Source organism: Dyella sp. 2YAF14 (assembly GCF_052114725.1).
Lineage (GTDB): Bacteria > Pseudomonadota > Gammaproteobacteria > Xanthomonadales > Rhodanobacteraceae > Dyella.
This window is the reverse complement of record NZ_JBFRFH010000005.1, coordinates 167,135-224,805: the sequence shown is the minus strand read 5'-3', so window position 1 is coordinate 224,805 and position 57,671 is coordinate 167,135. Positions and strand designations below refer to the sequence as shown.

Genomic DNA, 57,671 nt, shown 5'->3' with positions numbered 1-57,671 from the left:
ATCCATTACGCCTGCACCGCGATGGAAGGGCAGCTGTGCAAGAACGAGGAAGTCATCGTCGTCGGTGGCGGTAATTCCGCCGGACAGGCCGCGGTATTCCTCTCGCGCATCGCCTCGCACGTGCACGTGCTGGTGCGCTCGTCGGGCCTGGCCGCCACCATGTCCGATTATCTGGTGCAGCGCATCCTGCAGTCTTCGTCGATCACCCTGCATACGCATTGCGAAATCGTAGGGCTTGAAGGGGAGGGTCGTCTTCATCGCGTGACCTGGCAGCAACGCGAGAGCGGCGAGTCCACGACGCGCCCTTGCAGCAATGTGTTTGTGATGATCGGCGCCGAACCCAACACCGACTGGCTCAAGGATTGCCTGGCGCTCGACAGCAAGGGCTTCGTGCTTACCGGTCGTTGCGACCAGGGCCATATCCTTGAATCACCGTACGCAACGACCAAGGCCGGCATCTTCGCCGTTGGCGATGTGCGCTCGGGGTCGGTGAAGCGGGTGGCGTCTGGCGTGGGCGAGGGCTCGGTGGTGATCCAGGCGGTGCATCGTTATCTGTCGCCCACGGCGGTCTGAGGCGGTACAGGCTCTACACTGTGGCTTCCTTCGTGTTGGAAGCCCGCCATGTCGGCCTGGTCGATCGTCAGTCATTTCCCTGCATTCGACCGGAGCCGTCATCGTGGCTGAAGTGCGTGCAATCGTCGCCGATGCCGCCGATGCGCTCGGCGAGCGACTCGAGGCCGAGTTGTTGTTGTTGCACGTGCTCGGCAAGCCTCGCAGCTGGCTGATCGCCCATGCCGACGACGAACTCGACGACACCCAGATCAAGGCGTTCGACACGCTGGTGCAGCGCCGGCGCGATGGCGAGCCGGTGGCATACATCACGGGCCATCGTGGATTCTGGACCCTGAACCTGGAAGTCACGCCGGCCACGCTGATTCCGCGGCCGGAAACCGAATTGCTGGTGGAGCTTGCCCTCGCGCGCATGACCTCGGCCACGCGAGTGGCGGATCTGGGCACCGGCAGCGGCGCGATTGCGCTGGCCCTTGCGCGTGAGTGCCCGACGGCGTCGGTGGTGGCGACGGATGCGAGCGCCGACGCGCTTGCCGTGGCCACGCGCAATGCCGCCAGGCACGGCATAGGCAACGTTCGTTTTGCACATGGCAACTGGCTGGCGGCGCTGGCGGACCAGCGCTTCGAACTGATCGTCTCCAATCCGCCGTACATCGAAGCGAGCGATCCACATCTCGCGCAAGGCGATCTGCGTTTCGAACCGTCGTCGGCGCTGGCTGCCGGGGCCGATGGCCTCGACGACATTCGCCAGATCGTGGCGCAGTCGCGCGACCATCTCGAGCCCGGCGGTGCGCTGTTGATGGAACACGGCTGGAACCAGGGGCCGGCGGTGCGCGAGGTGTTGTCCGCCGCGGGCTACCGCGATGTATTCACCGAGCAGGATCTGGAACAGCGCGATCGCGTCAGCGGCGGGATCTGGCCCGGAGCCTGATGGACGTCCAAATGAAAACGCCGCGCAGTGCGCGGCGTTTTCATCGAACTTCGGTGATCGAACCGATCAGGCCGTGACCTGGCTGCGCGAGCCCACCTGCGGAAAGCGGGCGCGGATCGCACGGCGGATGCTCGGCAGGTCGAGGCCAGCCATGGTCAGCACTTCTTCACGGCTGCCGTGTTCCAGGTAGGCGTCCGGCAGGCCCAGGTGCAGGATCGGCTTGACGATGCCATGCGCGGCCAGGCACTCGGCCACGCCGCTGCCCGCACCGCCGGCAATCGCGTTGTCTTCCAGCGTCACGAACGCATCGTGGGTGCGAGCCAGTTCCAGGATCATCGCCTCGTCCAGCGGTTTGACGAAGCGCATGTTCACCAGCGTGGCGTCCATTTCGGCGGCAATCTCCGCCGCCGGCGCCAGCATCGCGCCGAAGCTGAGCAGTGCCAGCCCATGGCCGCGACGACGCAGTTCCGCCTTGCCGATCGGCAGCGTTTCCAGCTCCTGCTGCAGCGGCACACCCGGCCCCGTGCCACGCGGGTAACGGATCGCGGCGGGGCCGTGATACTGGAAGCCCGTGGTGAGCATCATGCGGCATTCGTTTTCGTCCGCCGGCGCCATCACCACCATATTCGGCAGGCAACGCAGGAACGACAGATCGAAGCTGCCCGAGTGCGTGGCGCCATCGGGGCCGACCACACCGGCGCGATCGATCGCGTAGGTCACGTCGAGGTTCTGGATCGACACGTCGTGGATGGCCTGGTCGAACGCACGCTGCAGGAAGGTGGAGTAGATCGCCACCACCGGCTTGGCGCCTTCGCAAGCCATGCCGGCGGCCAGCGTCACCGCGTGCTGCTCGGCAATCGCCACGTCGAAGTAGCGCTGCGGGTATTCCCTGGAAAAACGCACCAGGCCCGAGCCTTCGCGCATGGCGGGCGTGATGCCCAGCAGGCGCTCGTCGGCGGCGGCCATGTCGCACAGCCAGTCGCTGAAAATGTCGGTGTAAGAGGGCTTGGACGGGCCGGCTTTCTTGACCAGTCCCGCCTGCGGATCGAACGGACCCACGGCGTGGTATTCGATCTGCGCCTGTTCCGCCGGCGCGTAGCCCTTGCCCTTGGTGGTGATCACGTGCAGCAGCTGCGGGCCGGGCAGGTTCTTCACCGTGCGCAGCGCAGTAAGCAGCTGCGGGATGTTGTGGCCATCGATCGGGCCGGTGTAGTGGAAGCCCAGTTCCTCGAACAGCGTGCTGGGCACGAACATGCCCTTGGCGTGCTCTTCCCAGCGCTTGAAGAAGCGGCCGAAGAACGACTGCTTCGGAATGGCGCGCTTGGCCCGCTCGCGCAGCGCATTCAAGCGACGGCTGCTCATGGCGCGCGCCGCCATCTTGGTCAGCGCTCCGACGTTCTCGCTGATCGACATGCCGTTGTCGTTGAACACGACCAGCATGTTCGGCTCCACGTCACCGCCGTGGTTAAGCGCTTCGAAGGCCATGCCGGCGGTCATCGCGCCATCGCCGATCACGGCGACGACCTTGCGCTGATCACCCTTGCGCTGCGCGGCGATGGCCATGCCCAGCGCTGCCGAGATGGAGGTGGACGAGTGGCCCACGCCGAAGGTGTCGTACTCGCTTTCCTCGCGACGCGGGAACGGAGCGAGGCCGTCCTTCTTCTTGATCGTGGTGATGCGGTCGCGACGGCCAGTGAGAATCTTGTGCGGATAGCACTGGTGGCCGACGTCCCACACCAGGCGATCGTTCGGCGTGTCGAACACGTGGTGCAGCGCGACGGTCAGTTCCACCACGCCCAGGCCAGCGCCGAAATGGCCGCCAGAGCTCGCCACGGCTTCAATCAGGTATTGGCGCAGCTCGTCGGCGACGAGAGGCAGCTCGTCGTCGGACACTTTGCGCAGGTCGGCCGGCGTCTCGATGGGCGCCAGATGGGGGTAGCGGGACAGGTCGTTCATTGGCGTATTGTTGGCCCAGCGGGGAGGCGGGGCAAGGGCAGCCGGGTGAATTCTTGCGGGCTGCGCCTCCACACGGCGCTGACACGGCAGGGGCGAGGCTCCGGCGCAGTCATTCAGCCAGGGCCCTCCCATGAGCACACGCAAGGCTTTCCAGCGGTTCGCCGGATCCGTCGCCCATTATTCCGGTCGCCCGGTCACCTTTGTCCTGGCCGTGCTGGTGGTGGTGGCCTGGGCCGTCACCGGGCCGATGTTCGGCTTCGGCGACACCTGGCAGCTGGTCATCAATACCGGCACCACCATCGTGACTTTTCTGATGGTGTTCCTGATCCAGAACACCCAAAACCGCGATTCGACCGCCGTGCAGATCAAGCTGGACGAGTTGATCCGCAGCTCACAGGCGCACAACGCCTTGCTCAACCTGGAAGAGCTCGACGAGCAAACCCTCGACCGCATCCGGCGCAGCTACTGCCGGCTGGCCGAGCTGGCGCGCAATGAGCTGCAGCGCATCGAGGACGAGGACGACCCGTTCGAAGCCGAAAGCGAAACGCCTTAAACCATGTGCTCGCGACGATCGCGCGGCAGATGGTTGACCAGGAATTCCATCTGGTCGGCCAGGATGTTGCGGTTGGACAGGATCAGATGCTCCACCCAACTCGGGCGGTACGGCACCGCCAGCAGCGGCATATTGGCCTGCTGCGGTGTGCGGTTGCTCTTGCGCAGGTTGCACGCCAGGCAGGCGCTGACCACGTTTTCCCAGCTGTCCTTGCCTTGCTTGGAGATCGGCAGCACATGATCGCGGGTCAGTTCGCCGCGGCTGTAGCGCTGGCCGCAATACATGCACAGATAGCGGTCGCGGGCGAACAGCGCGGTATTGGTGAGCGCCGGCGAGGGATCGATGGCGTGATCGCGGCAGTGACCGGTGCTGGCAATGATGGGATGCAGGGACAGCGTGCTCTGCAGCCCGCTGAGGCGGTTATGGCCGCCATGCACCGTCAGGCAAGGGTCGCCCAGCGTCCAGGCCACGGCGTCGCGAACATAGAGGCAAACGGCCTCCTGCCAGCTGATCCAGTCGAGAATTCTGCCGGCGGCGTCCAATGACAGCACGCGGGTCGAATGAAGATCGACAACGCGGCCAGGTACTTCCATCAGCATGCAAAACCGTCCTTCAACCCAGGGGAATGAACGTTCGGGTGCCGCAAAGATGCTCGTATGTGGCCGAGGATAGACCAAATCCATGACAGAACACACGCAAATGGTTGTCAGGGCAGGGGAAGGCATGCCCGACGGGTGTTCTCGTGTCGGCGGAAGCGCTGATATAGTGTCCGTTCATTTGTAGACCCGAGGCCGGGTTTGGGAGGGGGAGCCTGGGTGGCGACCCCGGCACGGCTGGGGAGAGGTATTAACGTGGCTGAAGTTCTTTTCTACGAGCGTCCTGTTCCGCTCAACCGCACTGAACACAAGGATCTGCGCATCAAGCCGATCCCCAACCTCAAGTTCGCCGGCTCGGTGCACTCGGTGCCGCTGACCGGCGTGGAATTTCCCGCAGCCGCGCGCGACCTGCCGATCCTGTTTGGCGGCGTGACCGTCGAAGACGCCGGCCCGATGGCCCTGCTGGGCCTGCGCGAGAACGAGAACCTGTTCATCAACGAACAGGGGCACTGGGTGCCCAACACCTATATCCCGGCCTTCATCCGCCGCTATCCGTTCGTGCTGGCCGAAAAGCCGGTGGGCGCCGAAGGCGACGACTTCACCGTGTTCCTCGACGAAGCCTACGAAGGCTTCAACACCACCGAGGGCGAAGTCCTGTTCAAGGACGACGGCAGCGAGAGCGAAGTGCTGAACAACGCCGTGCGTTTCCTCGGCGAGTTCCAGCAGCACGTATCGCGCACGCAGTGGTTTATGGAGCAGCTGCGCAAGCACAAGCTGCTCGAGCCGCGCAACATCCGTCTGGAGAAGGATGGCAAGTCCATCAACCTCAACGGCTTGTTCGTGGTCAATGAAGAGAAGCTGCGCCAGCTCGACGAGCAGACCGCGCTCGAGTTCCTGCGTGAAGGCGTGTTCGGTTGGATCTATGCGCACCTGGTGTCGCTGGGCAATATCGACCGCGTGTCCCAGCGCCTCAGCGAGCGCGAGCAGGCCGAACTGGCTGCTTCCTCCGCGCTGAAGAACTGATGCAACTCGCGTCGCGGCGCCTGCGGGCGCCGCGACCTTGTCCGCGGCGTGCAAGGCGTTGCGGCTGAACTGTGCTTTATCCCGGCAAGGTCCGGCATCCTCACGCCATTCAAGCAGGGCCGGGCGATATGCTTGGGCCGAACGGGGCTGCGTGGCGCCGCCGACGCGATCCCCAGAACGGGGCGGGCATGTCCGAGCAGAACAAGCGCGTGGTGATGTCGTACGTCGACGCGTTCAACCGCGGCGACCTCGATGGCGTGTGCGCGTTGTTCGCGCCCGATGCCTTGATCCATGGCGCGCTGGGCTGGGGAGGCCTGGAGATGGCGCGCCCGGTGTGGGAGCAACTGATGCGCTGCTTCCAGATGAGCCTCGAAGTGGATGCGGTGGTGGCCGAAGGCGACACTGTCGTGGTGCGCTACACCGAGCGCGGTCGTTCGGTGCAATCGTTCCGCGGTGGCCCGGTCACCGGCAAGGATTACGAAGTGCTGGCGATGGAATGGTTCGTGGTGAAGGAAGGCCACATCGAACGCCGCTGGGGCGTGCGTGACACGGCGTCGATGTTCGCGCAGATGAGCTTGCCTCCGCCGTGAGTATCGCCTTCAGACGCCATAGGTAAGGCTGGGCCGCCAGTCGGCGCCGCGTCCTTCGGGCAGGCAGTCGAGCAGGTTCCATAGCGGCCAGATCGCATCGACGTGACGCGGATCCTGCCCCGGCTCTGGCGTCACGAACATCAACTCGCTGCACCAGGTGTGATGCACCTGGCCATCGCGCCTGAGAAAAATATTGAGCGCGGGCATCTGCCTGCCATCGGCGCTTTCGCCGTGGTAGTCGGCGCTGTACGTATTGTGCGCGGAGGACAGCAGATGCAGATGGCGCCAGCCGCGATCGCGCGCGAAATGGCGGATGCGCTGGATCGGCGACTTCGCTACCACCGCCACATTCACGCGCTGCCGAAGATGCGGCATCTCGCCGTCGAGCGCATCGAGTATCGACGAGCACGAGGGACAAGGCGCCGACATCGCCGGCCCGAACATGAAGCTGTAGATCGCCAGCGTGTCCTTGCCATCGGCAAACAGATCGGACAGGCGCGTCTGGCGTTCGATATCGGTATCGATCGGCGTGTCGCCTTCGTCGTCGAAGGCATAGTCCACCGGAACCGTGCCGCCCAGCGGCAGTGCACGGCGCAGCGCGGCGGTCGCTTCGGTCTGCCGCCGCAGCTCCATTTCCGCCCTCAGCAGGCGATCACGGGCGACCCGATAGGCAGGGCTTTCGCCGGGGAATCGAACGGTGTGCAGTGTGTCGGTCATGACTGTCTCCCGTCGTGCGGTGACTGCCGGCATGGCGCCCTGGGCGCCGACCATCGCTCAACGCACGGGCTTGGCCAGGCGCAGCAGGTCGGCGGCGTAGCCTGCGTTTTCGTAGACGGCGCGCGCGCGTTCATTGCCGGGGAACACTGCCAGCGTCACTAGCTGGCAGCGATGTTCGCGAGCCCAGTTTTCGGCGTGATCGAGCAGTGCGCGTCCCACCCCGCGGCCTTCGTGCTGGGCGGCCACGGCAAGATCGGAGATGTGGCAGTTGCTGCGGCCGGTGAAGTAATCCTGCGTTTTCTGCAGATGGATGAAGCCGACCGCCACGCCGTCGCTGTCTTCGGCCACAAACAAAAAGCTGTTGGCCGGCTGCTCATCCAGATGACGGCTGAGGTCCTTGCGGATGCCTTCGATGCATTCGTGGCGCCGCCGCCATGGCGGCAGGCTGAAGTCCACGAAACGAGGCACCAGGCCAAGGATGAAGTCGTCGTCGTCCTCGGCCAGACGGATCAGATAGCTGGTGTCGCTCATGCGGGAACAACCGGATTCGCGAAAGTAGAGCGTTTTCTACACCTACGGACGTCTAGACGGTAGTCCTGAAAATGTGAAGAGGCACTCGTGTGGTTCGTGGCCTGTCGCGCACAGGGTGCGCTCCCACACAAAGAAAAAGGCCCCTCCGTGATGGAGGGGCCTTGGGTGCATCACATCAGGCGATGGCGGGGATGGTATCCACGCCGGCCTCGATGGCGGCCTTGTGGGTCAGGCTGCGCGGCAGGATGCGGGCGAAGTAGAAGGTCGCGTTGTCACGCTTGGCCTGCTTGAACGCTTCCTGCTGGCTGCTGTTGGCCAGCGCGGCGGCGCCGCGTGCCGACATATAGGCCAGCGTGATGTAGCCGGAGTAATACAGGTAATCCATCGCCGAGGCGCCCAGCTCTTCCGGGTTGGCCTGCACGCGCTGGGCGAGGGTCAGGGTGAGGTCGGCCCATTCCTTGGCGTGCTTGGCGAGCGGACCGATCAGCCCGGCGAGCGAAGCATCCTGTGCGTGCTGCTGGCAGAACGCCAGGATCTCCTGCAGGAACAGCTTGAAGCCGGTGCCCTGCAGCTGGAGGATCTTGCGGCCCAGCAGGTCGGCCGCCTGGATGCCGGTGGTGCCTTCGTACAAGGTGATGATGCGGGCATCGCGCACGAACTGCTCCACGCCGTTTTCGGCGATGTAGCCGTGGCCGCCGTACACCTGCAGCGCTTCCTTGGTGCACTCCTGCGCGAGCTCGGTGACCACGCCCTTGGCGATCGGGATCAGGAACGCGACCAGGTCGCTGGCCTGCTTGCGCGTGGCTTCGTCGGCGCCGCGGGCTTCCACGTCGGTCTGCAGCGAGGTGTACAGCAGCAGCGCGCGCGAGGCTTCCACCAGGGAGCGCTGGGTGAGCAGCATGCGGCGCACGTCCGGCTGCACCATCAGATTGTCGGCCGGCTTGTCCGGGAACTTCGGGCCGGACAGGGCGCGGCCCTGCAGGCGCTCGCGCGCGTAGTTGGTGCTGTTCTGCAGCGCACGCTCGGACAGCGCCAAACCCTGCACACCCACGCCGAGGCGGGCGGCATTCATCATGGTGAACATGGCGGCCAGACCCTTGTGCGGCGCGCCGATCAGGAAACCTTCGGCCGCGTCGAAATTCATCACACAGGTGGCCGAACCGCGCAGGCCCATCTTGTGCTCGATGGCGCCGGCGGCAACGCTGTTGCGCTCGCCCAGCGAGCCATCGGCATTCACCTTGAACTTGGGCACGATGAACATCGAAATGCCGCGGCTGCCGGCCGGTGCATCGGGCAGGCGGGCCAGCACGAGATGGACGATGTTCTGCGCCAGGTCATGCTCGCCGGCGCTGATGAAGATCTTGGTGCCGGTGATCTTGTAGCTGCCGTTGTCGCCGGGTTCGGCGCGGGTCTTGAGCAGGCCAAGATCCGAGCCGGCCTGGGGCTCGGTCAGGCACATGGTGCCGGTCCAGCGGCCTTCGACGATCGGCTTGAGGTAGGTGTCCTGCTGATCCTGGGTGCCGTGCATCTCCATCGCATGGCAGGCGCCTTCGGACAGCAGCGGGTACAGGCTCCACGCCAGGTTGCCGCCCTGGAAGATCTCGCTGGTGGCGGTGCCCATCACATTGGGCAGGCCCTGGCCGCCGAAGCGTTCGGCCTGGATCAGGCCGGTCCAGCCGCCTTCGGCAAACGCCTTGAAGGCTTCCTTGAAACCCTTCGGCGTGGTCACCGTGTGGGTGGCCTTGTCGAAGTGGCAGCCTTCCTCATCGCCGCTGGCGTTGTACGGCGCCAGCACCGCTTCGCTCAGGCGGCCGGCTTCCTCCAGCACGGCGTCCAGCAGATCGCGCGTGTGACCCTCGCCGCCCTCCAGCTTGGTGAGCACGGCTTCGGCCCCGAGCACGTCAAAGAGGGTGTAGCGCTGGTCGTCGAGAGGGGCCTTGTAGATCGTCATGGCAGAGTTCCTTCGTGGGTCATGCAGGCGCCGACATCAGCGCCAGGTGTTGGGGATCCCCGGCACCGGCGACAGCCAGTCATTGCCGTGGAAACTGAAATCGCGAGCTTCTTTTTCCTGCTCGGGCTTGGCGTTCGCCGTGCCGGTCACGTTGTAGGGCACGCTGCCCGCACTGCCTTTGACGGCGGCGGCCTTGAGCGCGGCGGTCATCTCCGGCGTAGGCAGCAGGTTGATCTGGGTGACGTCGGCGGCGAAGGGGGGAATGTCCAGATCGAACGCCGTATGCAGGCGGACGGGCACCAGTTCGGCCACCTGCAGCTGGCCATCGAGCGAGGTGAAATCCATCGAACCGTAGCTGTTGTTCTGGATGCGCAACGTCACGCGCCATTCGCCGTTGGGCTGGGTGCGCATCTCCTGGATGCTCACCGTCGGCGGAAACACGCTCTTCTTGGGCGGCCCACAGGCCACCAGACCAGCCACCAACACGAGCAGCACTACCCAACCGAGCAGTCGTTTCATGGATGCACCTCAAACGATTGTTTGAATCTTAGCAGGAGGACCTCGTGGTCTGTCCACGGGGTTCCGCTGTCCGGGATTCATCTCAGCGCGAATGCGATTACGTCGTCGTGACCAACGCGCCAGAGGTTCCCATTGCGCAACGCAGCAGGCATCATCTCCGGCTCATCCCCCACTGCCTCCTGCCCATGACCCGACGTATCGTTGCCCGCCGCTCCCCCATCCATGGCAATGGCGTGTTCGCCGTCGCTCCGATCAAGAAGGGCGAGGAAGTCGTCGAGTACAAGGGCACGCTGATGAGCCATGCCGAGGCCGATGGGCTCTACGGCGATGGTGGCGAAACCGGGCATACGTTCCTGTTCACGCTCAACGACGAATGGCTGATCGATGCCAATCGCAAGGGCAACACGGCACGCTGGATCAACCACAGCTGCGATCCCAATTGCCAGGCCGTGATCGAGGAAAGCGCGAACGGCGACGCTCGCAAAGATCGCGTGCTGATCGAGGCGATCCGCAACATCAAGCCCGGCGAAGAACTCACCTACGACTACGGCATCACCCTGGACGTGCCCCATACCGCGCGCCTGAAGAAGCTGTGGCAGTGCCTGTGCGGCTCGCCCAAGTGCAGCGGCACGTTGTTGAAGGCCAAGCGCTGAAGCCCTGCGATCCCCTTGTAGGAGCGCACTTGTGCGCGACCGCGGAATCGCAACTCACCTCAGTACACGCTCTTAGCGACACACGCACCAGCGGCGGGCGTCCTCGCGGACGCCGGTCGCGCACAAGTGCGCTCCTACAAGGGTGAGGTGGCCTGGGGGTCTTTCGGATACTCGATCCGGATCACCTCGATCACCAAGTCCCCCGCCGGCCGCTGCCACGTCACCTCATCACCCACGCGGGCGCCCAGCAGGGCCTTGGCCAGCGGCGAGACGTGACTCACCAGGCCGTGTTCCACGTCGGCCTCGTCTTCGCCGACGATGCGGTAGCGTACTTCGCCCTCGTCGCTGTCCACTGTCACCAGCGCGCCGAACGCCACGCGGTCGCGTGGCTGTTGCGCCAGGTCGATTTCGATCGCGCTGCCGACCCGCGTATTGAGCCAGCGCAGTTCGCGCTCCACCTCGGCCAGCTCGCGCTGCTGCGGCAAGGTGTCGGCGGCAGCGCGCAGCGCGTCGCGCCGTTCGCGCATGGCGACCAGCCGTGCACGCAGCAGCGCCAGTCCACGCTTCGTCACAACATTGGGGTGTTCGCTCAGCGGGATATCCGGCAGCCGTTCGCCGACGGACTCGTCCGCATCCTTCACGAAGGAGCGGCTCATCGCATGCCTCCAGCGCCGTCCATTTCGGCGCGTCTCCATTAAACACATGCGGCGTATTTGCGGCGCCTCAAGCTGGGGAGGCGCACGAGCGCGACGCCGGTCGCGCCCGTTCAGGCCTTGCTACGGGGTCAGTCGTCGTCCACGTGCGGCTTCCACGCCTCGGCCAGCTGTTTCTGTACCGGCATCGGCACCGGTTCGTAGTGACTGAGATCCAGGCTGTAGCGGCCGCGGCCACCCGTCATCGCCTTCAGCTCGGTGGGGTAGTCGGTGAGTTCGGCCAGAGGCGCCTGCGCCTTGATCACCAGCTCGCCGCCGCGCAAGGAATCGGTGCCCATGATGCGCGCGCGCTTGCCGGCTAGTCCGCCAGTCACGTCACCCACGTTGGCTTCCGGGATGGCCACTTCCACGTCCACGATGGGTTCGAGCACGATCGGCCGGGCCTTGCCGATCGCATCGAGAAATGCCTTTTTGCCGGCGCTGATGAAGGCCACTTCCTTGGAGTCCACCGCGTGGTATTTGCCGTCGTAGACGGTGACGCGCACGTCCTGGATCGGATAGCCCGCGATGGCGCCGGTTTCCAGCGCCTGGCGCACGCCTTTCTCGATGGCGGGGAGAAACTGCCCCGGAATCACGCCGCCTTTGATCGCATCGACGAACTCGAAACCGGCACCGCGATCGAGCGGTTCGACGCGCAGAAACACCTCGCCGAACTGGCCGGCGCCACCGGTTTGCTTCTTGTGCCGATGATGGCCTTCCGCACGCCCGGCAATGGTTTCGCGGTAGGCGATGCGCGGCGGATGCGTGGTCACTTCGACGCTGTAACGCTCCTTCATGCGCTCCAGCATCACCTTCAGATGCAGGTCGGAAAGTCCGCGCACCACCGTCTCGTTGAGTTCCTTGTGATGCTCCACGCGGAAGCACGGATCTTCTTCGGCGAGGCGGCTGATGGCCTGGGAGAGTTTCTGTTCCTGTCCCTTGTGTTTGGGTTCGAGCGCCAGGCCGAACATGGGCTGCGGAAAACGCATTGGCGCGAGATGGATGCGGTCTTCGTCGTGCGAATCGTGCAGCACGGCGTCGAAATGGATTTCCTCGATTTTCGCCACGGCCACGATGTCGCCGGGTATCGCCTGTTCGATCTCCTCGTGCGACTTGCCGCGCAAGCGGAACAGGTGTCCCACCTTGAAGGGTTTCTTGCTGTCGTCGATGAACAGCTGCGTGTCGCGCTTGACCGTGCCTTGCCAGACGCGGAACACGCCAAGCTTGCCCACAAACGGATCGTTGACGATCTTGAAGACGTCGGCGATCACGTGCGCCCTGGGATCGGCGTTGACGGTAATCGTTTCGTCGTCGCTATTGAGAAACGGCGGCGGATTGCCTTCGGCCGGATTGGGCAGCAGGCGTTCGGCCAGTTCCAGGAATTCCTTGAGGCCGGCGCCGGTACGCGTGCTGACGAAGCAGATCGGCACCAGATGCCCTTCGCGCAGGCATTGCTCGAACGCGTCGTGCAATTCCTGCGGCGTGAGGTCGCCTTCACCCGCATCGAGATAGTGGCCCATCACGGTTTCGTTGACTTCCACCACCTGGTCGAGAATGCGCTGGTGCGCTTCGGCCAGCGACGAGAAGTCGGTGGCGCCATCACTGTGGAAAAAGCAGTCGAGCACCTTCGTGCCGCCTTCGGCCGGAAGATTCACGGGCAGGCATTGCGTGCCGAATTCCTCGCGCAGCGCATCCACCAGTGGCGCGAGCTTGGCCACGTCGCAATCGATCTTGTTGATCACCAGCACGCGCGCCAGTTTGCGTTCGCCCGCGCGCTCCATGATGCGGCGCGTGCCGTATTCGATGCCGTTGGAGGCATTGACCACGATGGCCACGGTTTCCACCGCGGCGAATGCCGACAGCGTAGGCCCGCGAAAATCGGCGTAGCCCGCCGTGTCGATCAGGTTGATATGGCTCTGTCCGAACGGGATGCTGGCAATGGCGGTATCGATCGAATGCCCGCGCGCTTTTTCCTGTTCGTCCGTATCGGACTGGGTCGTGCCGCGCTCTACCGACCCTTGGTTCTGGATCACGCCGCCGGCGTGCAGCAGGGCTTCGAACAGCGTGGTCTTGCCGGCGCCGGCATGTCCGGCAAGCGCGATGTTGCGGATGTTTTCCGTGTTGTACGACACGATGCGACCCTCCCATGGCTGGGCGCGGGTTCGTGCCGACGTGACCTGCGGCGCCGCACGAAGCCGCGCGAGCGGCTGACGATGGCGGGCCGTCATGGTCGTCCAGGCGTGCAGGACGCGGGGGCGGTCATGGCGGGTACGGCCGGGTTGGCCGTTTGTGTAGATTTTCGCCAATGGCCGCCCGGGTCAAGTTGCAGTGCGATGAACCCGCCAAACGGCGTCAACGGGGAACCCTCGGCGCTTGCGCGGGTCAGCAGAAGTCCCCATCCCCGCATGGCCGCCCCGGATGGCCGGCCGGCAGCCCCCGCAGTCCAGAAGAGATTCCCCATCGAGCACACCGAGCAGGTCGAACACCATCGCTGGACGCCCCCGGGCCCGCCAACGCGTGGGCTGGCGCCTCTCGACGGACCCACGCGCGCGATGCTGCATCAGCTGCGCTGGCGAAAGCCTCCGCCCAACCGCGGGCGTCGCTGGCTGGCGCTGGGCATCGTGCTGGTGCTGCACGTGCTGTTTGGCTGGCTGACCTGGCACGAGATGCAAGTGGGCAAGGCGGCCGCGCGGGCCCAGCAGGAGCGCACGGGTGCGCTGCTGGTGCGGTTGATACCTCGCGCGACCACGCCGCCGGGACCAGTCGCCGCACCCGAGCTGGCACCGCCACCGCCGCCGGAGCCGGCATCACCACCACGTCCGGTCAACAAGCCGGTGGTGCACGAGCCGCCGGCGAAGAACGCCATGACAGTAAGTCTGCCGCCCGAGCCGCCGGCGCCTGCCAGTTCCAGCCCGCCCTCGCCGCAGCCGGATCTTGCCGGTCAGGCCGCGCTGCCTGCCACGGCAAGCACGGCCGCTCCCGCGCCCGAGGGCGACTATGTGCGCCAGATGCCGCAGGGCGATGCGAAGATCATGCAGCACACGACCACCGTGCCGTACAAGGCCACCCGCTTCGAGAAGGACTGGCAGAAGGGCGGTGGCAGCTCGGTCGATGACGCGCTCAAAAAAGGCGTGGACAAGAGCACCGTCTCGCACACCTTCCACATCGCACCCGGCGTGCGCATCCATTGCTCCGTTTCGCTGCTGGCCTTGGGTGGCGGCTGCGGTGGCGACCCGCCGCCGCCTCCGCCATCCAATGACGGCGACATGCGCATGAACATGGCGCCGGCCAACCAGCTGGCGCCCGGTTCGCCGCCGCCCAAGACCATCAGCGTGGCCGAATGCATCGCCATCTATCGCGCGGAGAAACCGCTGCCGCAGGGCTGTCCGGTCGACACGCCGACGCGCTCGGTCGACGCCGAGATGCAGGAACGGGCGTCGCATCCATCGACGCAGGACGGCGGTTGAGCAGGGGACTGCTCAGAACCTCGTCACTGCCCATTACACTTCGCCCATGGACAGGGAATCCGCGGGCCGGCTGACAGTGACGCTTCCATCGCCCAAGTCGGCGGCGGAGAGCGCGGGCGTCTATCGTCGGCGCCGCGCGGAACGTCCGCGCGACCGCTGGTTGCGCATCATCGCCTTCGTCGGCGCGCTGTTCGTCCATCTCGCTTTTCTGGTCGGCATCATCCTGGGGCCTGCCTACGAGCTGGATGAACTCAACGACGAAACGCCGCCGCTGGTGGTGCGCCTGATCGAGAAAGCCAAGGAAGAACCGCCACCGCCGCCGCCGGTGCGCGGCACGCCGCCCAAGCAGGTGGGTCCGGTGCATCGGGGCAACGCGAGCAATGCGCCGCGCACGGCGCGCCGCAGCAGCTCGTCCACGCGCACCAATAACGATCTTTCGCCCGTACCGGTGCCGGCCATGCAGACGCCGGTGGTCACCGATGTGCCCAAGGCCACCGCGCCCAAGCCGGAAATCACCGCTGCGCCACTGCCGCCGGTGACGTTGCCCAAGCCGGCGCCTGCCGAACAGCTGCAACCGGTGCCCACGGCGCCGGAGCCGCCGCAGGTCGCGTTGGAAACGCCGGCCATAGAGAAGCCGGTGCCGCCGAAATTCCAGCCCGAGCCCATTCGCAAACCGCAGGCGGAAGGCAACCAGCCGGTGCAACCGCCGGCCTCGCTCGCGCTACCTGAGGTGCCGCCGCAATCGGCGCCGGTGGTCACCCCACCGACCGTCGCGCTGGAAAAAGCGGTGCCGGTCACCACGCCGCCGAGCATTGCGGCCGTGCCCCGACCCGAAGCCCCCGCTTCGCCGCCCGAACCGGAGTTGCAGGCTGTGCCGCTGCCGGCGCAGGCGGCGCCTACCGTGAACCTGCAGCCGCAGCCGAGCCCGGTGGCGCCGGTGGTGCCGCGCGAACAGCCGACGATCGAATCGCCGGCGATCCGCGTGGCGGAAGAGCCGCAGCTGGAAGCCGTGCCGTTGCCACCTAATCCGCAGCCGTCGCTGGAACATCCGCAGGCGCCGCACCTGGACGTCGCGGCACCCAAGGCCATCGCGCTGGACAACCAGCCGTCGATCGAGCGACCGCAGCTATCGGAGACTCCAGCGGAGGCGGCGCCCACTCAGAATGCCGCGCCGTCGTCGGCAGCCAACGCATCGACGCAAAGCGCATCCAGCGCGCAGTCCAACACCGCCAGCAACGAGTCGAGCCGATCGTCCAGCGAAAGCGGCCAGAGCAGTGCGCCCAACGCGACGCCGCAGGGCAGCCGCACGGGTACGCCAGGTCAGGCCAACGGCGTCGACCAGTCGCCCAACGTCGCCGGTGGCAAGGGGCTCAATCTCGGCTTGCCGCCCGGCAAGGGCAACGGAACCAGCAACGGTCAGGGCGGCAAAGGGCAGGGCGAGCAGGAAGGCGCCGTGGGCACCTATGTCCAGCTCAAGCCGCACGGCAATACCGAGATCATGTCGCACGGCACGCCTAGCATCGGCTATACGCCCACGCGGTTCGAAAAGGATTGGACGCCCGAAGGGGAAAGCTCGATCGACACGGCACTGCGCCGCGCGGTCGAGAAAACCACCATGCGCCACACCTTCAACCTGCCGCGCGGCGTGCGCGTGGAATGCGTGGTGATGCCGCTGTTCCCGATGGCGCTGTTTGGTTGCGGCGACGGCAATCCGCCGCCAAAGCCGGTGGACGACGTGGTCTACGACAAGATGAAATTGGCGCCGACCCATCCGCTGGTTCCGCCTGCACCGGGCGCCGCCGCGCCAACAATGGCGACCGTGAAGCTCGACAACAGCGCCCAATGCGCCGCGGCGCGCGTGGCCGGTGGCCCCATGCCGCCAGGCTGTCCGACTGAAGTGACCCTGCCGGCAGGTCCAGCGCGCAGCAGCACGACGTGGGTACCCGCGAGCGACCAGTTCCACTGATCGCTGGGGCCATCACGTCGGCGGCGCCCGCTTGGCGTGGTGGGGTCCGGCGCAGTGCCGTCACTCACCCATGCATCGCGCGTTTAGCGCAGGATGCCGTCGGTTTTCAGCTTGGGAATCAGCGCTTGCGCAAGCTGTGTGGTCGCCTTGGGAATGTCGTTGATGCCGATCCCCTGGGTAGTGACCGTCCAGATCAATTTCTCCGAACGCGGATCCCACACGCTCGTTTCCAGCGTCACCACGTCGTATTGCTGCACGTCGGGGGTCGATGCCCACGCGCCGCCGTACCAGCCATAGAAGCCGCCATACATCGGGCCGCTCGGCGTGACGCTGACCCTTTGCTCCACGCGTTGCACGCGCGTCACCAGCACGGCCTGGGCGCCGCTGGACTTGACCAGGTCGCGCAGACCAATCGCACCGGTGGTGCCTGCGGGTATCTGCGTATAGCTGGGGGCGGCCTGGATGCCTGCGGCCTGCAGCTGCTGCGAGAAGGTGTCCTCAAAGACGTGGCGCATGGTGTCGCTGCGCGAGATGCCCACGACCACCACGTTGGTTGCAGGCGGTCCCGGCCACGACGGATCGCGCCACTGGCTGGTGATGCTGACGTTGGAACACGCGCTCAGCACAAGGCCGGCGACGATCACGAGCAGACGCAACGCTTTCATGGCGATGGCTCCTGGAAGGCCCGTCCAACGGGCGGGTGGCAAAGCGATTGTGCGGTGGGGTTCGTGGAGACTTCGCGATAATTGACGCCCACTCTCATGGCGAGGGTCGCAGCAGCGAACCGAAAGTGAGATAGACCGAATTGTGGCCGCCCTGGGCGTAGCCATAGCCGAGGAACAATGGCCCCAGGGGCGTTTGTACGCCCAGGAACATGCTGCCGGCATAGATCAGCGAACCCAGGTCGACCTGGCTGCGGCTCTGCCAGGCATTGCCCGCTTCCAGGCTTGCGCCGATATAGATCGGCGTCGAAAAGAGCGCGTCCATCTGGCCGGTGCGCCGGTACACCACGGCGCGACCGAGCACGGCCTGGTCGCCATGCAGCGAGCGCTCCGCGAAGCCGGAAAGATTCAGGAAGCCGCCCAGAAACTGCTGCGCCTCGAAGAACCGGTCCATCTGCGCGTCATGCGAGAGGGCACTGGTGGCGCGCAGACCCAGCAGCAGGTGATAGCGGGACTGCGCCAGTCCGAAATCGGGGACCCAGTCCGCGTTCAATTGCGCCACGTCGCCGGTCTGATTGCCGCCCAGCCACGGCCGGTACATGTCATAGGACAGGTTGATATGCGCACCCTTGGACGGAAATTGCGCGTTGTCCAGGCTGTCCCAATCCAACCCCACCTTGGCCTGGCTATAGTCCTGCTGCGCGTTGAAAAAATCCCCGGGGTCGCCAATGCGCAAATCGCCTTTGTCGCGTCCACGCGTATAGGCGGCCAGCACGCGCCAATAGGAGAACGGCGACCATCCTGTTTCGAAGCCCAGATAGCTGCGCTTGATCCGGTATTCCGCCAGCTGCCTGTCGCCATCGGAGGTGAAGACCGGGAAGTCTTCGTTGCGCAGCAGGCCATAAGGCATCACATAAGTCGATGCGCCTTGGCCGAACGGTTGATAGAACTCGGTGGCCACACCGCCGATGCGCCCGGCCCACAAGGTGCTGCGCCATTCGGCACCGAGGCGATTGAGGTTGGTCGCGGTGATTTCCGCGGAAATCAGGTACTCGCTGCGACCGGCAAAATCATCGTTCAACTCGAAACCGAGCTTGCCGTACAGCGGACCCCAGGGCTTGTCGCGTGGAATGATCAACAGCCCGCGATCATTGCCCTGCTGCTGCAGGCGGTAGTCGATCTGCTGGTAGTTGCCGCGGCCGTAGATGCTGCCAATTTGTTCTTCCAGCTTGTTCGGATCGAACGGCTTGCCGACGTCCTTGCTGAGGCGCTCGTCGACATACTGAGCCGTGTCCGTGTGCGCGGCGTCCACCTTGAGGAAGGCGACCAGTCCAGGGTCGAACTCTCGTTGCCGGTGTTGTGCGGTGTAGCTCGCCCATTCCTCCGGACCCACGGACAGCGCCTTCAGCCGAGGCAGCGCCGCTTCGGCGGCGGCGCGACCAATGGCGATGGCCTGGGTGCCGCGATTGAATTCCGCGGCGCTCATGTCGCCGAGCGCCGGCGTGATCAGGATGTCGTTGCTGCCCAATGTGGCGAGCTGCTGCCGGGTTTTGTCTTCCATCAACGCGCTCACCATCTGGTTGAGCACGGCCAGCGGATTGCTCAGTTGCTCGCGCTTGGCCAGCGGCGAACCGACGTTCACCACGATCAATTGCGTGGCGCCCATGCTGCGCGCAACATCGATCGGCACGTTGTCCATCAGGCCGCCATCGACCAGCAGCAGATCATCGACATTGGTGGGCGCGAAGGCGCCGGGCACGGACATGCTGGAGCGGATCGACAGCGCCAGATCGCCCGAACCGAACACCACCGCCTTGCCTGCCACGATGTCGGTGGCGATCGCGCGGAACGGTATGGGCAATTGATCGAAGTCGTGCACGTTCCAGGTGGAAATCAGCAGGCGGCGCAGCAACAGCAACAGCTTCTGGCCCTGCACCACGCCGGCCGGCGTGATGATGTGGCCGTTCTTGTAGCCCACTTCGAAATTGAGCAGATAGCGGTAATCGGCATCCTTGCGGCGCATCGGCAGTTCGCCGCGCGCGGGGTTGTCTGAAAACAGGTCGTCCCAGTCGAGCGAGGTGATGATCTCGTGCATTTCCTGTGGCGAATAACCGGCCGCGTACATGCCTCCCACGATGGAGCCCATGCTGGTGCCGGAAATACGGCAGACCGGGATGTGCTCGCGCTCGAGTACTTCAAGCACGCCGATGTGCGCCGCGCCGCGCGCGCCGCCACCGCCAAGCACCAAGCCGATGCATCGGCCCGACGCAGGAGGCGGTGCGGATTGCGCCCAGACGGGCAGCACGGCACACAGGCAGAGCAAGAGGAACAAGCCAACGCGTCGACGCATTCTTACCCCCAGGCACGCAAACGGCGTTACTTTGAGTAGCGCCGAGTGAAGGCATCCTAGGGCAGAATTTCGCGGCGCGCGTCCGTGAAATTACTCAAATGCGTCTGTCATCTTGCGGGTTTTCGTGCACGGTTTCGTCACAAAGCTTTCCGTGCCCGGTAGCCTGCGCTCTCGCGTGAGGCTACTCGTCAGGACGCGGGAGCCGGGCGGCTCCCTGACCGTTACAGCATGCGCAGCATTTCTTTCAGCAGCGGCAAGCGACGCACGCGCACGGCGCTCACGCGGAACACTGCATTGGCCAAGGCCGGCGCTGCCGTGGGCATGCCCAGGAAGCTCGCACCGGTGGGATCGCGATCGCCCGGCACGATGATCACTTCGGTGGTGTCCGGCAACTGGGCCATGTTCGCCAGCGGGTAGTCCTTCCAGCTGCGCTGCTGCACCTGACTGTCCTTGTAGCTGATCGACAGATTCAACGCGGTGGACAGCGCATCGAGCGTGGCGCCTGCGACCTGGCCTTCCAGTCCGGTGGGGTTGATCACGCGGCCCACGTCGACCGCGCAGACCACGCGTTCGATGTTGAGCTTATTGCCTTGGAGGGACGTCTCGATCGCGTGCGCCACATAGGCACCGTCCACGTGCCAGCAGGCGATGCCCAGGCCATTGACGGTGCGCAGCCAGTTCTTCCACTCGATGCGGTCGGCCACCAGCTTGAGCACATTGATCAGGCGGGAGGTGTCCAGCGTGCGGTTGTCGCCGAGCGGGATGACGCGCGGCTCGCCGATCAGGCGCAGGCGCGTGACCAGCGGATCTTCCTTGAGCGATTGCGCGATCTCGTCGACGAAGCTCTCGACGGCGAATGCATTGTTGACGTTCGGCATGCCGCGCGAAGGGCCGCGCAACATCGCCGACGGCAGCGAATACCAGTCACTGCGCAAGTTGGTCACCAGGCCCGCCGGCAACTGATGGGCATCCAGTTCGGACGTCCATAGGCGGTTGTCGGCCACGCCGCGCTGCGCCAGCGCCGAGGCGCTGGCCATGCGCTGGTTCCAGCTGGTGACCTGGCGCTTGCCGTCCAGCGTGGCGCTGAACTTGTGCACGGTGGCCGAGCGATAGAAATCCTGCGTAAGGTCTTCGTCGCGCGTCCACATCAGCTTGACCGGCTTCTCGACTGCCTTGGCGAGCATCACGGCTTCGGCGACGTAATCGTGATCGAGGCGACGGCCGTAGCCGCCGCCCACGCGCGGTACACGGATTTCGATCTGCGCAGGGGCGAGGCCAGTGAGTCGCTGCACGACTTTCCAAGCCTTCTGCGGCGCCTGCGTCGGCACCACCAGCACGGCGCCGTCCTTGTCGATGCGGACCACGCAATTCATCGGTTCCGGCGTGGCGTGCGCCAGCCACGGTTGCACGTAGGTCGCTTCCACCCGGCGGGCGGCCTTCTTGGCGACGGCGTCGACGTCGCCGTCGTTGCGCACGCGTGCGGCTGGCTGGGCGTTCTTGTCATTGAGAACGTCGCTGGCCTGCTGTTCGAACCAGGCGCTGCTTTCGCTTTGTGCGCCGGCCTTCCACTGCAACTTGAGTTTCGCTCGACCCTGCAGGGCGGCCCAGGTGTTTTCAGCGAGTACGGCCACGGCGGGCGAACGCACCGTCTGGCCAAGCGGAATGCCCGCCTCCGGTTTGATCTGCACGACCTTGACGACACCCTTCACCGCCATGGTGTCGGTCGTGTCCAGGCTCTCCACGCTGCCGTCAGGCCAGGGGCAGTGCGTCAGCACGGCGATCAGCGCTTCGGCCGGATAGGTATCCAGCGCATACGGCGCCTGGCCGGTGACGATAGCTCGCGCGTCGATATCACCGGCCGGTTGGCCGATCAGGCTGTAATGCTCGGGCGACTTCGGCGGCACCGGCGTGGCGGGCGGGGCGATCTTGGCGGCGGCATCGGCGAGCGAGCCGTAGCCGAAGCGACGACCATCGGGTGCGATGACGCTGCCCTCTTCGCAGCGCAGGCGGTCGGCGGGAACGCCAAGGCGTCGCGCCGCGGCCTGCAGCAGCAGCCAGCGCGCGAGCGCGCCGGCGCCACGAAGATCGGCCCACGCAGCGGGAATGGAATCGCCCAGCCCGCTGGTCTGGTGTCCGTAGATCCAGCGCGGCTGGCCGTTGTCGTCTTCCACGCCGAGGCCGAGCGAGACCACGCTCACGCGCGTCCAGTCGGCATCGAGTTCGTCGGCGATGATGCGCGCCAGCGAGGTGGACGTGCCGGTGCCGGTGTCCGGATCGCGCACGCCGATCACGATGTTGCCGTCCGCATCGATGCGCACGTAGGCGCCCAGGCCATACAGCGTGTCGCCCAGCATGGCGGCGGGCACCGGCGCGTCGGCGGCGTCCGCGAACGGAATGCCGATGATCAAGGCGCCGGCGCTACCGGCCAGCACCTGCAGGAAACGTCGACGCGAGAGCTGCGGCGTGTGGTCGTTCGCGCGGCTCATGCGTGCGCTCCCTTGGCGACGCGCTTGATGGCGAGGCGCACGCGGGTCTGGCAGCCGCAGCGGCAAAGATTGGGCAACTGGTCGATGTCGTTGTCGCTCGGTTGCGGATGGCGCGTCAGCAAATCGATCGAAGCCATCAGCCAACCCGGGGTGCAATAGCCACAGCCAATGGCGTCTTCGTCGACGAAGGCCTGCTGCAGCGGATGAAGTTTGCCGTCGGCCGCGGCCAGTCCCTCGACGGTGGTCACGGCCTTGCCGGCCAGTTTGGCCACGGGCAGGGTGGTGGCCGAGGCGAGCTTGCCGTCGACCAGCACCAGGTCGTAGCCGCCTTCGCCGTGCTCGCCGCTGTACTTGGTGCCGGTAAGGCGCAGCACGTCGCGCAGATACCACAGCAGGGGCATCTGATCGTCACCGGTGTGGCGATAGCTCCTGCCATTGATCTCCAGATCGACTCCCTCGCGCACCTTCTCGGCCACGATGGTGTTGCTTGTTCCGGGTGTCGGTAACTGGTCTTGCGACTGCGCCATCGGTACAGAACTCCTTGGATATCTACTTATTGTGGCATCGGAGCGCGATGCTTAGGAGGTAACCCGGCTGAACAGGCGTCGCCAGACCAGGTAGACCGGGATGCCGGCGGCCATGATCAGCAGGCCGATGCCCGTGTTCAGGGGGCTGCTACGCAGGCTTTGCACCATCACCAGGCCGATGGTGGCGATGAAGATCAGCGGCAGCAGCGGGTAACCGGGTACGCGGAAGCTGGCTTGATCGCCTTCCCGGCGGCGATACCAGAACAAGGTGCCGACGCCAAAGGCGCAGGCGAGCCAGTCGCCAAAGGTCGCGTAATCGAGCAGTTGGCCGTAACTGCCGGACCACACCAGCACGATGGCCCAGCCAGAGAGCAGCAACAGCGCGACATTGGGCGTGTGGTGCTTCGGATGCAGGCGGGCCACGCTGCGGAAGAACAGGCCGTCTTCGCCCATCACCTGCAGCACGCGGGCACCCGCCACCAGGGTGATATTGCAGAAGCCCAGCGCGGAAATCGCCACGCCCACCGCGATCAGTTTTGCCCCTGCCGTGCCAAAGACCCGCTGCATCACATCGGCCGCGGGCGCGCGGCTGGCGGCGAGGCCGGCGTGGCCGAGCACCGCGAGATAGGCGAGGTTGACCAGGGCATAAGCCGCGATCACCAGCAGCATGCCGATGAACAGGGCGCGTGGCAGGGTGCGTTGCGGCTCGCTGACCTCACCGGCCAGGTTGTTGAGATAGGTGAATCCGGAATAGGCAAACAGCACCGGCAGCGCGGCGCCCATGAAACCCACGTCGGCCGTTTGCGGGTCGGTGGCCAGCATGCCGTGGCCGCTCACGCCGGCCAGGAACAGGCCGCAAACCACCAGCACCGCCACGGCCAGCAGCTTGAGCAAAGTAAACAGGTTCTGCACCTGGGCACCCAGGCGCAGGCCGAACAGGTTGATCAGTGCCACAAAGACCAGCGCGCCGATGGCCAGACTGGTGGCGGCGCTGGCGGGCAGGCCGAACAGGGAGGCTGCGTAGCTGGCAAAGATGGTGGCCACCGCTGCGGTCGATCCGGAATAGATCACCAGCAACATGCTCCAGCCGAACAGGAAACCGGCCAGCGGGCCAAACGCTTCGCGCAGGTACACGTAGCTGCCGCCCGCATGAGGACGACGCGCTCCGAGTTCCGCATAGCAGAGTGCGCCGATCAGGGTCAGCAAGCCGGCGCCGATCCACATCAGCAGCAGCGACAGACCGGACGATGTGCGCATCGCCACGACGTACGGATTGAGGAAGATACCGCCGCCGATGATGCCGCCGACCACGATCATGGCCGCGTCCCACGGTCGGAGGCGGCGGACGTAACCGCCGGACGTCGAGGTGTCGGTCATGAAGGCTTCGCTGCGGGAAAGTGCAGCGAGCATCGCAACTGGGGCCGGTATCGGCAAGCCCTCGACGTCCGTCGGGCCGGCAAAAGAGAAGGGCCGGCACAGGCCGGCCGGGCAGTAAAGAGAAGGGCCGGCACAGGCCGGCCCTTCGTCGACGATCAGGCGCTGGTGCTTAGAACACCGTCATGAACAGCGCCAGGTTGGTCACGTTGAGCGTGCCGATGCCGGCACCGGGTTCATACCCGCCCACGCCCTTGTAGAACCAGTTGTCTCCGGACTTGATGTCGTTGAACGGCGAGAAAGCGCCGTAGCCGAAGATGTTCTGCAGCGGATAAATCTGCGGGTTCCACAAGCCCTGGCGACCGCGCGTGGCCTGCTTGAGCAGCGCGCTGATGCCGTTGAGCTGCGGTGCGACGAAGCTGGTGCCGCCTGAGCCGGTGAGCAGGCCCGGGCCATCCAGCGAGGAGACCAGGCTGTAGCCGGTTTCCGGGTCGGCGTTGAGCGAGATGTCCGGCTCATTGCGGCCCTTGTAGTTGGCCGGCAGCGTGTAATCGATGCCGAACTCAGGGAACAGCCAGCGCTGGTTTTTCTCGCTCTTCTTGATCCCGGGCGTGAACGCCTGGTACAGCGGCACCGGCCAGAACACGCTCACGCCGCCACCACCGCCCACCGAGAACACGGCAACGTTGAGGCCCAGGTTCTTCTTGAAATAGGTCTGGATGTAATCCCAGCCCCAGACACCTTCCTTGGTGATCGATTCGACCGGACCGCCGCGGAAGCTGTAACTGAAGGGCACCGTGGTGCCGCCCGCGGTGGTGATGAACGGATCGGATCCCGGGGCGTCCGCCGTCAGCGGCGGCGGTACCGGATCGGTCAGCGAGCCGCCAAAGCCGCGTACGGTGTCATAGGCGCCGGAGTCGCCCGAGGTGGCGAACATCGAGATGCCTTGCACCGCGGCTTCCAGAAACACCTGATGGAAGGCGCGCAGCTCATCAGTGAAATCCACGCCGCCTTCGGTCTGCGGGAAATACAGGATTTCCGGCGAACCCCAGCTTACCGACAGACTGTCGACCTTGTTGTCGGACACCGCCTGATTGAACACGTCGAAGAAACCGGCATCGGTATTGGGCGCGTCATAGACGATGATGTCTGCCCACGGTGCGAGGCCGCCGGATTGCTCTACGTCAAGCGACGTTTCGCCGGAACCGGCCGGGCCGCTCAGCGGTCCGCCGCCGTCCACATGCACCTGGGTGATGCGGTTGGGCTTGACCGACAAGCCGATGGCGCTCCAGTAGCTATACGCGTCGGCCGGCAGGAAATCCGCCAGCGTGGCGATGCCGATGGTCGAGCCCTTGCCGTTCACGCCCGCCTTGTAGAGCGGATTGATGTTGTAGCGATTGGCTACATCGCCCACGGTGAACTCACCGGGCGTGCAGGTGGCGGTGGGATTGCCGGTGCAGGGCGGCGCAGCAGGCGCCGCCGCAGCGGTTCTGGCCGCCGGGCTCATCGTCGATGCCGAAGCGGGCGCGACGGGCTCGAAGGCCGACACGCGATGCGAGCGATAACGTGCCTCGGTGCTCAGGCCCGATGCAACAATCAGCGTGCCCGACAGCGACGAGGGCAGGGTGGGTTGATTGCTCGGCCGATGGAAGGTCGTGCCATCCGCGCTCTGGTAATCGTGGATGGACGTCTGGAAGGCTTTATTGAATTGGCCGACCGTGCCGCTCACCTTGATGGCGAGATGATTGGGCAGCAGTTCCACTTGCGTGAGCCCCTGCTGCTTGACGAACGCCTGCACCTTGGCGATGTCGCTGGCCGAGGCGCCGAAGCGGTCGGCAAACTGATCGGTGGTGAGGAAGCGGTGGTACGAGGGGTTACCCTGGGTCACCGTGCTGTAAACCAGACTCTCCAGCGCCGCCTGGTTTCGAAGGCCCAGTACGAGCGTAACGTTCACTTTCTGGCTGGTGTTGCTTGGGCCGAGATCGGCCGGTGACGAACTGCCGGCAGCCATCGCTACCGAAGTAGCGCCACCGAAGAGCAGAAGGCCGAGAGAGACCGCGAGCGACTTGCGATGCAACGTCGAGAGCATGTTGTTTCTCCAGGGTAGATACAGCCGACGCTGCGCATCGACGACGCCCCTGCGCGCCGCCGCGCCCTTCAGCGAGGCCGTAAAACGGACGTAATCGCTTTCCCCAAAATCCCAGCCCGCCCCCTGGAGTGACACTCGCGCTGGTGCGGTGAAGCTAGCGCTGACCAGGGCATCCTGGAAGTGAACGCCGGTGCGTAATAAATTTCGACAACGAGGCAGTTGCTTGATTTGCGACCGCAAGTTATTGCGCCTACAACCTATGGCCTAGTCGGCTGGCCCTTTGGCCGAGCATTTGACCGGAAAAAGAACGGCTTGCGGGTATTTTTCAAGCCCAGGAGCCATTTGCGGCACAATAGAAGGGTTGTGCGTCGCGGACATCCCTGTTTTCGGCGCCCTGATCCCCCGGAGTCGAAGCAGCCGCCATGACCACCATCAAGCAAGACGATTTGATCCAGTCCGTCGCCGACGCCCTGCAGTACATCAGCTACTACCACCCCGTCGACTACATCAAGAACCTCGCCGCTGCCTATGAGCGCGAAGAGTCGCCGGCCGCCAAAGACGCGATGGCCCAGATCCTGATCAACTCGCGCATGGCCGCCGAAGGCCATCGCCCGCTGTGCCAGGACACCGGCATCGTCACGGTGTTTCTGAAAGTGGGCATGAATGTGCGCTGGGACGCCACGATGTCGCTTGACGACATGGTGAACGAGGGCGTGCGCCGCGCCTATAACGATCCGGACAACAAGCTGCGCGCCAGCGTGCTGGCCGATCCGGCCGGCAAGCGCAGCAACACCAAGGACAACACGCCGGCGGTGATCAACGTCTCCATCGTGCCTGGCGACACCGTCGAGGTGATCGTCGCGGCCAAGGGCGGCGGTTCCGAGGCCAAGTCCAAGTTCGCCATGCTCAATCCGTCCGATTCCATCGTGGACTGGGTGCTCAAGACCGTGCCGACCATGGGCGCCGGCTGGTGCCCGCCGGGCATGCTGGGCATCGGCATCGGCGGCACCGCCGAGAAGGCGATGTTGCTGGCGAAGGAATCGTTGATGGAACACATCGACATCCAGGAGCTGATCGCGCGCGGCCCGCAGAACCGCATCGAGGAACTGCGCGTGGAGCTGTACGAGAAGGTCAATGCGCTGGGCATCGGCGCGCAAGGCCTGGGTGGTCTGACCACCGTGCTCGATATCAAGATCAAGGATTACCCGACCCACGCGGCAAACCTGCCGGTGGCGTTGATCCCCAACTGCGCCGCCACGCGCCATGCGCATTTCACCCTGGATGGCTCGGGCCCGGTCGCGCTCGATCCGCCGTCGCTGGAAGACTGGCCCAAGCTGACCTACGACTCGAGCAAGGGTCGCCGCGTGAATCTGGATACGGTCACCCGCGAAGAAGTTGCCAGCTGGATGCCGGGCGAAGTGCTGCTGCTCAACGGCAAGCTGCTGACCGGCCGCGACGCCGCGCACAAGCGCATGGTCGACATGCTCAACAAGGGCGAGCCGCTGCCGGTCGATTTCAAGAATCGATTCATTTACTACGTGGGCCCGGTCGATCCGGTGCGCGACGAAGTGGTGGGCCCGGCCGGCCCGACCACCGCCACGCGCATGGACAAGTTCACTGAGCAGGTGCTGGCCCAGACCGGACTCTTGGGCATGGTCGGCAAGGCCGAGCGTGGCCCGGCTGCGATCGAGGCGATCAAGCAGCACCAGTCGGTGTATTTGATGGCCGTGGGCGGCGCCGCTTATCTGGTGTCCAAGGCGATCAAGGCATCGCGCGTGGTCGGCTTCGCTGACCTGGGTATGGAAGCGATCTACGAGTTCACCGTTGAGGACATGCCGGTGACCGTGGCCGTGGATTCCGCTGGTACGTCCGTGCATCAGACGGGGCCGAAGGAGTGGCAGGGGCGCATTGGCAAGATTCCCGTGGTCGTTGCGTAACACCACACTTCTCCTTCTCCCCGTCGGGGAGAAGGCCGGGATGAGGGGCGGGTGCTTGCCCGAACGTTGCTAACGTGAGCTCTCGCTCGGCTAGAAACTGAGGCTAGATTGGCCCCTCGCCCCAACCCTCTCCCCGGAGGGGAGAGGGAGCTGACTGCGGCACTTCCAATCATCTCCGCATTTAGCCATCCAAACGCCTACTGTTTCGAGAGGTTGCATTCCTCCTGCTGCGGCGCAACACTCACCAGATTGTCTTCCCCACCACCACCGAAGGTAACCGTGAACCCGCAAAGCCCCGCGTCGCTCACCAACGACGCTCCCTGGATCGTGATGAAGTTTGGCGGCACCAGTGTCGCCACCCTGCCGCGCTGGCAGAATATTCTGGAGCTGGTAGCCAGCCGTCGCGCCGAAGGCGCACGTGTGCTGGTTGTCGTTTCGGCACTCTCCGGCATCACCGACGCACTCAAACAACTGTGCGCACAGGAAGACAAGGGCAAACGCATCGAGGCTGCCAAGGCGATCGCACAGCGTCACTACGACCTGCTCGATCACATGCAGCTGGCGGTTCCGGACACCCTCGGCGCCCGACTCGCCGAACTGGCGCAGCTGGCCGAAGACGGCCCGTCGCTGCTGGGCGAGCTGGCCTGGTCGGCACGCGTGCAGGCGCATGGCGAGCTGATGTCCAGCGCGCTGGGCTCGGCGTTTCTCAGCCATAGCGGTCTGGACACGCAATGGGTCGACGCGCGCGATTGCCTTGCCGCCATTGCGCTGCCCAACCAGAACGAGCGCACCAAACTGCTCTCGGCAATGGTGGAAACGCGGCCCGATCCGGCGCTCAATGCGCGACTTGCCGAGCTGGGCGAGGTGTTTATCACCCAGGGTTTCATCGCGCGCGAGGCGCAGGGCCGCACGGTGCTGCTCGGCCGCGGTGGATCCGATACGTCGGCCTCGTACTTCGGTGCGCTGCTGAAAGCGCAGCGAGTGGAAATCTGGACCGACGTGGCCGGCATGTTCACCGCCAATCCACGCCAGGTTCCCAGCGCGCGCCTGTTGCAGCGCCTGGATTACGAAGAAGCCCAGGAAATCGCTTCCACCGGCGCCAAGGTGCTGCATCCGCGCTGCCTGTCGCCGTTGCGCGAGCCGCGTGTGCCTTTGCTGATCAAGGACACCAATCGCCCGGAACTGGAAGGCACCTTGATCGGCCCCGAGGTGCGCGAGCATGCACCCAGCGTCAAGGCCATCAGCGCACGCAAAGGCATCACCCTGGTGTCGATGGAGTCGGTCGGCATGTGGCAGCAGGTCGGCTTTCTTGCCGACGTGTTCGCGCAGTTCAAGCAGCACGGTCTGTCGGTGGACATGATTGGTTCGGCCGAGACCAACGTCACCGTGTCGCTGGACCCTACGGAAAATCTGCTCGATTCCGATGCGCTCGCCGCCCTGGCCAGCGATCTGGCCAAGGTCTGCCGCGTGAAGGTGATTGCGCCGTGCGCGGCGATTACCCTGGTGGGTCGCGGCATGCGTTCGATGCTGCATACGCTGTCCAGCGTGCTGGCGGAGTTTGGTCAGCTGCGCGTGCACATGATCTCGCAGTCGTCCAACAACTTGAATCTCACCTTTGTGGTGGATGAAAACGTCGTCGACGAATTGCTGCCGCATCTGCACGAACTGCTGATCACCGCGGGCGCCTTGCGTACCGACGACAGTGCCTTGTTCGGCCCGAGCTGGCAGGCGTTGTATGGCACGGGCGACGTGTTGCCGCCGGCGGCTTCGTGGTGGCGCGAGGAGCGTCGCGCTGAGCTGCTCAAGATCGGTGCGGGCGCGACGCCGCGCTACGTCTACCACTTGCCGACGGTGCGCCAGCAGGCGCGCGAGCTGAAGACGCTGGGTGCGGTGGATCGCCTGCATTACGCGGTCAAAGCCAATACGCATCCGACCATTCTGAAGGCGCTTGCCGAAGAGGGTTTCGGCTTCGAATGCGTGTCACCGGGCGAATTGAAGGCGGTGATGGCGGTGGTGCCGGAAACGGCGCCGCTGCTGTTCACGCCCAACTTCGCGCCGCGCGAAGACTACGAGTGGGCGCTCACCACGCGCGCCACGCTGTCGCTGGACTCGCTCTATCAGCTGGAAAACTGGGGCGAGCTTTTCCGCGGTCGCGAAGTGGTGCTGCGTCTTGATCTGGGCCGCGGCCTGGGTCATCACGAGAAAGTGCGCACGGGCGGCAGTGGCAGCAAGTTCGGTTTGCCGGTGGAGCAGCTCGATGCGTTCCTTCGTCTTGCCGATACGCATGGTGCCATCGTGCGCGGCCTGCATGCGCATCTGGGCTCGGGCATCCTCGACGATGGCCATTGGGGCGAGGTGTACGGCCAGCTGGCGAGCCTGGCCGAGCGCATCGGCAGCGTCACCTTCCTGGATATCGGCGGCGGCCTTGGCGTGCCGTCCCATCCGGGAGAGGCGCGCTTGGATATCGCCGCGCTCGACAAGGTGCTGCGCGACGTAAAGGCCGCTTATCCACATTACAAACTGTGGATGGAGCCGGGTCGTTACCTTGTCGCCGACGCGGGCGTGCTGATCACCAAGGTCACCCAGACCAAGGGCAAGGGCCATGGCCAGATCCGTTATCTCGGTGTCGATACCGGCATGAACAGCCTGATCCGTCCGGCGCTGTACGAGGCCTGGCACGAGATCGTCAACCTCACGCGGCTGGACGAGCCGGCCACGGCCTTGTTCCAGGTGGTCGGCCCGATCTGCGAGAGCGGCGACGTACTCGGCACCGACCGCCGCCTGCCCGAGCCGCAGGAAGGCGACGTGGTGCTGGTGGCGCAAGCGGGGGCGTACGGCAAGGTGATGTCCTCGCCGTATAACCTGCGGGATGAGGCGGAGGAGATCATCCTCGAGTAACCCTCGGTCCCACACTTCTCCCTCTCTCCGGAGGGGAGAGGGCTGGGGTGAGGGGCGGGTGCTCGCGGTGACTTTCCAATCACGGACGCTCACGGATGAAGCGTTTAAACGTAGATGGAGCACGCAGCCTGCGCGTCGGTCAGACAGACGCCGAGCAGTTGCTCTGGTATCACCTGCGAAATCGCCGCCTGCAAGGCTGGAAATTCCGCCGCCAGAACGAGATCGGACCATACGTCGTTGATTTTGTCTGTCCGGATGCGGGCCTGATCGTGGAGCTCGACGGCGGCCAACATGGCGATCAGCTGATTTATGACGAAGCGCGAACACGAAAGCTTGGGGAAGAGGGCTACCGCGTGCTGCGTTTCTGGAACAATGAAGTACTGACGAACACTGAAAGCGTGCTTGAGGTCATTTTCGAGGCTTTGGCCAGCCCCGGCCCCTCACCCCAACCCTCTCCCCGGAGGGGCGAGGGAGCATGCAATGGAGACTGAGGCGTGACCACCAACATCAATCCTCGCCTGACCCAGGTATTCCGCTACCTGCGCTGCAGCTATGCCGACGGCGTAGCCGAGCTGGTGTATGCGTTCGATCACGGTGACGAACTGGTCGAGCGCGTGCGCTTCCCGAATGCGCCAGCCATTCCCGCGAACCATCAGGCCGCCTTCGAGCAGGCGCTGAAGATGCTGCATCTCATCGCGGGCGTCAGCTACTACAAGGCCGGCGTGCCGCCGCGCATCGAGGTCGCGGGTGGCCCGCTGGACGACAGCACGGCGGACCTGCTCGACGCGCTTTATCTGCATGGACTGGCCGAGTTTGCCTATCGCAACGGGTTGGATCTGCGTGGTCGCATCAACTTCCCCCGCGGCGGCGCGAAGCAGCCGGAAGCCAAGGCGCTGGGCCTGCCGCATCGCACCCTGGTGCCGATCGGCGGCGGCAAAGACTCACTTGTTGCCGTGGAAGCGATCAAATCCATCGGTGGTGACGCCACGGCCGTATGGGTCGGCAATTCGCCCTTGATCGCCGCGTGCGCCGAACGCACCGGCCTGCCCATGCTCAATATCCAGCGCGAACTCGCGCCGGGCCTGTTCGAACTCAATCGCCTGGGTGCGTGGAACGGCCATATCCCGGTGACGGCGGTGAACTCCGCGATCCTCGCCGTGGCGGCCATCCTCTATGGCTTCGACAGCATCGCGTTCGCCAATGAGCGCTCCGCCTCGGCTGCCACGCTGGAGTACGACGGCCAGCAGGTGAATCACCAGTGGAGCAAGGGCTATGCGTTCGAGCAGTTGCTCGGCGACTGGCTGCACCAGCACGTGGCGGCCGATCTCGACTATTGCTCGCTGCTGCGGCCGTATTCCGAGCTGGCGGTGACGCGCGCGTTCGCCAAGCTCACGCCCTATTTCGACGTGTTTTCCAGCTGCAACCGCAACTTCAAGATCCTTGGCCCCAAGCCGGCGGATCGCTGGTGCGGTCAGTGTCCGAAGTGCCACTTCGTGTTCCTGGCGCTGGCGCCGTTCCTGCCCAAGCCGCGTCTGCTGTCCATCTTCGGGCGCAATCTGCTGGACGATGAAAACCTCGCGCCGGGTTTCGATGCGCTGCTGGAATACCAGGACCACAAGCCGTTCGAGTGCGTGGGCGAGGGTGCGGAAGCACGCGCAGCGATGCTGGCGTTGAGCCAGCGTTCGGAATGGCAGGAAGACGCCCTAGTCGCACGTTTCATCCGCGAAATCCTGCCGCAGCTCGACGTGAGCGAACTGGCGCTGGAACCCTGGCTGCAGCCGTCCGGCGAACAGCGCATTCCCAAGCGTCTCCTGCCGGCGTTGGCGTTCTTCGCGTGACCACCTTGCCGCCGCTGCGCATCGCCGATCTTGCCAACAAGCGAGTGGCGATCTGGGGCTTCGGACGGGAGGGCAAGGCGGCCATCGCAGCCATTCGTGCGCGTTTGCCCGAGCTTGCGCTCACGCTGTTCTGCAGCGATGCGGAAATCACCGCGGCCAAAGCGTTCGATGCCACGCTCACGGTGCACGGGCAGGAACCGGATGCCACGGCGCTCGCCAGGTTCGACGTGGTGGTGAAGTCGCCTGGCATTTCGGCCTACAAGCCGGCGCTGCTGGCCGCCCATGAGGCGGGTATCCGCGTGACGTCGGGTACGGCCCTGTGGTTTGCCGAAAAGCCCACGGCACGCGTTGTTGCCGTCACCGGCACCAAGGGCAAAAGCACCACCACCGCTTTGCTCGCGCATCTTGCCCGCAGTCTTGGCGTGCGCACGGCGCTGGCCGGCAACATCGGCATGCCGTTGCTCGAACTGCTCGATGAGTCGGCCGAGCTCTGGGCCATCGAGCTTTCCAGTTTTCAGACCGGGGAAGCAGGGCCGGTCGAGCTTGGCGTCATCACCAGCCTTTACGAGGAACACCTCGACTGGCATGGCTCGCGCGAGCGCTACATCGAAGACAAGCTCAAGCTTGCCGGCGTGTCGAAACAGCTGCTGGTCAACGCCACGCAGCCATCGCTGTTGGAGCGCACGGCGCAACATCCGCACCGCATCGTGTTTGGCGACGCGCAAGGGTGGCATGTCGCCGGTGGCTTCATTCGCCACGGTGCCGAACCGGTGTTTGAGATCGCCAACCTGCGCGCACCCGGCGAACACAATGCGCTCAACGCCTGCGCCGCGCTCGCTGCGCTGGAGTTCATGGGTTTTGATGCACTCAAGGCCGCGCCCTCACTCGCAACGTTCAGGCCCTTGCCACATCGCTTGCAGCCGCTGGGTGAGCACGACGGTTTCCAGTGGGTCAACGATTCCATCAGCACCACGCCCCAGGCCACGCTCGCGGCGTTGAACAGTCTGGAAGGCCGCGCCGTGACGGTCATCGTGGGTGGCCATGATCGTGGCCTGGACTGGAGTGATTTTGTCGTCGCTGCGAGAACGCATGCACCGCACGCCATTGTCGCCCAGGGCGCCAACGGCCCGCGTATTGCGCAGGCATTGCGTGAAGCAGGTATCGCCGTGGAAGAAGCGCCAGGTCTGCCAGACGCGGTCCAGCGCGCCCGGGCAGTGACGCCTGACGGCGGTACCATCCTGCTTTCTCCTGGCGCACCCAGCTTCGACCAGTTCCACGATTACGCCGACCGAGGTCGACACTTTGCCGAGATGGCCGGTTTCGATGCCCATGACATCATCGGCATCGAAGGTCTGGGTATTCACTGAGGAAGCCCTGGCGATGACGTTCGATATCCGCATCGATGACCTGCGTGGCCCGGAGATCGGCGCATTGCTGCAGGAACACCTCGACGACATGGCGAAGTGGTCGCCACCCGAAAGCATCCATGCGCTCGACCTGGACAGGCTGCGCGCGCCACAGATCACCTTCTGGACCGTGTGGGAAGGGGCTGAGCTGGTAGGTTGCGGTGCCATCCGCAAGCTTGACGACGAGCATGCCGAAATCAAATCCATGCGCACGTCCAGGCGCCATCGTCGCAAGGGCGTGGCGGCATGTGTGCTCAGGCACATCCTCAAGGAGGCCTCGCGCCGTGGCTATCGCCGCTTGAGCCTGGAAACGGGTTCGCCCGCCGCGTTCGAGCCGGCACGACAGTTGTATGCGCGCTTTGGCTTCACGCTCTGTGGCCCGTTCGGTGATTACGTGGACGATTCCTTCAGCGTGTTCATGACGCGAACGCTCTGACCGCGACTAGCCTTGCCGAAGCATCCCGCGCACCGGCCCTACGCGAAGATCTAGACCGTTCGTCCGACATCACCAGCCGGCGCCCGGGCATAGACTGCCTCCCTCGCCAAAAGCAGCTGAGGTGAGCCGTGAGCGACTTACAACGTCTCAAGCTTCTTCGCATCGTCCTGGTCTTGCTGGGCGTCGTCTTCCTGCTCATCTATCCGCTGATGCAACTGTGGCCTTCGGGCTGGGTGTGGCACGAGGGTTATTCCGACTACCCGCTGATGATCGTGGGCGTCTACGCGACGCTCGGAGTGTTCCTGATACGCGCGGCCCGCGATCCCTTGGCCAATCTCAGCCTGATCTGGTTCGCCGTGTGGTCCAGCGTCGCGCACGGCGCGATCATGGCGGCGCAGTCGTTCATGCATCCCATGCATATGGGGCATCTGCTGGGTGACGTGCCGGCGCTGTTTATCGTAGCCATCGTGCTGGGTTTGCTTACGCCACGCAGCACGGCTGCGCGGGTGGCTTGAACGAAAAGGCCACGTCTTTCGCAAGACGTGGCCCAGGTTTTTATCCCAGCAGGCGCGTTACCAGATCTTCACGCGATCGGCCGGCGCCAGGTACAGTGTTTCGCCCGGCTTGGGCTGGAACGCGTCGTACCAGCCGTCCAGATTGCGCACGACCTGCGCACGGAAGCGGCCCGGCGCATGTTCGTTGCCGATCACTCGCTGGCGCATCGCGGCATCGCGGATCTTCTCGCGCCAGGTCTGGGCAAAGGCCAGGAAGAAGCGCTGGTCACCGGTAAGGCCGTCAACCACGGGCGCCGGCTTGCCGCCGAGCGACTTGTGATACGCCACGTAGGCAATCGTAAGTCCGGACACGTCCGCGATGTTTTCGCCCAGCGTCTGCTGGCCATTGATGTGCAGGCCCGGCAGTGCTTCATACGCGTTGTACTGCTCGACAAGTTTCTGGCCTGCAGCCTTGAAGTGCGCCTGATCTTCCGGCGTCCACCAGTTGGCGAGGTTGCCCTGCGCATCGAACTCGGCGCCAAGGTTGTCGAAGCTGTGGCTGATTTCGTGACCGATCACGGCGCCAATGGAGCCATAGTTGGCGGCGGCGTCGACCTTCGGATCGAAGAACGGCGCTTCGAGTATCGCGGCCGGGAAATTCAATGCATTCTGCAGCGGCAGGTTGACCGCGTTGACCATCTGCGGGGTCATCCACCACTCGCCGCGATCCACCGGCTGGCCCAACTTGGCGACTTGATGATCGTACTCGTATTTCTCGGCGCGCTGCTTGTTGCCCAGCGCGTCGTCGGCACGAATATCGAGCTTGCTGTAGTCACGCCAATGTTCCGGATAGCCCACGCTCACGCGGATGCTGGCGATCTTGGCTTTGGCTTTCTCGCGCGTCGCCGGCGTCATCCAGTCCAGATGATCCACGCGCTCGTTGAACGCGGCGAGGATGTTCTTCACCATCTGCTCGACCTGCTGCTTGGACGAGGCCGGGAAATACTCCTTCACGTAAATCTGGCCGACCGCATCGCCGAGCGCGACATTGGTGCTGGCCACGCCGCGCTTCCAGCGATCGCGTTGCTGGGGCGTGCCGGACAGGGTCTGGCCGTAGAAGCCGAAGCTGAGGTCGGCATACGCCTTGGGCAGCAACGAGGCGCTTTGGTTGAGCGCGTGGAAGGTCAGGTAGTCCTTCCAGGTCTGCAACGGCTCGCTGGCCGTCAGCGCGGAAAGCGCCTTGATGGCCGGCACCTGCCACACGTCGACGGTCTTCTGCTGATCCAGGCCCGCAGCCTTGAAATAAGCATTCCAATCCAGGCCCGGCGCGTTCCTGGCGAACGCGTCCATCGCCCACGGGTTATTGGCCTTGTGGATGTCCTGGCTGTCGACCATGTCGACCTGCGCCTTGGCGATCTTGGTTTCCAGCTCGAGGATGGCCTTGGCCTTTGCGTCGGCATCGGCGATGTTTGCCTGCTTCAGCAGCGCAGCGATATACGCCTGATATTTGCCGCGCGTTTCCACCATCGCCTTGTCGTCGGACAGGTAGTAGTCGCGCGTAGGCATGCCAAGGCCGCCTTGCAGCAGGTATGGGATATTGCGCGTGGCGTCCTGCAGGCCGTGCGATACGAACAGACCGAACAAGTGCTCCGTCTGGAAATTGGTGGCGTTCACCGGGTCCACGTCGGCGCGCAGGCCATCGCCCAGCACGCGGGCGAGATCGGCCTTGCTTTGGATCGCGTCGATCTGATGCAGCTCGGGCTGCAGCGGTTCGAGACCGCGCTTCTCGATGCCGGCCTCGTCCATGAACGCAGCGTAGTAATCGGCGATCTTGCGCGTGTTGCTGCCCGCAGCCGGATTGCCCTTGCCTGCCGCCTGGATCAGCTCGGCATTGCGCTTCTCGGTCTTCTGGAACACTTCCGGGAAGTTGCCGGTGCTGGAGCGATCCGCCGGAATCTCAGCGGTCTTCTTCCAGTTGCCATTGGCGTAGTTATCGAAATCGTTGCCCGGCTGCACGCTGTGGTCGATGCCGGCCAGGTCGATGCCGCTGGCGCTGCGAGCGGCGGCATGAGCCGGCGCCGGCGGGGTGGCGGTGGCCGCCATGGCGCAGGTGGTGGTCATCGCTGCGGCCGTGAAAATCCAACGAAGCTGGCGCATGAGCGGTCTCCTGAGCGGGAAAGCGGTAACGATAGTCCGTCATCTCCCTGTTGGGGGCATGACTTTTGGGCTAGGGGCAGGGCGCGTCGCCTCCTTGCAGGAGCGCACGCGTGCGCGACCTTGCACATCACTACGCCGCAGTCGCGCACGGGTGTGCTCCTGCAAGCGAGTGTCAGCGCTCGATGCGGTAGTTCAGGGAGGCGCGATTGAAGTCAGTCGCGGTTTGCGCTTCGAAATTCCAGCGGCTGTTGAAGTGGTAGCGCAACGTGATGACCTGGCCGGGGTCGAACAAGCCCACGCCATAACTGATGTAGAGGCGCGGCGAGAGGTACTTGCCCACGGTAAATGCAGACCCGCCGTTGAGTGCGTCATTGCTGCTGACGCCGATGTCGTCCACGCCCAGGCGCGAGCCGATGCTCTTGGCCAGCAGGTTGCCCGTGGCCGAGCCCAGCGCTTGCGCCGCCGCACCCACCATATTGCCTTCACCACCCTTCACCTGGGACAGCGGCTTGCCGGTGATCAGGTAGGAGAGGGCGTCGGACTGTTCCATCGGCGGCTGCGAGAACACCGTGAGCACGGGTCGTTGCGCAGTGCCCGCGATGTTGAGGCCCACCTGCTGGCCGTCGTCGATGGTGGCGTTGGGATTGAGCTTGCGGACGGCGCGGATATTGAGGCCCGGGTTATCGATGGGCGTGCTCGCAAACAGCAGCTGACCGCGGGCGATCTGCAGGTTCTGGCCGTAGGCCTTATAGGTGCCTGCCACGTCGATCTGACCCTGGCCGGTGGTGGCGCGGCCGGGTCGTTCGCTGACCACGAGCTGGCCGCGCAAAGTGCCATCGAGGCCCATGCCGACGAGGTGGGCCTTTTTGCCCAGGTTCACGGTGACGGTGGCGGATATCGGCATCTGGCTTGCCGTTTGCTCCTGCTGCTTCTCGTCCACCACGACCACGTCGGGCGACGCTTTGGTGGCTCCCGCGCCGGGTAATTTGTCGAGATTCACGTCGGCGCTGTCGAGCGTCACGTTGCCGGTGATGTCCAGACCTTTGTCGTCGTGGCGCACGGCCAGATCGGGTGATATCGCCACCTTGGCGGCGGGGAGGTCGACTGCCTTGAAGTTGCTGCCCTTTACCGACAGCACGCTCTGCGCATCGGCGCCCAGTGCCGCCGTGCCTGCGAGCACGACGCTGCCGTCGCCCGAATGCAGCGTGCCGTCGATGCGGAAATGTCGCGCATCCGTCGTGCCGATGGCGATGCGTCCCTGGTTGAGCTTGAGGCCCATGCCGGGAATTTCCGCGGAGAAGTCGGTGAGGTTGGCCTGTCCGCTGATGGCCGGCTGCGCCAGCGTGTCTGCGAGATTGAAGTCGCCATTCATGGCGCCCTTGGGATTGACGACCTCGGTGGTGAAGATTTCCAGCAGCTTGAGATTGCTCACATGGATGCCGACATGGCCACCGAGCGATTGCTGCGCACCCGTGATATTCACCTGGCCGTCGATGCGTCCGTTGTTGGTCAGGCCCGCATGCAACACCAGCTGCTGGCTCGCGGGGCTGAGCTGCGCGTTAAGCGCGAGGTTGTCGTAGGTCACCAGCGGCTGGTCGGCGCGATCGGCATAGGCTACGGAGCCGCGCGGCGAAGTAATCGACGCGTTGCCCGTCAGGGCGCCCGCTGTATTGCGGCGCAGACTGCCGCTGCCCTCGAGTGTGCCTTCCACGCGCATGGGCTGCTTGCTGGTGCTCACCGCGCTCATGATCAGCGCGATGGGCAGACCGTGCAGTCGATAGCTCGCATCGAGATTGCCGGCCTTGTCCTGTTTGGCGGCGGCACACAGCAGAGGTTCGCCTGCGGTGAGGCAAAGCTCGGAAAGATTGAGCGCACCATCGTTATAGGAGAGCTGCGTCGACTGCTGCAGTCGCCACGGCGGCAGGCCGGCAAAATCCACATTGAGCGTGGAAAGCGTGCCATTCCATGCCGAGCCCCTGAGGCTGCCACTTAGCGCCAGATCCGTCGACAGCGGCGAGCCATGCGCGGTGAGCGTGAGGCTGTGGCGTTCGGCCGTGCCATCGCCGCGTACGTTGACTTGGGTGAAGGCGAGGCCGCCGGCGTTCACGCCACTGGTCTGCAGATCGAGCTTGCCGCCGGGATGACTGATGTCGGGCACGTTGGCGACCAGCCGCAACGCGTTGACCTGTTGGCCCGCATAACTGAGTGCGCTGCCTTGCAGATTGGCTTCGACCGCGAGCCTGGGATGCTTGCCGCGCACTTGGATGGTGCCCTGGAGACGTCCGGCAGACTCGGGCAGCCAATCGCCCAGCGAGGCGACCGCCAGCTTGATCGTGATGTCGTTGGTGTTGCCCGGCTTCGCGTCGATCCGCGCATCGCTGCCGCCGGAGATCAGATGCAGCTGGCCGTCGATCACGCCTTCGGGCGGCAGGTGCAGCTTGCCGTCGCCGTGCACGGTGCGATCGCGCAGACGACCATCGAATTTCTTGATCTCGAGTGTGACGTCGGGATGGTCCTGCGGCAGCGTGCCTTGCGAGGCGATGTCGAAATCCAGCGAGCCGTTCCATTTCGCCAGCACATGACCCGGGTCGAAACGGTGGGCGATCGCTTCCATCTGCCAGCCGAACGTCGGTTGCAGATTCAGCGTTCCCTTGGCCTGCAGATCGCCTTGCGGCTGTTTGACCGTGAGCGCATGCAGGTTGATGAGTTGCGGCGTGCCGTCGAGCACGAGTGTGACATCGGCCAGCTTGCCTGCCGGGCCGATGGCCAGGGTGCTTTCCGCGTGGAATTGTTCGGTAGTGCCCTTGGCCGTGAGGCTGCCATGGCTCAGCAGTGTCTGGCCGGCCATCTGCTCGGGCAGCACCACGTCCTTCCACTCGACGGTGAGGTCGGCTGCCAGTGGTTTGGCCGCCAGCTGCGCGACGCCATGCACACCGACGCCACCCTTGAACTGCGGCGAGGTGATGCCCAGCTGTTCGATCGTCAAGGTGTTGAGATCGTCGCTGAAGCGCGCGGTAAGCGGCTGCAAGTGCAGCTGGTAGTCGTTGAGGCCCAGTTGGCCGGTGAGCGTGCCGCTGCGGCGGTCGCCCTTGCCGGTGAGCGCTACGGCGAGGCCGGTGAGCGAGCTCTCGCCGAGCAAAGGCTTGGGATCGAAGCGCGGCGCATCGAGCGTCGCCGTCCATGCATAGTCGCCGCCTTGCGCCAGCGCCAATTGAAATCGCACAGCCGTGGGCTGCGTGAGTTGCAGATCGGCGTGCGCCTGCTTGCCGTCGCCGCTTGCGATCAGTTCACCGGCATATTCGGTGCCGCTCACGGTCCAGGCAAAGCTCGCCTTGCTGTCGCCCTGGTATTTGCTGCCCACCACCAGGCGGCCGGTCAGATCCGCATGGCCTTCGGGCGCGCGCAGCTTGAGCTGGCGAAGTTCGATGCCGCGACTGCCGGTCCAGCTGCCCGCGACGTCGAGCGAATCAGAGGCGAACAACGGTTGTCCCGCCTGCGTGATCTTCACTGAGCCGATGTGCGCACGATCGAGCAGCATATCGAACGGCGGCTTCCACCATGAGCTGCTCTGGCTCTCGGGCGATTGGGGTTCACTGGGAGGCAGCGCCACCTCGACACCGTCGGCGTCGAGATCGAGCACATGCAGCCGTTTGCGGGAGAGAGCAGGCACGCGCAGATCCAGGTGCGCCTTGGCGACCTTGACGTCGAGCCCTTTGCCATCGGCATAACGCAAGCCCACCAGATCAAGCGGCCCGACGAGACGGCCCTGTGCCGATTGCACAGTGAGCTGGCCATCCGTGAAGCCTTCCGCACGCGCCAAGGCGAAGCGCAGGCCCGGCGCTGTGCCGATCACCCATGCGATGAACGCAAGCAGCACCAGCACCAACGCGAGCACGGACAGCAGCGTCCAGCGCAGCCAGTGGCGGCGTGGGCGAGGCGCGGGAGCGGAGGCGGTCGTCTCAGTCATCACATCGCTGCTCACAGATCCGGGCCGATCACGACGTGCAGTTCCACACCGTGCTCATCCGGGTTGTGCACCGGCGTACCCAGGTCCACCCGGATCATACCCACCGGGGAGAGCCAGCGTACGCCCAGGCCTGCGCCGATCTTGGGGCGATAATCCGTGCCGGTGAATGCGTTGCCCGCATCGACGAACGCAGCCATGCCCCATTGGCGCGTGAAGTAGTGCTCCACCTCGGTGCTGCCGACCAGCAGGTTCTCGCCACCGATCACGCGGCCAAACGAATTCTTGGGGCCGATGCTCTGATAGCTGTAGCCGCGCACCGAACGGTCGCCGCCCGCGAAGAAACGCAGCTGCGGCGGCAAGTCGTCGAAATTATTGGTCCAGGTGGCGCCGGCCGAACCGCGCACGATGAAGCGGTTGTTGCCCCAGAACGAGGTAATCCATTTGCCGTCGGCCGTGACCTGGCTGAAGCTCGCGTCGGAGAGCAGCGAGCCCACCGTGGAGCGTGCCGTCAACACCAGCGACCAGCCATTGCGCACAAAGATCGGGTTGTCGCCCGATTTGCGCGACAGCGACACCTCCGGATAAAACAGGTTGCTCTGGCCGTGTTCCAGCCCCTCCACGTTGTCCGCTTCGCCGGGTTTCTGGCCCACGGTGAAGGTGCCGTCCAGCGCATGAATGCCGATGGTGCGCACCCATCCATGCCACTCGCGCGTCTCGTTGGCCACCAGTTCCAGCGTCTTGGATTTGGACGTGTCGGTATTGGAGTCGCGGTAGGTGGCGCCGTAGTTGAAGCTGCGCTGGTTGGGGCCGGGCAGGGGCACCGTGTACAACGTCGACAGCGTCTTGAGTTTCTGCGCGAGGATCAGCTCGTTCTTCCACTTGTGGCCGCTGGCGTTCACCCAGCGCCGCTCCATGCCTGCGCGCACGCCAAAGCCCGTGTCCGTGCCGATGAAGGGGCCGCCGGTGTAGACCGTGCGCTTGGCCGGCGAGAGTTCCACCTTCACATCGACCACGCCGTTTTTCTTGTCGTCCACGTCGGGCAGCACGTTCACGACCGAGAAATAATCCGCGCCGTTGAGCGCCTGCTGCAGCTGCAACAGCTTGTCCTGCGCAAAATATTCGCCTGACTTGAAGGGCACGTAGCGCTGCAGGAAGCCCTCCTTGAACTGCGAGCCTTCGAAATGGACGTCGCCAAACTTGTAGCGCTGGCCCGCCTCCCAGGCGAGATGGACGACGGCGCTGCGCTCAGCGCGATTGACGTCCACCCGATGCGTGGTCAGGCGCGCATCGAGGAAGCCGTTGGCGGTGAGCGCGCCGCTCAGCGCATCGCGAGCGGAGTCATACTCGCCATGGTTCAGCGTCCGGCCCTTGAGGTTTTCGATGGCGCGTTGCGCCCGTCGAATCGCCGGGATTTTCGATGCCGTGGCGTCGAGTTTGAGATCCACCTCGGTGACGGTGACGGGCGATCCGGGGGTGACATGCAGCGTCACGCGCCAGTCGGTGCCCACCGGATCGAGTTGCCCCTGCACCTTGGCCTCGTAGTAGCCATACGGCTCCAAGGCCGTCTTGGCCTGGTCCAGCGACTGTTCGTACAGGCGGCGCACCTGCGCCTCGGTCACGTCGCGATTGGCGTACTGCGAAAGATCGACGCCCGAACTCACCGCCAGCTTCAACGGATCGTCCACGCCATCCACCACCAGCTGGACACCTGCGTGCGCCAGCATCGGTATGCATAGAAGTAGCGCGGCAAGGCGTTGGACTATATGCATGCTTCCGGATCCGTCCTCGCCACCCCATCCGTTATTGGAGGGCAGACTTGCCGTGATTATCTAGCAGCTGGAATGTCTGCGATGAATCAAGAACCTTGCTATCGAGTAGCTTTGAGAATATTCGGCAGCATCTTCCACGATTCGGCCGAACTCGCATCATCGACATGGAATCCTTCGCGCGGGGCGTAACAGAACCCAGCTTCCGCACGGCTGAAGCCGGCGTCGCGAATCTGATCGAGGATGTCCCACCCGAAGTTGTGGAAAGTGTAGATGCCACCGCGGTTGAGTCCGTCGCCATGGTACTCCGGCGGCTGCAGGTGCTCGATGTCACCGGATGCATTCGGGCGACCGCGGAGTATCGACCGGGCGTTGCCGATGAAAAACGGAACCGTGAACAGCATGACGCCGCCGGGCTTCAGCACGCGAGCCGACTCGCGCAGCGCCGCCGCGGTGTCGTAGACATGCTCCAGCACATCGCTATGCGCCAGGAAGTCCAGCGTAGCGTTCCCGTAGGAAAGCGAGGTGATCGATTCGTGCCGTGTATAGCGCCATCGCCACCAGCGAGTGGACCACCAGTAGTGACGGCCTGATTGGCGATCTTCGCCGAGAAACTCCGATCCACGCAGCCAAGGCATGCGCGCGTGGGACTGCGCATACAGTCGCGTGGTCTTCTCGAGCAACGCACCCTGGGTGCCGGCATGGCCTTGCTTGCCGCCGTCGGCGAGCATGGCCGCAAGCATCAGGCGCTGCCGGGTATTCAGGCGGCAGCGGACGCAGCACAGGTTTTCCCGCAGGTTGGGATGGGTTGCACGCGCAGCGTCGAGACGGAAGGTGGTCTGGCCGTCGCAGGCGATGCAATAACCCGGGTACGAACGCTGTTCGCCCAGCAGCCCGACTTCACGCGCGATATCGGCCTGCGCGCGTTGAGCCGCGTCAATCCATGCCGTTTGCGTTTCGAACCAACGTATCGTCGACATACCCGCATTCCATTCGTGAGCCAGCTGCGCACCGGGCGACAGTCGGGTAGATCAACCCGCCTTGTCGCCCGCCTTGTGCGCAATCCACGCGCCAATCACCGCCGATACGTACGGAATCGCCTGTGCCGCGAGGATGAACATCCACAACGTGCCTTCGACGTAGTGCGTGCCAAAGCGCATGCCCATGCCGACGATACAGCCGACCAGCGCGATGGCCATGAGGAATTCCTCGCGCACCGGCGCAAACGCGGCGAAATTGCTGCCGCCCAGGCGGCGGCTCTTGGCCGTCACCACGAACGAGGTCTTCTCCCGCGTCAGGCCATGCAGGATGCCGCGCGCGATCGCGTGCGACAGGCTCATGCTGGCCAGCGACGCCATCAAGGTGTCGTACCAGCTGCAGGGTACGCGCACGCGGTACAGCACGATGCCGAAGATCGCCTTGGCAAAGAAGAAGCCGATCACCGGGATCAGGAACAACTGCATCGGCAAGTTGAAGATGGTGGGGAAGGCCACCATGCCCGCGGTCCAGAAGATCGCCATCATGGTGAAGATCAGGTGCAGCGCATCGGCAAACCAGCTGAACCAGCCGGTCAGGAAGTGGAAGCGCTGGCCCGCGCTGAGCGGACCCTTCTGGGTCATCCAGTTCCAGCGGCCCTTGAGGATCTGCATGGCGCCGAAAGCCCAGCGGTAACGCTGGCTCTTGTACGCCTTGAAGTCCGCCGGGGTGAGGCCCTTGCCCATCAGTTCGTCGACGTAGACCAGCTCGTAGCCGGCATGCATCAGGCGCAAGCCAAGCTCCGCGTCTTCGCAGATGGTCCATTCGGACCAGCCGCCGGTGCCTTCCAGCGCCGAGCGGCGCACCATGGTCATGGTGCCGTGCTGGATGATCGCGTTGCGCTCGTTGCGATGGTGCATGCCGATGCGGAAGAAGCCGTCGTATTCCCACGCGGTCATGCGGCGGAAGCGGTTGTGCTCATAGTCGCGATGCGCCTGCGGGCACTGCACCACGGCCACCTTGGGGTCGTGGAAGTAACCGGTGAGCGAGGAGAGCCAGTCTTCGCGCACCACGTAGTCGGCATCGATCACTGCCACCACGTCTGCACGAGGATCGGTTTCCTTCAGGCCGAAATTCAGCGCGCCGGCCTTGAAGCCCGGCCACGGTTCCAGATGGAAGAAGCGGAACTTGCTGCCGAGCTTTTCGCAGTATTCCTGCACCGGCTTCCAGATCGCCGGGTCCTTGGTGTTGTTGTCGATCACCAGGACTTCGTAGTTCTCGTATTTGAGCTCGGCCAGCGAATCGAGCGTGACGAACACCATTTCCGGCGGCTCGTTGTAGCAGGCCAGGTGGATCGACACGAACGGCTGCTTCTCCACCGGATCGGGCGGCAGCAGTCCCGCATGACGCACCCAGCCGCGGCGCCACAGCACTTCGGTGAACTCAAAGCCGTTGATCAGCAGGATGGCGAGGATCGCGATCTGGGCCGGGAACAACAGCACCAGCATGGTCCAGTCGATCCAGCTCAGATAGAAATTGAACGGCAGCGTGGCCGACCAGGTGACCAGGCCGCAGGCCAGCTGGATCAGCGCGCAGAAGAAGAACCGGCCGGTGAGCTTGAAACGGCTATAGCGGCGGGCGAACCAGATCATAGGAACCAGCGCGAGCAGGCTGGCGCCCAGCGCCTTCCACGGCCACGCGGTGTCCTCGGTCACCGGTCCGGTGAACGGGAACTTGGGCTGGCGATCGGCGTTGAACATGCCCCAGTACGCTTCGGTGCGACCCGACAGCGCTTCTTTCCAGGGCTGGTCGAACGCTTCCATCACGTAGTAGTCGATGTTGCGTTTCTTCGCTTCGTTGAACCACGTGCGCAGGAAGATCGCTTCATTGGACACCGACGGGTCGGCGTACTTGTAGCGATCGCCGTTGGAGGGCCAGCCGATTTCGCCGATCACGATCGGCTTGTTGGGGTACAGCTTGTGCAGGTTGTCATAGCTGCCCAGGGCGGCGCCCACGGCAGCGCTGCGGTCGATTCCGTTCCAATAAGGGAACAGGTGCACCGTGATGAAGTCGACGTGCTCAACCAGCTCCGGATATTTGATCCAGATATGTTCCGGCTCGGCGATGGATACCGGCTGATGGATCGCCGCACGCACGCGGTCGGCATACGCCATCAGCTGTTCCGGCGGGACATCGTTGCGAAACAGCACCTCGTTGCCCACGATCACGCGGTTGATCGAGTTGGGGTAGCGACGCGCCTGCGCAATCAGCGTCTCGACTTCGTTTTCGTTGTTGTCCAGGCGCCGGTCGATCCACGCGCCGGCCATGACCTGCAGGCCGTCCTTCTCCGCCAGGCGATAGACCTGTGGATTCTGCAGCGTCGAATACGTGCGGATGCGCGATGTGTAGCGCTTGAGCAGCTTCAGGTCGCTGTCGATCTCCTCGTCCGACGGGAAATCGTTCTTCAGCGGATTCTGGTAGCGCTGGAAAGCGGACAGGGCAAAGCCACCGATCGGGCCATTCCAGTTTTCCGGGCCGTGCGGCAGGTTGCTCCACCACCAGAGGCCGATGTTCATGGCCGCCACGATCAGGGCAAGCAATATGGCTGCGAGCAGGGGGTGCTTGCTGTCGTGGTTGGTCGAGTCTGTTTTCATATTCCAAGTGCCTCGCGCCGGGAGCTGTTTGCCCGCAGGGCGAGGAAGAACGAAGGAGTGTATGTCGATACACGACTGAGTGATGACGCGGCCCTGGGGGCAAACAGACCCGGCCCGAAGGGTTGCGCTCGAGCGGCCGCCAGGCGGCAGCGCGCGGCTTGACCTGCCAGCCAGGCAGGCGCTGCGCCACGCACTGCCGCCTGGCGGCCGCTCGAGCGCAACGCGAGGTACTTGGAATATGAAAACAGACTCGTACTGGCGCTCAAAACGATCCCCGTGGCTGCCTCACACGAGGCCGAAAAGCATTGGAAGCTTAACCATGCGGGGCTTTTGTCTCAATCGAAATGGACCGGGATGGTCAGCGTAAGCTCAGGCCGCGGTTGGGCCGGCTGCTGTCATCGGCACGGAACAGCCATCCGGCACAGTGCTGCGACCAGAGTGGCCTGGCTGTGCTGGACGGTTTTTTCAAAGACATGCTTGAGGTGGTTGCGCGCCGTGCCCTCGGCCATGGCCAACAGGCGGGCGCAGTCGCGCAGCTCGTGACCATCGGCCAGCATGCCGGCCAGGGCCGCCTCACGCGGGGTCAGGCCGAACGCCACCGCCAGCGCTTCTGGCGGCAACGGCCGTAGATGTTCAGGGGTTGTGACGAGCACCACCACTTCCGGCGGCGGGCCCGGCAGGGGCGACAAACGCAGCAGCCAGGGCGCGGCACGACGGGAGCGGCGCCGCAGAGCCAGGTAATGGGGCCGCGAGGGGCGCCCGTCGCTGCGCACGGATGCGGCGGTCAGGGCGATGGCGTGCCGCAGCCGCCGCGTGTCCGCCGCGCTGGCCGCCTTCAGGCCGGCAGGGCCCACCAGCAGGCCGTCACGTCGCGCCAGCAGGTCGTGGGCCTGGTGGTTGAGAAAGGAGGGCTGGGCCTGCGCGTCCACCAGGATCACGCCGATCAGCAGCTGGTCGAGCAACTGCTGCAACAGGGCTACGCGCACACCCGCGCCAGGTGCCAACGGCGCCTGCGATTCCCCTGCGGATAGGTGTCCCAACGGGCGTGGCATGTCGTGCTCCTGCCACCGGCCTAGTCCTTTCGCGCTGTCCGGTATGGGACAGGCGCATTCGCCACGGCCAGCGTATCCAGGAAGTTCCATCCTACTCCACTGCCCTCAAGGGCGGTGTCGCGGAGCACTGTCATGGCGATCGATGAACAAAGACTTCACGCTTTCCTGGGACGAGCCGTTGGCGATCTGGGGGCCGCCATCAGTGCCACGCTGATCCAGATCGGCGACGAGCTGGGCTTCTACAAGGCGCTGGCGAAAGAACGCCTGACCCCGACGGAGCTGGCCGAGCGCACCGGCACCTACGAGCGCTACGTGCGCGAGTGGCTGGGCAACCAGGCCGCGGGCGGCTATGTGGAATTCGACGAAGCCTCCGGCCGCTACGGCTTGAACGAGGAGCAGGCCTTGTGCCTGGCCGACCCGCACGGTCCGGTGGATGTGCCAGGCGCTTATTCCATCGTGGAGGCGCTGTTCCATGCCAAGAGCCGCACCCTGGAACACTTCCGCAATGGTGAGGGCATGGAGTGGGGCGAGCATCATCCCTGCCTGTTCCATGGCACCGAGCGCTTTTTCCGGGCCGGCTACAACGCCAACCTGATCGGCGCCTGGCTGCCGGCCCTCGATGGCGTAGTGGACAAATTGCGTAAGGGCGGACGGGCCGCCGACGTCGGTTGTGGACATGGGGCAAGCACCATTCTGATGGCCAAGTCCTTTCCCACCTCGCAGTTCGTGGGCTATGACTATCACGCACCATCCATCGACGTAGCGCGTGAACGTGCCGCCGAAGCGGGAGTGGTCAACGCCTCATTCGAAGTGGCCGACGCCACCGGCTACAAAGGCAAGGATTTCGACCTGATCGCCTTCTTCGACTGCCTGCACGACATGGGCGACCCGGTAGGTGTCGCCAAGCACGCGCGCGATGCGCTCAAGGCCGATGGCAACTGCATGATCGTCGAGCCGTTCGCCGGCAACCACGTGCAGGACAACCTCAACCCAGTGGGGCGTGTCTATTTCGGCGCATCGGCGCAGATCTGCGTGCCGGTGTCGCTGGCGCGGCACGGCCCCGCCCTGGGCGCCCAGGCGGGTGAAGCGAAATTGCGCGAAGTGGTGGTGGACGGCGGCGGCTTCCAGCGCTTCCGGCGTGCTGCGGAGACGCCGTTCAACATCGTGCTGGAGGCGCGGCCCTGAGCGTGATGCCTGCGGACCGCGACACACCCTCGCTTTGAAAGCGAGGGTGTCGAGGCGGCTTACTTCAGCAGCGAGCGCAGCATCCAGGCGGTTTTCTCGTGTTCCTTCAGGCGACCGGTGACGATATCGGCCGTGCCTTCATCGCCTGCGCCATCGGCCACCTTGATCACTTGCCGTGCGGTGTGGGCGGCGATCTCGTGGCCATCAACCAGCTGGCTCACCATCTCCTTCCAGTCCGGCACGCCGGCTTCTTCCTTGATCGAGGTGAGCTTGCCGAACTGGCTATAAGAGCCCGGCGCGAATACATCCAGCGTGCGGATGCGCTCGGCCACTTCGTCGGCGGCCAGCCAAAGTTCGTTGTACTGCGTCTCGAACATGGTGTGCAGGCTGTTGAACTGCGGGCCGGTGATGTTCCAGTGGAAGCTGTGCGTCTTCAGATACAGCGAATACGTATCGGCCAGCAGCTTGGACAGCTGCTCACCAATCTGTTCCCGGTCCTTCTTGGCGATACCGATGGAAATGGCCATGTCGTGCTCCTTGAGAGGGTGATGGGAGGGAAGCTGGACTCAGGTTAGTGAGCCGGTACCTGTTGGGGAAATGAATCCTTCTGATGCTGGCGATAGGTCTGACCTATCACCCTGTTTGAACGGCCTACTGCAAGGAGTTGGCGTCGCCGCCGGCGCATATCGAGGTTTGCGCGGCAAGCTGCCGCAGTCCGTCGCCCTGTGCGAGCCGGTACCGGCAGGACGGCTGTGTTCTTTTGACCGGTCCCGCACTAGCCCCTCTGCGGCTATCATCTGCGGTCCGATGACCCCGACCGCATCCAACGCCGCCTCCACCGACGCGCGACTGCGTCCGTTGCGCCAGGCGCTCGACGACGTATCGACCCGCGACCAAGGCCGCCTGCTAAGCCGGTGGCGCGAGCTGTCGCGCCGGTTCGACGAGAAAAAGCTGGCTGCGCTTGCCCGCGATATCGACGCTTCCGTTGCCCGCCGCAAGGCGCGTGCGGATGCCAAGCCGGCGATCCGGCTGGATGAATCGCTGCCGATCACCGCGCGCGCCGAGGAAATCGTCGAGCTGATCCGCAAGCACCAAGTGGTGGTGATCGCCGGCGAAACGGGTTCGGGCAAGACCACCCAATTGCCCAAGCTCTGCCTGGCGGCGGGACGTGGCGAAGCGGGCATGATCGGCTGTACCCAGCCGCGCCGGCTGGCAGCGCGCTCGGTGGCTCGCCGCGTGGCCGAAGAGCTGGCGACCCCGCTGGGCGAGCAGGTCGGTTTCCAGGTGCGCTTCAACGACCAGGTGTCCGATCGCACCCTGGTCAAGTTCATGACCGACGGCATCCTGCTTGCGGAAACGCAGGGCGACCCGTGGCTGAGCGCGTACGACACCATCATCATCGACGAGGCGCACGAACGCAGCCTCAACATCGATTTCCTGCTGGGATATCTGAAGCGACTGGCGGTGAAGCGTCCGTCGCTGAAGATCATCGTCACCTCGGCCACCATCGATACCGAACGTTTCGCGGAACACTTCAGCGGCGCGCCCATCGTGTCGGTGGAAGGGCGCGCCTATCCGGTGGAAGTGCGCTGGCGCTCCGTCGACGAGGTGGCCGCACGGCGTGGCCAGCGGGCGGGCGATCTGCAGCAGGGTGGCGCCGACCATGTGGCCGCCGTGCTCGATGAGATCACCCATGACGACCCGCGCGGCGACGTGTTGATCTTCCTGCCCGGCGAGCGCGAAATCCGCGACGCGCATTTGCTGCTCTCGCGACGCCAGTACCGCGAGACCGAAGTGATGCCGCTGTACGCGCGTCTGTCGGCGGGCGATCAGGATCGCGTCTTCAAGCCGGGCATCAAGCGCCGCGTGGTGCTGGCCACCAACGTCGCCGAAACATCGCTCACCGTGCCCCGCATCCGCTTTGTGATCGACACGGGCCAGGCGCGCGTCAAGCGTTACAGTCAGCGCAGCCAGCTAGAGCGCCTGCACGTGGAGCCGATTTCGCGGGCCGCCGCCGACCAGCGAAAAGGTCGTTGCGGTCGCGTGGGTCCCGGCACTTGCTACCGGTTGTACGACGAGGCCGATTTCGAGAGCCGCGCCGCCTACACCGATCCCGAATTGCTGCGCTCCTCGCTGGCCAACGTCATCCTGCGCATGCTGGCGCTGCAGCTGGGCGAAGTGGAGGACTTTCCGTTCCTCGAAGCGCCCGATCCGCGCGTAGTGGCGGACGGCTATCGTCGCCTGGCGGAAATTTCCGCCATCGACGATGCGCGGCGACTGACGCCCACCGGCCGCACCGTCGCCAAGCTGCCGATCGACGTGCAGCTGGCGCGCATGCTGGTGGAGGCGCAGCAGTTGCACAGCCTGCGCGAAGTGCTCGCCATCGTGTCCTTCCTCAGCATCCAGGATCCCCGAGAGCGGCCGGCGGATGCGCGCCAGCAGGCCGATGCGGCGCATGCGGCATTTTCGGATCCGAAATCCGATTTCGTTGGTGTGCTCAATCTGTGGCGCGACTACGGCAAGGCGCACGAAGACCTCACGCAGTCCAAACTGCGCGACTGGTGTACGCGGCACTTCCTCAGCTTCATGCGCATGCGCGAATGGCGCGAGCTGCACCGGCAGTTGTTGCTGGTGGTGCAGGAGCTGGGGTGGAAGCTGGATGCAGTGACGTCGCGAGAAGCCATCACTTCTCCCTCTCCCGGCCGGGGTGAGGGGCCAACCTTGCGCGGCGCGACAAAGGCGACGGCTGTTGCCGTAGAAAAGAAAAGTGACAGGAAAGGGTCGGGCGAGCACCCGCCCCTCACCCCAACCCTCTCCCCGGAGGGGAGAGGGAGCAAGGGCGACGACGAGGCCGCGAAGCAGTACGAAGCCATCCATCGCAGCCTGCTCGCCGGCCTGCCCACCCAGGTGGGCCACAAGGACGAGAAGGGCGTCTATCGCAGCACGCGCGAACGCCGCTTCCAGGTGTTCCCTGGTTCGTCACTCTCGAAAGTGCCGCCCAACTGGATCTTCGCGGGACAAATCCTCGATGTCGGCGGTCGCGTGTGGGGCATGATGTGCGCACGCGTCGAGCCGCTATGGATCGAACAGCAGGCCGCGCATCTGTTGCGCGCGTCCTGCCGTGACGCGCACTGGTCGCGCAAGCGCGGCCACGTGGTCGCGTACGAGCAGGTGAGTTTGTTTGGGCTCACCCTGGTCGAGCGTCGGCCGGTCACCTTCCAGAAACAGGATCCCGCGCTCGCGCACCAGATCTTCCTGCGCGAAGCCCTGGCCCGTTGCGATATCGACGCGCGCGCTGACTTCATCCGCGCCAACCAGCGGGTGTTGGAAGATGCGCGCGGCATCGAGGCCAAGCAACGCCGCGAAGGCTTGCTGCGCCATGAAGACGAGCTGGTCAGCTTCTTCGAGGGCAAGCTGCCGCAGGACATCGCCGACAGTCGGGCATTGGATGCGTGGTATCGCAAGGCGCGTCCGGCTGAACAGGCTGCACTGCGCTGGTCGCTTGATGATGTGATGAGCGGTGGTGCGGGCCTTGATCCCAAGGCATTCCCTGCGTCGTTGGATTTGCCGCCACAGAAATACCGTCTCGAATACCGATTCGTCCCGGGTGACGATGCAGATGGCGTCACCCTGCATCTGCCGCTGGCCATGTTGAACGCCTTGCCCGCCGCGCGTTGCGAGTGGCTGGTACCGGGTCTGCTCGCTGAAAAAATCGCCGAGCTGATACGAGGACTGCCCAAAGCCTTGCGACGGAACTTCGTGCCGGCACCGGATTTCGCACGCGCCTTCGTGGAAGCCGAAGCGCCGCGCGACGAGTTGCTGACCAAGGCGCTTGCTGTGTTCCTCAAGCGCGCCACCGGCGTCGATATATCGGCCCCCGAATTCGAACAGGTGATGCTGCCTGCGCACTTCCGCATGCGCTATCGCCTGCACGACGAAAACGGCAAGACGCTGGCGACCGGGCGCGACCTCGCCGCCATCCGCGCGCAATGGGAAGGCCAGGCGCGCGAGGCGTTCTCGCGCAAGACCGATATCGAGCTCACCCGTGAAGACATCGCCAGCTGGGACTTCGAAGAAATTCCACAGCAGGTGCGCTCGACCGGTGGCCTGCTCGCATTCCCGGCGCTGGTCGACCTGGGCGACGCGGTGGCGCTGCGCGTGTTCGAGCGCAGCGACGAGGCACGCGAAGCGCACGTGCAAGGCGTGATTCGCCTGTTGCGCAACGCCTTGGCCACCGACATGAAACAGGCGCGTCGTCGCCTGCCGGTCGGCAATCCGCTCGCATTGAAATACGCGCCAATCGGCGGCGTGGACGGCCTGCGCGAGGATCTGGTCGAAGGCGGCTTGCAGGACCTGCTGTCACGCTACCAGCTCAATGTGCGCACAGCCGGGGCGTTCGAGGCGTTGCACACGCAGGCAGCCCGCGAACTGTTTGGCGCAGCCGTCGAGCGATTGAAGTTGGCCGAGCCCATCATCGAGGCGCAGGCTGATCTGAAACCCTGGCTGCAACCACCGCTGATGGGTTTTGCGCGGGCCAGCTACGACGATCTGCGCGAACAGCTTGATGCGCTGCTCACGCCCGGCTTCCTGCGTGATCTACCGACATCACGGCTGGCGCACTATCCGCGCTATCTCAAGGCCATGCGTTTGCGTGCCGAGCGCCTGCGCCAGGATCCGGCCAAGGATCAGCAACGCCTGTTGCAGGTGCTGCCGTTCTGGCGCGATTACCTCAAGCATCGCGCCGCCGGTACCGAAGCGCTGGACGAACTGCGCTGGCTGATCGAAGAGTGGCGCGTGTCGCTGTTCGCGCAGGAGTTGAAGACGGCCGAGCCGGTCTCGGCCAAGCGCCTGATGCGCGCGCTGGAAAACCTCGCCTGAGTCATCATTTGTGGGAGCGCACCCTGTGCGCGACGCGTGAACATCGCCACGCCAATCGCGCGCAGGGTGCGCTCCTACAGGCGAGATTTACTTCACGCGACTCATCGGCGCAGTGTCATTGCAACCGTCCACCGCCGCCATCCAGTTGCCCATCAGCGAGCGGCGGATGGCGATCTTCGGATTCTCGCTGGACATGCAGGACACGCGGGTGCTGTCGCTCTGCTGCCACACCTGGTTGTTGTCGAGGGTGACCTGGGTATGGCCGGTAAAGCCCGTGAACGAACCCTGCACATGCGCCTGCACTGGGCCGGCTTTTTCGGTGGTGGGGTAGAACACCGGCTTGCCGCTCTGGTCGACCACCTTGGTCACGACCTTGCCGTGTCCGCTCAGCCAGTTGTCGAGGTTGCTCAGTTCATCCGGCGACAGTTTGTCCAGGCCCGCCGCCTTGAATTCCTCCGGCGACATGCGCTGCTGCAGCGGTACGTACTGGTCGGCAGCGAAAGCGACGGCGGGAACGGCGAGAGCGACACTCATCAGCAACAGCAGCGAACGGGCCAGACGCATGGGGTAGTCCTCTAGGGGCAAGGGGTGAAGCGTTGCTGGCGCAGCATACACGGCATGAATCGCCGGTTCATGCAGGCGCCGGGCAACCAGGGTGACTGCACTAGGGACGCTCTGGTCTATTGCACATGGGCGTCACCGTCTCTGTCTGCCCGCAGATGGGTGTTGCGACGACGAAGGCAGGCTGGTGGCCTGTCGAGTCGGCGCGACGCACAGCTGCGGGCAGACAGAGACGGCCCTCCGGGTGATCTCCAGAGCGTGCGCAGGGCGCGATGCGCGTCTTGCCCAGGCAACCAGCCTGGGCCGCGACACACCTCGCACCCTGCGCACGCTCTGGAGTCATGCCGCCCATGTGCAATAGACCAGAGCGTCCCTAGAATAGCCGCATGGTTCAAGCCGTCCTCCATGCAAGCTCGGGTCTCGCCGAGTGGCACGAACGCGCCGGCAGCGTGCCGCCCGTGCTGGGCGAGGCGCTGGACACGTGCGCGGTGCTGCCCATGAACCAGGCCGAATGCGTCGACGTGCTGGAGCTGCTGGCCATGCTGGGCTGCGATGCCCAGACCCAGGCCGCCGCCCTCTGGTTCGAGGTGTCGCGGATCGATCCGGCCCTGTGGGCCTTGCGCGAGGCCGGGCTGCCGCCCGAGCTGCAACGGCTGGTCAGCGGCCAGCTCGCCGCGGAAAAAGTATGGGCGCTGCATGCCCAGCACGGCACCGACCGTGGCGCCGAAGGGCTGCGCCGCCTGTTGCTGGCGATCATCCGTGACTTGCGCGTGGTGTTCATCCTGCTGGCACGCCAGCTGGCGCACATGCGCGCGGCGAGCAGCCTGCCGGACAACGAGCGCCAGGAGCTGGCGCGCCTCACGCAGGACATCCACGCACCGCTGGCCAATCGCCTCGGTATCTGGCAGTTGAAGTGGGAGCTGGAGGATCTGGGCTTCCGCTACCTGCAACCGGAAACCTACAAGCGCATTGCGCGGCTATTGGACGAACGTCGCGTCGATCGCGAAGACTTCATCCGAGAATCGCTGGATGCCTTGCAGGGCTCGCTGGCGGCGGCCGGCATCCGCGCCGAACTCGCCGGCCGGCCGAAACACATCTATTCGATCTGGAAGAAGATGCAGCGTAAGGCGCTGGAGTTCTCCGATCTCTACGACATCCGCGCCATTCGCGTGCTGGTGGATTCGGTTGGCGATTGCTACGGCGCGCTCGGCGTGGTGCATACGCTGTGGCCGCACCTGCCGGGCGAGTTCGACGATTACATCGCGCGCCCCAAGGGCAACGACTATCGCTCGCTGCATACGGCGGTGATCGGGCCGCGCGGCAAGACGCTGGAAGTGCAGATCCGCACGCACGAGATGCACCGCATCAACGAGCTTGGCGTGGCCGCGCACTGGCGCTACAAGGAAGGCGGCGCCGGCGACAGCGAGTTCGAGGCGAAGATCGCCTGGATGCGCCGCCTGCTGGAACCGCGTCCGGACAGCGAAGGCGATCTGGCCGCCGAACTGCATACCGAGTTGCTGGAAGACCGCGTCTACGTGCTCACGCCCAAGGGCGAAGTGGTAGACCTGCCTCACGGCGCCACGGTGCTGGATTTCGCTTATCACGTGCACACCGAGGTGGGTCATCGCTGCCGCGGGGCCAAGGTCAACGGACGGATCGTGCCGCTGACGTTCCAGCCTTCCAGTGGCGATCGCATCGAGGTGCTGACGGCGAAAGTGGCCGAGCCCAGTCGTGACTGGCTGTCCTCGCATCACGGTTATCTGCATACCTCGCGCGCCAAGGAAAAAGTGCGCACGTGGTTCCGTCGCATTGCGCACGATGCCAATCTCGCCGCCGGTCGTGCGATCTTCGAAAAGGAGATCAAGCGGCTTGCGCTGCCCGCGGCGGACATCGGCAAGTTGCCCGCGCATTTTCATCTGAAGACGCACGACGAATTGCTGGTGGCGCTGGCGCTCGGCGAAGTGGCGCCTGGCCAGATCGCACGCGTGTTGCAAGAAGCGGCAGCGCCACCGCCTGCCGCGCCGCCGCCCTCGGCTGCCGCGCAGGCAAGGCAGGCGCTGCGCGATCACAGCGCACTCAGCATCGAGGGTGTCGGCAACCTGCTCACCACGCTTGCACGCTGCTGCCAGCCATTGCCCGGTGATCCGGTGCGCGGCTTTGTGACGCGCGGCCGCGGCGTGTCCGTGCATCGTGCCGATTGCGCCAGCCTGGCACGGCTGGCGCGGCGCGATCCGGATCGGGTGATCGAGGTGGAGTGGGGCAAGGCTGCCGCCCGGGCCTATGAAGTGGACATCGAGTTGAGCGGCTATGACCGCAAAGGCTTGCAGAAGGACGTCACCAGCCTGATCAGCAACATGGGCACGCACATCATCGCCTCGTCCAGCCGGCTGCTGGGCCACACCGGCGAAGTGGAGATGCGCTTCACCCTGCGTGTACGCGACTTCGAACAGCTGTCGGGCCTGCTGAGCCGGCTGGTGGCGCTGCCCAACGTGGTCGACGCACGCCGCGTCAGCGGAGCCTGAACACTGCGCGTTCCCACCCGGGAGTCGCAGCGGCGCAATGTTAAGCTGCCTTCGTTAACCCACCTTCGTGAACCCATGAACGGACGCAAAGACCAGCACGACCACGGGGTGTCGGGCCGCACCGAGCCCACCCTTGGCAACCTCGACAGCCTGGACGGGCCGGCGCCCCAGTCCCGGGAGGACGACGGGCTGCCCAAGTTCACGCTGGATCCCGACCTGCGTCGCGGCGGGTCGTCGCGCCCGCCGGTGCATCGTCCCAAGCGCCGGGGCTGGCTGGTGCCGGTGGTAGTGCTGATTGCCATCGGCATCGGTACCTCACTGTGGATCGGCCAGGACAGGCTGCGCGGCTTGGTGCCGAACACCGAACTGGACGGCATTCTGGGGCGCGCGGAAACGGCGCTGCAGGAAGGCCATCTCGATGGCAACGACGGCAGCAGCGCGCGTGAGTTGTTCGAAGCGGCGCGTGCCCTCCAGCCGGACAACGACCGCGCCCGCGACGGGCTGCGCAACGTGGGTCAGGCCGAGATCGCGCGAGCGGATGCCGCACTGCAGGCCCACAAGCTGGACGAAGCGGATCAGGCGCTCACCGCGGCGCGCGAACTGCTCGGTGGTGGGAGCGATGTCGATCGGCTGACCCAGGCCTTGGCGGCGGCGCGCAACGGTGCGGTGCCTACTGATCGCCTGGTGGATCAGGCCCAGCAGGCGTTCGCCGCGGGCAAGCTCGAAGGAGACGATGGCGCAG

Annotated in this window: 41 protein-coding genes (2 of these 41 running past the window's edge); 19 read left to right on the top strand and 22 right to left on the bottom strand. The window is 64.9% G+C overall.

Annotated features, from left to right (window positions below):
* Positions 1–573, top strand: partial view of an FAD-dependent oxidoreductase gene (locus AB4Y82_RS10885; RefSeq protein WP_441603106.1) — the end only. It extends 1,104 nt beyond the left edge of the window; the window shows 573 of its 1,677 coding nt (coding positions 1,105–1,677); its start codon lies beyond the left edge, outside the window; it ends in the stop codon at positions 571–573.
* 103 nt (positions 574–676) lie between these two features.
* Positions 677–1,501, top strand: a complete 825-nt coding sequence (gene prmC / locus AB4Y82_RS10880; protein WP_441603105.1) for a peptide chain release factor N(5)-glutamine methyltransferase — start codon at positions 677–679, stop codon at positions 1,499–1,501.
* Positions 1,502–1,567: 66 nt separating this feature from the next.
* On the opposite strand, the gene dxs is transcribed toward prmC, so the two are convergent.
* Positions 1,568–3,457, bottom strand: coding sequence for a 1-deoxy-D-xylulose-5-phosphate synthase (gene dxs / locus AB4Y82_RS10875; RefSeq protein WP_441603104.1), 1,890 nt, complete (start codon positions 3,455–3,457; stop codon positions 1,568–1,570).
* Between the two features lie 130 nt (positions 3,458–3,587).
* Between dxs and AB4Y82_RS10870 the strand changes: the two genes are divergently transcribed.
* Positions 3,588–4,010 (top strand): low affinity iron permease family protein, encoded by a 423-nt coding sequence (locus AB4Y82_RS10870; RefSeq protein ID WP_441603103.1) that lies wholly within the window; start codon positions 3,588–3,590, stop codon positions 4,008–4,010.
* On the opposite strand, the gene AB4Y82_RS10865 is transcribed toward AB4Y82_RS10870, so the two are convergent.
* On the bottom strand, positions 4,007–4,609 hold the full coding sequence (locus AB4Y82_RS10865) for an HNH endonuclease (protein WP_046971024.1): 603 nt from the start codon (positions 4,607–4,609) through the stop codon (positions 4,007–4,009). The genes AB4Y82_RS10870 and AB4Y82_RS10865 overlap by 4 nt on opposite strands.
* 252 nt (positions 4,610–4,861) lie before the next feature.
* Here AB4Y82_RS10865 and AB4Y82_RS10860 point away from each other — a divergent pair, with 252 nt between their 5' ends.
* On the top strand, positions 4,862–5,629 hold the full coding sequence (locus tag AB4Y82_RS10860) for a SapC family protein (RefSeq protein WP_441603102.1): 768 nt from the start codon (positions 4,862–4,864) through the stop codon (positions 5,627–5,629).
* A 188-nt stretch (positions 5,630–5,817) separates the two neighbouring features.
* Complete coding sequence (locus tag AB4Y82_RS10855) at positions 5,818–6,219, top strand: ester cyclase (RefSeq protein WP_441603101.1); 402 nt, start codon at positions 5,818–5,820, stop codon at positions 6,217–6,219.
* A gap of 9 nt (positions 6,220–6,228) precedes the next feature.
* Here AB4Y82_RS10855 and AB4Y82_RS10850 read toward each other — a convergent pair whose 3' ends face one another.
* The 4 genes from AB4Y82_RS10850 to AB4Y82_RS10835 all read right to left on the bottom strand — a co-directional run bounded on the left by AB4Y82_RS10850 (position 6,229) and on the right by AB4Y82_RS10835 (position 9,937).
* Positions 6,229–6,936: a DUF899 family protein gene (locus AB4Y82_RS10850; protein WP_441603100.1), complete on the bottom strand. Its 708-nt coding sequence runs from the start codon at positions 6,934–6,936 to the stop codon at positions 6,229–6,231.
* A gap of 57 nt (positions 6,937–6,993) precedes the next feature.
* The gene (locus AB4Y82_RS10845) at positions 6,994–7,467 is read right to left on the bottom strand and encodes a GNAT family N-acetyltransferase (RefSeq protein WP_441603099.1); all 474 of its coding nucleotides are present in this window, start codon (positions 7,465–7,467) and stop codon (positions 6,994–6,996) included.
* 175 nt (positions 7,468–7,642) lie between these two features.
* The gene (locus AB4Y82_RS10840) at positions 7,643–9,418 is read right to left on the bottom strand and encodes an acyl-CoA dehydrogenase C-terminal domain-containing protein (protein ID WP_441603098.1); all 1,776 of its coding nucleotides are present in this window, start codon (positions 9,416–9,418) and stop codon (positions 7,643–7,645) included.
* 36 nt (positions 9,419–9,454) lie between these two features.
* Positions 9,455–9,937, bottom strand: a complete 483-nt coding sequence (locus AB4Y82_RS10835; protein ID WP_441603097.1) for a hypothetical protein — start codon at positions 9,935–9,937, stop codon at positions 9,455–9,457.
* Positions 9,938–10,122: 185 nt separating this feature from the next.
* Between AB4Y82_RS10835 and AB4Y82_RS10830 the strand changes: the two genes are divergently transcribed.
* Complete coding sequence (locus AB4Y82_RS10830) at positions 10,123–10,590, top strand: SET domain-containing protein (protein ID WP_441603096.1); 468 nt, start codon at positions 10,123–10,125, stop codon at positions 10,588–10,590.
* Between the two features lie 134 nt (positions 10,591–10,724).
* Here the strand turns inward: AB4Y82_RS10830 and AB4Y82_RS10825 are convergent, their stop codons facing one another.
* Together AB4Y82_RS10825 and fusA are read right to left on the bottom strand one after the other, a co-directional pair.
* Entirely contained in the window at positions 10,725–11,246 is a 522-nt protein-coding gene (locus AB4Y82_RS10825; RefSeq protein WP_441603095.1) for a GreA/GreB family elongation factor, read from the bottom strand.
* Positions 11,247–11,374: 128 nt separating this feature from the next.
* On the bottom strand, positions 11,375–13,414 hold the full coding sequence (gene fusA, locus AB4Y82_RS10820; RefSeq protein ID WP_441603160.1) for an elongation factor G: 2,040 nt from the start codon (positions 13,412–13,414) through the stop codon (positions 11,375–11,377).
* 420 nt (positions 13,415–13,834) lie between these two features.
* Here fusA and AB4Y82_RS10815 point away from each other — a divergent pair, with 420 nt between their 5' ends.
* Together AB4Y82_RS10815 and AB4Y82_RS10810 are read left to right on the top strand one after the other, a co-directional pair.
* Positions 13,835–14,749: a hypothetical protein gene (locus AB4Y82_RS10815; protein ID WP_441603094.1), complete on the top strand. Its 915-nt coding sequence runs from the start codon at positions 13,835–13,837 to the stop codon at positions 14,747–14,749.
* Positions 14,750–14,795: 46 nt separating this feature from the next.
* Positions 14,796–16,715 (top strand): hypothetical protein, encoded by a 1,920-nt coding sequence (locus AB4Y82_RS10810; RefSeq protein ID WP_441603093.1) that lies wholly within the window; start codon positions 14,796–14,798, stop codon positions 16,713–16,715.
* Positions 16,716–16,798: 83 nt separating this feature from the next.
* On the opposite strand, the gene AB4Y82_RS10805 is transcribed toward AB4Y82_RS10810, so the two are convergent.
* From AB4Y82_RS10805 to AB4Y82_RS10780, 6 genes are all read right to left on the bottom strand, one after another.
* The gene (locus AB4Y82_RS10805) at positions 16,799–17,380 is read right to left on the bottom strand and encodes a hypothetical protein (RefSeq protein WP_441603092.1); all 582 of its coding nucleotides are present in this window, start codon (positions 17,378–17,380) and stop codon (positions 16,799–16,801) included.
* A 94-nt stretch (positions 17,381–17,474) separates the two neighbouring features.
* Positions 17,475–19,727: a patatin-like phospholipase family protein gene (locus AB4Y82_RS10800; protein WP_441603091.1), complete on the bottom strand. Its 2,253-nt coding sequence runs from the start codon at positions 19,725–19,727 to the stop codon at positions 17,475–17,477.
* 221 nt (positions 19,728–19,948) lie between these two features.
* Positions 19,949–22,213: a molybdopterin cofactor-binding domain-containing protein gene (locus tag AB4Y82_RS10795; RefSeq protein WP_441603090.1), complete on the bottom strand. Its 2,265-nt coding sequence runs from the start codon at positions 22,211–22,213 to the stop codon at positions 19,949–19,951.
* A complete protein-coding gene (locus AB4Y82_RS10790; protein ID WP_441611271.1) occupies positions 22,210–22,740 on the bottom strand; it encodes a (2Fe-2S)-binding protein in 531 nt (176 codons plus the stop codon). The genes AB4Y82_RS10795 and AB4Y82_RS10790 overlap by 4 nt, the downstream gene beginning before the upstream one ends.
* A 51-nt stretch (positions 22,741–22,791) precedes the next feature.
* Positions 22,792–24,117: an APC family permease gene (locus AB4Y82_RS10785; protein WP_441603088.1), complete on the bottom strand. Its 1,326-nt coding sequence runs from the start codon at positions 24,115–24,117 to the stop codon at positions 22,792–22,794.
* 169 nt (positions 24,118–24,286) lie between these two features.
* Positions 24,287–26,203 (bottom strand): S53 family peptidase, encoded by a 1,917-nt coding sequence (locus AB4Y82_RS10780; RefSeq protein ID WP_441603087.1) that lies wholly within the window; start codon positions 26,201–26,203, stop codon positions 24,287–24,289.
* A 422-nt stretch (positions 26,204–26,625) separates the two neighbouring features.
* Between AB4Y82_RS10780 and AB4Y82_RS10775 the strand changes: the two genes are divergently transcribed.
* The 7 genes from AB4Y82_RS10775 (at position 26,626) to AB4Y82_RS10745 (ending at position 35,233) form a co-directional block, all read left to right on the top strand.
* Positions 26,626–28,140, top strand: a complete 1,515-nt coding sequence (locus AB4Y82_RS10775; protein ID WP_441611270.1) for a fumarate hydratase — start codon at positions 26,626–26,628, stop codon at positions 28,138–28,140.
* Positions 28,141–28,419: 279 nt separating this feature from the next.
* Positions 28,420–31,038, top strand: coding sequence for a bifunctional aspartate kinase/diaminopimelate decarboxylase (locus AB4Y82_RS10770; protein WP_441611269.1), 2,619 nt, complete (start codon positions 28,420–28,422; stop codon positions 31,036–31,038).
* Positions 31,039–31,133: 95 nt separating this feature from the next.
* Entirely contained in the window at positions 31,134–31,529 is a 396-nt protein-coding gene (locus AB4Y82_RS10765) for an endonuclease domain-containing protein (RefSeq protein WP_441603084.1), read from the top strand.
* A gap of 3 nt (positions 31,530–31,532) precedes the next feature.
* Positions 31,533–32,876 (top strand): UDP-N-acetyl-alpha-D-muramoyl-L-alanyl-L-glutamate epimerase, encoded by a 1,344-nt coding sequence (gene murL, locus AB4Y82_RS10760; protein WP_441603083.1) that lies wholly within the window; start codon positions 31,533–31,535, stop codon positions 32,874–32,876.
* A gap of 14 nt (positions 32,877–32,890) precedes the next feature.
* Positions 32,891–34,243 (top strand): UDP-N-acetylmuramoyl-L-alanine--D-glutamate ligase, encoded by a 1,353-nt coding sequence (murD, locus tag AB4Y82_RS10755; protein WP_441603159.1) that lies wholly within the window; start codon positions 32,891–32,893, stop codon positions 34,241–34,243.
* Positions 34,206–34,718 (top strand): GNAT family N-acetyltransferase, encoded by a 513-nt coding sequence (locus AB4Y82_RS10750; protein ID WP_441603082.1) that lies wholly within the window; start codon positions 34,206–34,208, stop codon positions 34,716–34,718. The genes murD and AB4Y82_RS10750 overlap by 38 nt, the downstream gene beginning before the upstream one ends.
* A gap of 128 nt (positions 34,719–34,846) precedes the next feature.
* Positions 34,847–35,233 (top strand): DUF6632 domain-containing protein, encoded by a 387-nt coding sequence (locus tag AB4Y82_RS10745; protein ID WP_441603081.1) that lies wholly within the window; start codon positions 34,847–34,849, stop codon positions 35,231–35,233.
* A gap of 57 nt (positions 35,234–35,290) precedes the next feature.
* Here the strand turns inward: AB4Y82_RS10745 and AB4Y82_RS10740 are convergent, their stop codons facing one another.
* The 6 genes from AB4Y82_RS10740 to AB4Y82_RS10715 all read right to left on the bottom strand — a co-directional run bounded on the left by AB4Y82_RS10740 (position 35,291) and on the right by AB4Y82_RS10715 (position 47,783).
* Positions 35,291–37,369: a M13 family metallopeptidase gene (locus AB4Y82_RS10740; protein ID WP_441603080.1), complete on the bottom strand. Its 2,079-nt coding sequence runs from the start codon at positions 37,367–37,369 to the stop codon at positions 35,291–35,293.
* A gap of 172 nt (positions 37,370–37,541) precedes the next feature.
* Entirely contained in the window at positions 37,542–41,336 is a 3,795-nt protein-coding gene (locus AB4Y82_RS10735; RefSeq protein WP_441603079.1) for a translocation/assembly module TamB domain-containing protein, read from the bottom strand.
* An 11-nt stretch (positions 41,337–41,347) separates the two neighbouring features.
* Positions 41,348–43,105: an autotransporter assembly complex protein TamA gene (locus AB4Y82_RS10730; protein ID WP_441603078.1), complete on the bottom strand. Its 1,758-nt coding sequence runs from the start codon at positions 43,103–43,105 to the stop codon at positions 41,348–41,350.
* A gap of 98 nt (positions 43,106–43,203) precedes the next feature.
* Positions 43,204–44,082, bottom strand: a complete 879-nt coding sequence (locus tag AB4Y82_RS10725) for a class I SAM-dependent methyltransferase (RefSeq protein ID WP_441603077.1) — start codon at positions 44,080–44,082, stop codon at positions 43,204–43,206.
* Between the two features lie 51 nt (positions 44,083–44,133).
* On the bottom strand, positions 44,134–46,731 hold the full coding sequence (locus tag AB4Y82_RS10720) for a glycosyltransferase family 2 protein (protein ID WP_441603076.1): 2,598 nt from the start codon (positions 46,729–46,731) through the stop codon (positions 44,134–44,136).
* Between the two features lie 395 nt (positions 46,732–47,126).
* On the bottom strand, positions 47,127–47,783 hold the full coding sequence (locus tag AB4Y82_RS10715) for a helix-turn-helix transcriptional regulator (RefSeq protein WP_441603075.1): 657 nt from the start codon (positions 47,781–47,783) through the stop codon (positions 47,127–47,129).
* Between the two features lie 132 nt (positions 47,784–47,915).
* On the opposite strand from AB4Y82_RS10715, the gene AB4Y82_RS10710 reads away from it, so the two are divergent.
* On the top strand, positions 47,916–48,968 hold the full coding sequence (locus AB4Y82_RS10710; protein WP_441603074.1) for a class I SAM-dependent methyltransferase: 1,053 nt from the start codon (positions 47,916–47,918) through the stop codon (positions 48,966–48,968).
* Between the two features lie 59 nt (positions 48,969–49,027).
* Here AB4Y82_RS10710 and AB4Y82_RS10705 read toward each other — a convergent pair whose 3' ends face one another.
* Positions 49,028–49,495 (bottom strand): Dps family protein, encoded by a 468-nt coding sequence (locus tag AB4Y82_RS10705; protein ID WP_441603073.1) that lies wholly within the window; start codon positions 49,493–49,495, stop codon positions 49,028–49,030.
* Positions 49,496–49,775: 280 nt separating this feature from the next.
* On the opposite strand from AB4Y82_RS10705, the gene hrpA reads away from it, so the two are divergent.
* Entirely contained in the window at positions 49,776–53,846 is a 4,071-nt protein-coding gene (hrpA, locus tag AB4Y82_RS10700; RefSeq protein ID WP_441603072.1) for an ATP-dependent RNA helicase HrpA, read from the top strand.
* 87 nt (positions 53,847–53,933) lie between these two features.
* Here the strand turns inward: hrpA and AB4Y82_RS10695 are convergent, their stop codons facing one another.
* Positions 53,934–54,410: a hypothetical protein gene (locus tag AB4Y82_RS10695; protein WP_441603071.1), complete on the bottom strand. Its 477-nt coding sequence runs from the start codon at positions 54,408–54,410 to the stop codon at positions 53,934–53,936.
* A gap of 383 nt (positions 54,411–54,793) precedes the next feature.
* Between AB4Y82_RS10695 and AB4Y82_RS10690 the strand changes: the two genes are divergently transcribed.
* Together AB4Y82_RS10690 and AB4Y82_RS10685 are read left to right on the top strand one after the other, a co-directional pair.
* Positions 54,794–56,929 carry a RelA/SpoT family protein gene (locus AB4Y82_RS10690; protein WP_441603070.1) on the top strand — a complete coding sequence of 712 codons (2,136 nt, stop codon included), beginning with the start codon at positions 54,794–54,796 and terminating at the stop codon, positions 56,927–56,929.
* A gap of 75 nt (positions 56,930–57,004) precedes the next feature.
* On the top strand, positions 57,005–57,671 hold the 5' portion of the coding sequence (locus AB4Y82_RS10685) for a hypothetical protein (protein WP_441603069.1). The gene runs 1,058 nt beyond the window's last position; the window shows 667 of its 1,725 coding nt (coding positions 1–667); it begins with the start codon at positions 57,005–57,007; the stop codon falls past the right edge of the window.

Excerpts from the sequence above, each read along its gene's own strand:
- dxs (WP_441603104.1), bottom strand. The coding sequence starts at position 3,457 with ATGAACGACCTGTCCCGCTACCCCCATCTGGCGCCCATCGAGACGCCG.
- AB4Y82_RS10870 (WP_441603103.1), top strand. The coding sequence starts at position 3,588 with ATGAGCACACGCAAGGCTTTCCAGCGGTTCGCCGGATCCGTCGCCCAT.
- AB4Y82_RS10865 (WP_046971024.1), bottom strand. The coding sequence starts at position 4,609 with ATGCTGATGGAAGTACCTGGCCGCGTTGTCGATCTTCATTCGACCCGC.
- AB4Y82_RS10855 (WP_441603101.1), top strand. The coding sequence starts at position 5,818 with ATGTCCGAGCAGAACAAGCGCGTGGTGATGTCGTACGTCGACGCGTTC.
- AB4Y82_RS10850 (WP_441603100.1), bottom strand. The coding sequence starts at position 6,936 with ATGACCGACACACTGCACACCGTTCGATTCCCCGGCGAAAGCCCTGCC.
- AB4Y82_RS10845 (WP_441603099.1), bottom strand. The coding sequence starts at position 7,467 with ATGAGCGACACCAGCTATCTGATCCGTCTGGCCGAGGACGACGACGAC.
- AB4Y82_RS10840 (WP_441603098.1), bottom strand. The coding sequence starts at position 9,418 with ATGACGATCTACAAGGCCCCTCTCGACGACCAGCGCTACACCCTCTTT.
- AB4Y82_RS10835 (WP_441603097.1), bottom strand. The coding sequence starts at position 9,937 with ATGAAACGACTGCTCGGTTGGGTAGTGCTGCTCGTGTTGGTGGCTGGT.
- AB4Y82_RS10830 (WP_441603096.1), top strand. The coding sequence starts at position 10,123 with ATGACCCGACGTATCGTTGCCCGCCGCTCCCCCATCCATGGCAATGGC.
- AB4Y82_RS10825 (WP_441603095.1), bottom strand. The coding sequence starts at position 11,246 with ATGAGCCGCTCCTTCGTGAAGGATGCGGACGAGTCCGTCGGCGAACGG.
- AB4Y82_RS10815 (WP_441603094.1), top strand. The coding sequence starts at position 13,835 with ATGCTGCATCAGCTGCGCTGGCGAAAGCCTCCGCCCAACCGCGGGCGT.
- AB4Y82_RS10810 (WP_441603093.1), top strand. The coding sequence starts at position 14,796 with ATGGACAGGGAATCCGCGGGCCGGCTGACAGTGACGCTTCCATCGCCC.
- AB4Y82_RS10805 (WP_441603092.1), bottom strand. The coding sequence starts at position 17,380 with ATGAAAGCGTTGCGTCTGCTCGTGATCGTCGCCGGCCTTGTGCTGAGC.
- AB4Y82_RS10800 (WP_441603091.1), bottom strand. The coding sequence starts at position 19,727 with ATGCGTCGACGCGTTGGCTTGTTCCTCTTGCTCTGCCTGTGTGCCGTG.
- AB4Y82_RS10795 (WP_441603090.1), bottom strand. The coding sequence starts at position 22,213 with ATGAGCCGCGCGAACGACCACACGCCGCAGCTCTCGCGTCGACGTTTC.
- AB4Y82_RS10790 (WP_441611271.1), bottom strand. The coding sequence starts at position 22,740 with ATGGCGCAGTCGCAAGACCAGTTACCGACACCCGGAACAAGCAACACC.
- AB4Y82_RS10785 (WP_441603088.1), bottom strand. The coding sequence starts at position 24,117 with ATGACCGACACCTCGACGTCCGGCGGTTACGTCCGCCGCCTCCGACCG.
- AB4Y82_RS10780 (WP_441603087.1), bottom strand. The coding sequence starts at position 26,203 with ATGCTCTCGACGTTGCATCGCAAGTCGCTCGCGGTCTCTCTCGGCCTT.
- AB4Y82_RS10775 (WP_441611270.1), top strand. The coding sequence starts at position 26,626 with ATGACCACCATCAAGCAAGACGATTTGATCCAGTCCGTCGCCGACGCC.
- AB4Y82_RS10765 (WP_441603084.1), top strand. The coding sequence starts at position 31,134 with ATGAAGCGTTTAAACGTAGATGGAGCACGCAGCCTGCGCGTCGGTCAG.
- AB4Y82_RS10750 (WP_441603082.1), top strand. The coding sequence starts at position 34,206 with ATGACATCATCGGCATCGAAGGTCTGGGTATTCACTGAGGAAGCCCTG.
- AB4Y82_RS10740 (WP_441603080.1), bottom strand. The coding sequence starts at position 37,369 with ATGCGCCAGCTTCGTTGGATTTTCACGGCCGCAGCGATGACCACCACC.
- AB4Y82_RS10735 (WP_441603079.1), bottom strand. The coding sequence starts at position 41,336 with ATGACTGAGACGACCGCCTCCGCTCCCGCGCCTCGCCCACGCCGCCAC.
- AB4Y82_RS10730 (WP_441603078.1), bottom strand. The coding sequence starts at position 43,105 with ATGCATATAGTCCAACGCCTTGCCGCGCTACTTCTATGCATACCGATG.
- AB4Y82_RS10725 (WP_441603077.1), bottom strand. The coding sequence starts at position 44,082 with ATGTCGACGATACGTTGGTTCGAAACGCAAACGGCATGGATTGACGCG.
- AB4Y82_RS10720 (WP_441603076.1), bottom strand. The coding sequence starts at position 46,731 with ATGAAAACAGACTCGACCAACCACGACAGCAAGCACCCCCTGCTCGCA.
- AB4Y82_RS10715 (WP_441603075.1), bottom strand. The coding sequence starts at position 47,783 with ATGCCACGCCCGTTGGGACACCTATCCGCAGGGGAATCGCAGGCGCCG.
- AB4Y82_RS10710 (WP_441603074.1), top strand. The coding sequence starts at position 47,916 with ATGGCGATCGATGAACAAAGACTTCACGCTTTCCTGGGACGAGCCGTT.
- AB4Y82_RS10705 (WP_441603073.1), bottom strand. The coding sequence starts at position 49,495 with ATGGCCATTTCCATCGGTATCGCCAAGAAGGACCGGGAACAGATTGGT.
- hrpA (WP_441603072.1), top strand. The coding sequence starts at position 49,776 with ATGACCCCGACCGCATCCAACGCCGCCTCCACCGACGCGCGACTGCGT.
- AB4Y82_RS10695 (WP_441603071.1), bottom strand. The coding sequence starts at position 54,410 with ATGCGTCTGGCCCGTTCGCTGCTGTTGCTGATGAGTGTCGCTCTCGCC.
- AB4Y82_RS10690 (WP_441603070.1), top strand. The coding sequence starts at position 54,794 with ATGGTTCAAGCCGTCCTCCATGCAAGCTCGGGTCTCGCCGAGTGGCAC.